Here is a 56264-nt window from a genome sequence, read left to right as displayed (position 1 = left end):
TGACCACGTTGGCGTAGGCCACCCCACCTCCACCGCCGGTTACGTTGGTGGTTTTGATAGGCTGGGCCACGATTTTCAGGTCTTGCATCACCTGGGCCACACTGCGGCAGGTGAAGTCCCAGCCGCCGCCCGCGCCTGCAGGTGCAATGCACTCGGGGTTGCGCGGGGTAAACTGCGCCAGCGCAATGCTGCTTACGATGAGACCGAGGATAGCCAGTTTGTTCATCCATTTCCTCCTGGGCAAACGCGGTTTGTCGGTGTTTGTAGAGCCCAATTACCGACAAGCCTGGGTTGGCATGTGCCTCGATTCTACCGATGGTATCGGTGCCGTCAAGACCGGAAACCTGGGTTTTGAACTGGCCTGGCAAAAGAGGGCTCCGTCTTTTAGGGGCAAAACACCGTACAAATCATGCTAACGGTGGTTGCCCAGCAGTATAGAGCCCAGGCGGGTACCCTCGAGGCTGGCCAGCAGGGCTTCGCGGGAGCGCTCGAGGTGCTTGAGCATAAATTCGGCGGCCTCGTCCCCCTTGCCCTGTTGCACCAGCTCAATCAGAGTGGCGTGATCCATGTGGGCCTGGTCGGCCCCCTGGGGGCGGGTGATTTCCAGGTAGCGGGCTCGGTAGATACGCTGCAAAACCTGGGCCAGTGAAGCCACCACAAAGCGGTTGCCGGTGAGCCTGGCCAGGGCCAGGTGAAAGTCGGTGGCTTTCTCCAGTTCGACCTCGGGGTCGAGGTCGGCGTCCACCGAGGCCAGCAGATCCTTGAGTTCGCGGGTTTTGGGCTTGCGGGCGGCGGCGGTGCGAACCACGTGGGTCTCGAGCCAGTTGCGAAACTCAAAGGCTTCCTCGAGCTCGGCCAGATCAATGGGGGCCACCGAGTAGACCCGACCCGTGCGCTGCACCAGCCCCTCGCGGAAAAGCTGCTGAATGGCAGCCCTAATCGGCGTGCGAGAAACCGCCAAAAGTTCTTCGAGCTTGCGCTCGATCAGGGGCTCTCCGGGTCTGAGCTCGAGCGACAAAATCATGCGCCGGAGGCGGCGGTAGGCTTCTTCGGTTTGCGGAGCCAGCATGGAAGGATATGCTACCTTTTTTGGTATACCATCTCAACTCGAGGCCCAAAAAACGTCTATAGTCAAGGGTCTATAGACGATGGTCTATGGTCTATGGCCGGTAGGGTTTGTCGGATTGCAAACGTGGCCCTTGAAGCCCTGAACCTTTGACCTGCGTCGCCAGCACACCCAAAAACCGACGCCTCCCCAAAAATACTTATCCCCGGAGCAAAGGCTACCCCGAGGCCACCGCAGCCCGCATCACCTGGGCAAGGGCCTGCTCGAGGTCGGCAATCAGGTCTTCGGGGTCTTCGATGCCCACCGAGAGCCGCACCAGGGTCTCGCTCACGCCGTGGGCCGCCCGGATCTCGGGGGGCAGAAGCTGGTGGGTGGTGGAGGCCGGGTGGGTGGCCAGCGACTCCACATCGCCCAGGCTGACCGCCTGGGTAAAGAGCTTCAGGCTATCCAGAAAGATGGCCGCCGCCTGTTTGGACTCCAGTTCCATGGAGACCAGCCCCCCAAAGGCTTGCATCTGCCGCCGGGCAATCTCGTGGCCGGGGTGGGAGGGCAGGCCGGGGTAGTAAACCCGCCGGACGGCGGGGTGCTGGGAGAGGTATTCGGCCACCCGGGCGGCGCCCGCACAGTGGGCCTCCATCCGCAGGGGCAGGGTCTTGAGGCCCCGCAACATCAGGTAGGCTTCAAAAGCGCCCAGCGTCCCGCCGATATGCCGCAGCCCCTCGGCCCGCACCGCCTCCATGACCTCCCTGGGGCCCGCCAGCACCCCCGCCAGACAGTCCCCGTGCCCGCCCAGGTATTTGGTGGCCGAGTGCAGCACCAGGTCAATGCCATACGCCAGGGGCCGGGTCAGGTAGGGCGTAGCAAAGGTATTGTCTACTACCGTCCGCACGCCTCTTGCGCGGGCAATCTGGGCCACTGCCGCAAGGTCGTAGATGCGCAGGGTGGGGTTGGTGGGGGTCTCGAGGTAGACCAGCCTGGTTGCCGGTGTGAGGGCCTGGGGCAGGTTCTCCACGCTACCCGCGTCGGTCACGCGCACGCCAAACCTGGTCAGGGTCTCCAGAAAATAGCCCTCGGTGCCCCCGTAAAGCGGTGCCAGATACACCACTTCGTCGCCGGGGGCCAGCAGGGTGGTACACAGGGCGCTGATGGCGGCCATCCCGCTGGCAAAGGCCACCGCGTCCTCGGCCCCCTCGAGGCTGGCCAGCTTTTCTTCGAAGGCCCGCACGGTGGGGTTGCCGATGCGTCCGTAGATGTAGCCGGGCTCCTCTCCAGCAAAAAGCCGCTCCCCTCGGGCAAAGGAGCCGTAGGCAAAGGTGGAGGTGCTATAGATGGGCACCACATGGGCACCGGTCAGGGGGTCGGGATGATGTCCGGCGTGGACGGCGCGGGTTCTGAGTTTCATACGCTACCTCAGGTGGGTTGGTTGGTTTCAAGATAGCACCTTAGCGCCGGCAGGGGTGTGCAATAACGCCAGTCAGAGGCCTTCAAAAAGCAATTCAATTGCAGAAAACAGTAGAATAATGCAATCTTATGACATCAGTTGAGCTGGACAAAAAGGACCGCAAAATCTTGAGCATCCTGCAGCGCCGGGGTAACATTCCCAACAACGAGCTGGCCGAGCTGGTCAACCTCTCCCCCTCGACCTGCCTGCGCCGGGTGCGGCGGCTGGAGGAGCTGGGGGTTATCCGCGGCTATGTGGCCCTGCTAGACGCAGAGAAGGTGGGGCGCAGCCTGTGCGTGTTTGTACGGGTCAAGCTCGACCACAAGAGCCGGGCCGATGTGGAGCGCTTCGAACAGGAGGTGCTCAAATACCCCGAGGTCACCGAGTGCCATGTGGTGATGGGCGAGGACGACTTTCTGCTCAAGATTATGGTGGCCGACCTGCACGACTTTCAGAAGTTTTTGCTCGACCACCTCACGGCCATTCCCGGCCTGAGCGCGGTTATTTCCAGTGCGGTACTGCGGCAGATTAAGAGCACCACCGAGTTGCCGGTGTGAATTTACCCGATCGGCTCGAGCTTTCCCTCCACCGCCAGCCAGCCAATACCCTTTTCCAGGGCGTATTCGCGCAAATCCCGCAAGCTACTCGTCCAAGCCAGTTCCACCCGCCTCCCCTCGGCCCGGAGCTTGCGGGCCAGGGTTCGATCCAGCGCCAGTACTTCGGGGGGGGTTTCAGAAAGGGGCAGGCGCAGGGCTTCCATGACCCGCTCGAGCCCCAGGGCAAAGCCCGCCGCGTAGGGCAGCAGGGCCCCATCGTAGCGGCCCCCGCCCAGCAGGGGCAGGCCGAAGTCCGGGGTGTAGGCCTGGAAGTTGAGGCCGGTGTAGAAGGTGAGGAGGCGCGCCCGGCCCAAATCGAGCAGGAGCGGCACCTCGGGCAGCAGGGCCAGGACGGCCTCGAGCCAGTCCAGGTCGGCCTGCGCCTTGGTCGAGAGGGGCAGCCTGCGGGCCTCCTCCAGCACCTCGCGCCCGCCGTACAGATCGGGCAGGGCCTGCAGGGCCTGGTGCAGACCGGGGTGTACCTGGTACTGACCCAGCAGGAACTCGAGCTCGGGGCTATTCTTGCGGTGAATGGCCTGTCGCAGGCGTTCTTTTTGCTCGTCCGGCAGACCCGTAGCTTCCAGCAAGTCCCGCACCAGCGCAGGCAACCCCACCTCGATCTTGGCCTCCGGGAAGCCGATAAGCTGCAAGGCCTCCCAGGCTAGCTCGAGCACCTCCGCATCGGCCTGGGGGCTGCTCACCCCTACCAGCTCGGCCCCCACCTGGCGGAACTCACGGCTGCGCCCCAGCTCGGCGTTGGCCTCCCTGAGCCATAGGGTTCCGGCGTACTGCAAGCGCACCGGCTGGCCGGGGGTGTACTGGCCGTGGCTTTGCAGCAAACCCGCCACCGCCGTGGTGAACTCCGAGCGCAAGGCCAGCACCTCGCCGGTCTTGTCCACCAGCTTGAAGGAGCGCTCGGCCAGGGTGTGCTGGGGGTCGTAGAGCTCGAGGGCCGGTAGCTCCACCGGCTCATAACCCCAACCAAACAACAGCCGAAACAGCCGCTCCTCCATCTCGCGGCGCAGGCGGGCCTCGGGCGGCAGAAAGTAGCGGGTGCCTTCGGGAATCATGCGGATACCGGCTAGCCCAGAAGCTATCGGCTATGGACTAACCTATTTGCTCTTGGCGAATATCTTCACCGATAGAATTTTGTCGCGCTCCCGCCGCGCAGTGGGGCCTTCGGTGGGGTTGATGTTTTCCACCACCTCCATGCCCTGGATCACCTGGCCAAAGATGGTGTACTGCTGGTTGAGGTTGGGGGTAGGGCCATAGGTGATGAAGAACTGGCTGCCGTTGGAGTTGGGATCCATGGTGCGGGCCATGCCCAGCACGCCTTTTTTATCGTAGTTGAGCCTGGGGGTCACCTCGAGCCCAAACTGGTAGCCGGGGCCGCCCATGCCGGTACCGGTGGGGTCGCCGGTCTGGGCCACAAACCCTGGAATGACCCGGTGAAACACAATGCCCTCAAAGTAGCGGTGGAGCGCCAGGAACACAAACGAGTTCACCGTGTTGGGGGCCTCGGTCTCGTACAGGTCTATGCCGATTTTCCCCTTGCTGGTCTCGATTTCGGCGTAATAGTCGAATTTGGCAGCGTCAATCACCTGCTCGGCTCTGGCAAACTTGGTCACGGGCTTGTCGGACTTATAGGGCAGGGCTTCCATGTTTCCTCCAAAACTGCGATCGGCGCCGCTCCCCTGCCACCACAAATAAGCAGCAGCGGCCAGCGCTAAAAAAACAGCAGCGGCCAAAGCAACGCGCATCTGAAACAGTTTACTTACCCAGATGAGAACACGCCAGAAGGGTCAAGGGTCGAGGGCAGTGGGGAATTGTTTTTGGCTTCAGGCGTTGAGCCTTCTGCTTTGGGCCTGTCTCAAATCCGGGGCAGGGTAATGCCCCGCTGGCCCTGGTATTTGCCCTTGCGGTCGCTATAGGTCACCTCGGGGCGCTCCCCCTCAAAGAACACCAGTTGCACCACGCCCTCCCCAGCGTACATCTTGGCCGGCAGGGGGGTGGTGTTGGAAAACTCGAGGGTCACGTGCCCCTCCCAGCCCGGCTCTAAGGGCGTTATGTTGGCCACAATACCTACCCGCGCATAGGTGCTCTTGCCGATGGCAATGGCCAGAACGTTATCGGGCATGCGGATATATTCCATGCTGCGGGCCAGCACAAAGGAGTTGGGCGGGATGATCACCTCGTCGCCCTCGTAGTCCACAAAACTCTTGGGGTCCAGGCCCTTGGGGTCGGCAATGGTGTGAAATACGTTGGCGAAAATTTTCCACTCGCGGGCAGCGCGCAGGTCGTAGCCGAAGCTCGAGAGCCCGTAGCTAATGACCCCCTCGCGCACCAGGCGCTCCTCAAAGGGCTCAATCATGCCTTGCTTGGCTTTTTCCCGTATCCACCAGTCGGGCTTGACGCTCATGCCCCCCACTATACATGGGCTGAGGAAAGTCTGAGCTGCTCACGCTTTCTTGGAGATGATATGAACCCTTCAAAACCGGGCATGAGCATCCTCCGGGGCATTTTCACAACGAAGGTTCATCTTGGCGCCTAAACTGAGGACATGCGGAAGCTATCCGGAGGGCGATTGGTATTGCCGGGTCTGCTGCTCGTCCTCAGTATTCTCTTTGCATCGTGTGGCTCCGACAACCAAAACAACCAGAACCGCCAGCCCTTGCGCCTGACGCTGCGGCTGGACACGGGTTATGTGGACGAACCCTACAACGCCACCCTCACCGCCGACGGCGGCATCCGACCCTACAAGTTTAGCCTCGAGGGCAACCTGCCCAAGGGGCTTACCTACAGCAACGCCCGCATCAGCGGCACCCCCCAGGAGAAGGGCAGCTTCGAGCTCACGGTGAGCGTAGAGGATGCCAACCTGTCCAACCGCACCCAAAAAGTCACCCTGACCATTGGCGAAACCCCACCCCCCCGGCTCGACCAGGTCTTTCCCCTGGCCGAAGTGTCCGACCCCTTCCCCTATTTGTTCCGGGTGCGCGACCGCGAGGCCAGGGGCTTCCAGGCCCAGATCCCCCTCAAAGACCTGAAAACCACCCTGGATAGCTTCAAGGCCGATGCCAGCGTGCTGTATGTGCTTCGCTACGACGAGGAAAAGGGCCTGGTGGACATAGACGCGGTCTTTACCGGCCCCCGCAAGGACTTTGAGGCTTTCCGTTTTACCGCTACCCCGCTGCCCGACAAAAAAGTGCGGCCCGAGGCGAGCTTCCGCGAGACCAGGGTGGCCTTCTACGACAAGAACAGCAAGCTGGCCGGCAACGCCCAGGCCATCGAACGGGTGAGCACCCAGGGGCGCTATAAGTACAGCGACCTCGAGGCCATCGCCCGCAACTGGGGCCGCCGCCTGACCCTCACCAACACCGCCCCCCAAGCGCCTGCCCACAGCCCACCCCAGGGCCAGACCGGAGCACAGGCGAGTCCACCCACTCCCCCCCAAAATCAGGCTGCCAACCCTTCCGGCGCTACCGAGAACACCCCCCCCACCGAACCCGCACCCCCCAGCCCAGCGCAGCCTCCGCAACCTGGTCAAGCGCAGCCCTCCCAACCTGGTCAAGCGCAGCCCCCGCAACCTGAGCAGGCCCAGCCCACCCCACCCCCTACCCAACCCGGCCCAACGCCACCCCAGGGTCAGGCCACTCCGGCGCCCACATCTCCAGCCCCCGAAGCCCCAAAACTGGAAGGTGACCTCAACAGCGATGGCGTGGTAGATCAAAAAGACCTGGACTTGCTGCGCTCCTCCTATGCCTGGGCCAGCGTAAGCGCTGGGCAAGCCCCGCCGCCCCCCAACCAGCGCACCCCTGCGCCCCCCACACCGCCTGCCGGAACCCCCCCCGGCAGTGGGACACCCGGTTCGGGTTCAGGTAACTCTAACCCCGGCGGCGAGGAAAACCCCGACAACTCAGAGGGCAAGTAAAGCAGATATTTGGTTTGGCAGGTTATATACCGCGTCATTCCAAACGGTGCGAAGCAGAGTGAGGAGTCTGTTTCGCTACCATCCCCTGCATTCACCGTGCCTCTGCGGTACCAGATGCCTCTTCGCACTGGGTGCGCTTCGGGATGATAGGGGGTTAAGAGGTGCTGCTGAGTTTTTGTTATCAAAGTTAATGGCACCGCTGTGGAGCGCCCGTATCCAGCGGTTCGCGCAAAGGTGGGAACTGTGCTATTTGGACTTGGGTTGGGCTGTTATCCTGAAAAACCGTGGGCAGAGCGCTCGTGGTTCTGGCATTTTTGTGGGTCATCGCCCTGGCAGGGTTTTTGCTGCTGCGCCAAACCCCTAAAACCTCCCCACTCTGGGGCCTGCGGGACTTTTTCTGGATGCTTTTACAGGCCCTGAGCGTCGTCAGCCTGCTGGCCATCGTAGCCCTAGTTACCGGCATCATTACTATTCAACGCAACCCCTTCCTACCCGGAAACTGAGTATGCGCGTTGCGATCCTGTCGGATATCCACGGCAACCTTCCGGCGCTCGAGGCCGTCCTGCACGACCTGAAAGAGGTACGGGCCCACCTGGTCGTGGTCAACGGTGATATTGTGAACCGGGGGCCTTCCAACCGCGAAGTGCTGGAACGCCTGTTGAACCTGGCCTCCTCCAAGCAGGGCCGCGCCCTGGCCCCCCAGGGCTTCTGGTTCACCCTGGGCAACCACGACGACCTGCTGGTGAAGTGGGCCCAGCGCGACCCCTCGCTGGCCGACCTCTACCACGACCCCTTGTTCGAGCCCACCGCCTGGTCGGTAGCCCGGCTCCCCCAAGCCCACCTGAACTGGCTCAGCAATCTGCCCTACCAGGTAGCCATCGGTGAAGGGCCCCAGCGGGTGTTTGGACTGGATAAAGCCGAGGGGGTGGGCGAAAGCGTATTGATGCGGGTTACCCACGGCTCGCCCCGCCACTACCGGGAGGGCTACGACGAGCACCAGGCCCCGGACATCCTCACCGAGATTAGCGAGGACTACCCGGCCCGCCTGCTGGTGGGGTCGCATACCCACCGCCCCTTTATGTACCAGTTAGGCGAGGCCCTCGTACTCAATAGCGGCGCGGTGGGCGCCCCCTTCAACGGCGATGTGCGGGCCCAGTACGTGGTGGTGGAAATCGGAGAAAACCACGTGCAGGTGGACTTTCGCCAGATACCCTACAACCTGCAAGCGGCCCTGCAAGCCTACTACGACTCGGGCCTCATGGAAGAAGGGGGCCTGGGGGCCGACATCTTTTATCACGAGACCCGCACCGCCCGCTCCATGCTGATGAACTTCTGGAAGTGGGCTGAAACCACCGGACGGCCTCGAGACTGGGACGCCTGGCGGCTCTACCAGGCCACCCACCCCGAACGCTTTCTGCGGTAGGCTTGAGCCATGCCCTCGCCCGAACGCATCCGCGAGTTTGTAATGGCCGCCCACGGCGACTTTGCCAGGGTGCAGGCCCTGCTGGAGGAAACCCCCGAGCTTTTGAACCTGGCCCACGAGTGGCGGCCCGGCGACACCGAGAGCGCCATTCAGGCCGCGGCCCACACCGGACAACGGGCCATTGTGGAGTATCTTCTGGCGAAAGGGGCTCCCCTGGCAATTTCTACCGCAGCCATGCTGGGCGACCTGCAGCGCGTACAGGCGATGCTCCAGGAAAACCCGTCCCTGGCCCAGCACAAGAGCGCGCACGGCATCCCCCTGCTGCCCCACGCGGCGCTTTCGGGTTTGCCGGAGATGCTCGAGTTGGTCTGGGGATATGGCGCACAGGAAGGTGTAGAGCAGGCTTTGAACCTGGCGGTCATGCAAGGCCACGCCGAGGCCGTGCGCTGGCTCCTGAACAACACCCGCCCCGACCTGACCGCGCCCAACTTTCAGGGCAAAACCCCCTTGCAGGTCGCGCAGGAAGCCGGGTTTGCCGAGATTATGGAACTCTTACGCTCCGGAGGCTAAAGTGGAACATCTGCGCGAGTTCTTGCTTCAAGCCCGTACCGTTGCGGTACTGGGCGCTCATCCCAACCCCAACAAACCGGCCTTCTATGTACCCGACTACCTGGCGCAGCGGGGCTATACCCTGCTTCCGGTCAACCCTGCCTATGCGGGACAGGCACTCTGGGGCCGCAAAATCGTGGCCCGGCTGACCGACCTGGGGGAAGCTCCCGACATCCTGGACGTGTTCCGCCGCAGCGAGGCGCTGCCCGATCACCTGGAAGAGATTCTGGCTGCCCGGCCCCGGCTGGTCTGGCTGCAATCGGGCATCATCAACGATGCCTTTGCCGAAACCCTGCGACAGGCCGGGATTCCGGTAGTGCAGGATCGGTGTTTGATGGTTGAACACCGACGTTGGTTCGGGTTCTGAACCTGCCCCCAACAGCTCTGCGCTGGGGGTTGGCTCTGTTACTGGTGGCGGTAGCCATTCAACTGGTGTGGCGGCGTGGATAGCCTCGAGCTGAAAAAAAACCTTCTGGAGTGGTACCAGCTCCACAAACGCAAGCTGCCCTGGCGGGGGGAGGCCGACCCGTACAAGATTCTGCTGTCAGAGGTGCTCTTGCAGCAAACCAGGGTCGAGCAGGCCATCCCCTACTACCAGCGTTTTTTGCATCAATTCCCCACCCTGGCAGCCCTGGCCCAGGCCGACCAGGAAGACGTTTTGAAAGCCTGGCAGGGCTGTGGCTACTACGCCAGGGCCCGCAACCTTCACAAGCTGGCCCGGCAGGTGGTTGCCCTGGGCCAGCCCCTTCCCCAAACATCCATCGAACTACGTGGCCTGCCCGGCATTGGCCCCTACACTGCCGCAGCGGTGGCGTCCATTGCTTTTGGCGAGCCGGTGGCGGCGGTGGATGGCAATGTGCGGCGGGTGTTGTCCCGCTTGTATGCCTGGGAAAACCCGACCCCCCAGCAAGTGCAGGAGGCTGCCGATACCCTGATGGCCGAGTTGGTGTACTGGGGAGGGGAGGTGAACACCCCCGACGGCTCCCTGCCCGGCGACTGGAACCAGGCCCTGATGGAGCTAGGGGCTACGGTTTGCACCCCCCACAACCCCAGCTGCGGAGCCTGCCCGGTAGCCCCGTACTGTCTGGGAAAGAGCCACCCCGAGCGCTATCCTGCCGCCAGAGCACGCCCGCAGAAAAGCCTCGAGGTGGTGGCGCTGGTCTTGCAGGGGCCTTCGGGCACCTACCTGGAACTGCGCCAGGGCCGCGTACTGGGTGGGCTGTGGGGGGTTCCGATGGAGGAAGGCCCAGGGGCTTTAGAGCGCTTGCTGGCCCGCTTCAGGCTGGAAAAAGCCGAGCCGGTGGGCACGGTGCGCCACGACTTCACCCACCGCAAGCTGAACATCCAGGTCTACAAAGCCCCCTACGAGGCCCAAGAAAACCCCGAGCACCGCCCTTTATCGCGGCTGGACCGGAAAATACTCAAGCTGGTTGAAACCGAGTCTCTACGGCTTTTGTAGCCGTATGTTGCGGGGTCTATGGTTAATCGTCGATAGTCGATAGTCCATGGTCAATGGTCTATGGTCTATCGACTATTGGCTATTGGCTATCGGCTATTGACCTTAATCTGCAGCCTTTCCGCAAGCCGCATCCCTTCCTCGGCCATCTGGGCATATGTCCCCTGCCCCAGCACACACAGGCCAACTGCGTACAACCCTGCCAGGCGGTGGAGTTGGAAGGTGGTCGGGTTCCACTCGGCTTCGGCGAAAACCTGATAAGTCACCCGGTAACCGGGAGTACCGCCCTGCTCGGCAACCTGGGCCTCTTGGGTCATAAAGGCAAAGCCAAGCTGCTGAAGGTGCTGGTACAGGTCGGGGTAGGCCACCTCCGAGAGCCGCCCGGCCTCCTCGGCCACGCTGCCAATGTAGAGCCTGGGCGAGAGAAAACTTCCCACCGCCAGAACCACTTTGGGCGCGGTCTTGCGCGGCCCCTCCCAGCTCTCGATGCCCACCACTGCCGGCCCCTCCAGCAGCAGGCGGGTCACGGAGAGTTGTAGGAGGTGCAGGTTCGGTTGGTTTTCCAGGCGATATTTGGCCCGGCTGTGCAGTTCCCAACCCTTCAGGCCCTCCTGGCCCACTTCGGCCAGCAGCGAACCCTGGGGAAAGGGCGCCTGGATAGGCGTAAAGGGCAGGAAAACCGAGTCCAGGCTGGTGGTCACCAGCCCCACCCGCACCCCTCGTTTGGCCAGCGCGTACGCGGCCTCGGAGCCGGCAAAACCGGCGCCAACTATCAGCACGTCGTAGTCCATAACCCTATCCTGGAGCGGTTTGTGGTTTGATTCGGGGGATAGGAGGATGGTCAACCGCCTCCCAGAAAATGTTAGTGCTCACCTCACCCCAAGATTATTTCCTGAAACCGCCCTAGTCTTCCAGGTAGGTGTACCCCACCAGCTCCCGTGCGTACTGCTCCATGAAGGCCCCCTTCTCGGCGGGGGTGAGCTTCTTGGAGGAGCGCACCAGCTTTTCAACGGCCTCGGCCAGCTCGTCGTCTTCGTAGCCCATCTTCTCGATCACCCGACGGGCCTTCTCGCCCAGGATGAAGCGCTCGATGTCGTAGCCGTCCTCGTCCACAATGACATGCGCCTCGCCAATGCGGCCAAAGAGGTTGTGGTTCATGCCCAGCACATCCTGGTAGGCTCCGGTCAGGAAGACCCCCAGGTAGTAGGGCTCGCCAGGGCGGATTTCGTGGACGGGGAGGGTGTTGCGCACGTCGTGGGTATCTATGAAGCGGTCGAATTTGCCGTCGGAGTCGCAGGTGATGTCTACCAGGGTGGCCTCGCGGGTGGGGCGCTCGTTCAGGCGGGAAAGCGGCACGATGGGGAACATCTGTTTGATGGCCCAGGAGTCGGGCAGGCTCTGGAAGAGGCTAAAGTTGCAGACCAGCTTATCGGCCAGCATCTTTTGCAGATCCTCGAGCTCATCGGCGGGGTAGTCGAACTCGAGGGCAAACTTCAGGGTTTTGCGGGCAATCTGGTAGAAAAGCGCCTCGGCAGCGGCCCGGTCGCGCAGCGAGATAAGGCCCAGATCATAGAGGTTCTGGATGGTGTCCTTGTTGGCGAAGGCATCGTGGTAGACCTCGCGGTAGTTCTTGGCCGAGATGCCCCTGGCCAGGTCGAACATATCCTTCACCACCGGGTGGGCGTCCTTGGGCTGCTCGACTTTCTCCTCGCCGGGCGGGCGGATGGTGTCAATCACCTCGAGCACCAGTACGCTGTGATAAGCGGTCACGGCCCGGCCCGACTCGGTTACCAGGAAGGGGTGGGGTTCGCCGTGGCCGTCGCAGACTTCCCTGGTCACGTACACCAGGTCTTCGGCGTACTCCTCCATGGAGTAGTTAGCCGAGGCATAAAAGGCGGTCTTGGAGCCGTCGTAGTCCACCGCCAGGCCGCCCCCCAGGTTCAGGTAGCGCACCGGAGCGCCCAGCTTGCGGAGCTGCACATAGGTCTGGGCAATCTCCCGCACGGCCTGTTTGATGCGACGGATGTCCGTTACCTGGCTGCCGATGTGCGAGTGCAGCATGGCGATGGTGCCCAGCATGCCGGCCTCGGCCAGGATATCCACAGCCCGGATAATTTCGGGGGTAGTAAAGCCAAACTTGGCCGACTCGCCGCCCGACTCCTCCCACTGCCCGGAGCCACGGGTTTTGAGTTTGTAGCGGATGCCAATCTGCGGCTCCACCGCCAGCTCCTGGGCAATGCGGATCACCCGCTCGAGCTCGGCGAACTTCTCCAGGGTGATCACCACATTCTTGCCCAGCTTCTTACCCATCAGGGCCAGGCGGATGAAGTCGTCGTCCTTGAAGCCGTTGCAGGCAATCAGGGCTTCTTTGTGCAGATCCTGAGCCAGAATCAGGGCCAGCTCGGCTTTGGAGCCGGCCTCGAGGCCGTACGCATAGGGCTTCCCGGCTTTGGCCAGGGTCTCGACCACCATGCGCCGCTGGTTCACCTTGACCGGATAGAGGCCCCGGTACTCTGCCTGGAAGTGGTACTTTTTGATGGCCCGCCGGAAGGCTTCATTGAGCGCCACCACCCGGGCTTCTAAAATCTGGGGAAAGCGCAGCATCACCGGCAGCGGGCGGCCCTCGTCGCGCAGATCCTGCACAATTTCATAGAGCGAGGCACTGGGGCCATCCGGCCCTTCAGGGGTGACCTCGAGCTCGCCATCCTCCCCCACCCGAAAAAACCCCGCCGCCCAGTGGGGGACGAGGTAGGTTTCTTCGGCATCCTTGGCAGTGTAACGTTTGAGTTTCTCCAACTTGAATCCCGGTCTCCTCGCACAGGCTACGGGCCGAATGTCAGGGGGCATTCACCGTGCGCTGTCCAGAAGAGAGTGTAGGGCAATTTACCCCAGGATGCTATAGCAAACGGCCATCAGCCAGGCAGATACCACAACAAGTCCAGCGCAGGCGGCTTGATGCCCTGGGTACGCAGCAGCACCGCTATCTGCGCGGTATGCCGTACTTCGTGCAGCATCACGTGCCAGAGGATGCTCGACACCGTGTAGCGCTGCGCGGGGTCGTCGTGGGGGCTCATAGCCCGATTCAGTTCGGCCTCGGTAAGCGCGGCCAGATAGGCCTGGGTGCTCGCCTCAACGGCCTTCCAGTAGTCCAGCAGGGTGTGCAGGGGGAAGCCCGCATACTCCGAGCCGCCGGTGGTGTCCCTCAGGGCCGGCATGTTCATCAGCACCGGCTGCGTGAGCTTTATGTCCTCGTGCAGCCAGAAGTCTTCCACGCTCGCTATGTGAAACACCAGGTCTTTGATGCATTGGAAGCGCTCACCGCCCAGCAGGGGGCGCGACAGCGCATCGTCCGGGGCCGCCTCGAGCACCGCCCACAAGTCGCGGCGGGCACGAACCAGGTAGTCGTACATCTCGAGGGTGTTCATGGCTTTCTTTTGTTCGGGATGACCTCGAGCGTCAGCGTGATCGTCTGGCCCACTTGCAGGCCCTCGGCCTTGCGGATTTTGTCCTTAAGCGGCACCACATACAGCCCGTCTTTGGGCCACAACGCGGTCTGCCACTCGGTCTGGCCAATCCGCACCTTCACCGGAATCATGCCCCAGCCATAGGTCAGCAACCGCTCAGCGCTCTTGATGGCCTGACTTTGCTCCTGGGGCACGGTCACGAAGTAATAGGGCGCGGGGCCCCGCCACTCCCAAATTTCCCCGCTGAAGCAAAGGCCCATGGCTACCAGATCTCCGTCCGCCACTCACTCCAGATGGCTTTTTCTTCGACTTCCTCCGGCATTTTGTAGCCAAAAGCCTTGAGGGCCAGCTTGATCTGCCCCACGTGGTAGCCCTCGTGCCAGAGCAGGTGCTGGAGCAGCAGGATGGGGTGGTCGTAGGAAGCATGTGGCCCTTTCATGGCCTGGCCGGTATGCAGCCGGTCTCGCACCGCCTCACACACGGCGTGGGCGCTCTGGTTCAGCGCTTGCTGAATGCGATCCGGTTCACGTTCGGCCACCCATTCCTCCCCAACCTGGCGAATGAGTTGGTTTATGCCCGTAGCGAACTCAGGCGCAACCTGGCCCAGCCAGAACAGACGGGTCTGCTGCATGTGTGCGTACTGCTCCGCAACGCTCGGGCTGCCCTCGAGGGCCTTCGCCTCCAAGCCTCCCTCCGGCAGTGCGTACAAGAGATTGAGCAGGATGGTGTTGCTGCGCTGGTACGAGTTCAACAGGGCCTCAAAAACCGAATCATTCATTCTGCCTCTCCTACATATTCGTAAATTGACCTACGAGTATGATTATAGCGTATTGAATCACAATCACTAGTTAATAACCCATCGCCGCGCCTCTTACCGGGTCGAGAAGCAGTGTGAATACCGAATCTGCTCAGAAGTGACCCAAAAGCGATATACAAGTCCCTCGGACGCGCCCCCTGGCGCGGCAAGGGAGGGGCGCGTTTAGCGCCGCTCACGCGCAGAGTTGGTAGAAGAAGAAAAAACACCTCCCCCAATGGGAGGTGTTCGAGGCAGAAGGGGCGGGTTCTACTTGACGAAGAGCATCTCGCGGTAGCTTGGCAACGGCCAGTATTTATCGGCCAGGATGCGCTCGAGCGCATCCGCTGCCTTCCGCACCTCGGCCATGGCGGGTAGCACGTTGTCTCGCATATGGTGGGCTTTTTCGTGCACCTCGTCCCCGCCCAGTTCGGCATTCTGCGCCTTGAGCTTCTCCAGGGCATCGGAGAGGGCATCGGTGGCTTCCACCACCTGCTTGATGGTGCGTTCCGCCGCACGGGACTTCACCTCGATTTCGGAAAGCTCGGCCAGGTAGCTCAGCGCACCGGGTAGGATCTGGGTCTGGGCAATCCACTCGGTGGTCTCGCCTTCGATGTTGACCTGCTTGAAGTAGATGTCGTACATGATCTCCTGGCGGGCGTGAATCTCGCGTTCGTTGAGCACCCCCAGGCGACCAAACAGCTTGATGTTCTTCTCGTCGGTGAAGTGTTCGATGGCATCAATGGCGGTGCGCAGGTTCAGCAGTCCGCGCTTGGCGGCCTCTTTGTGCCAGGCTGCCGAGTAGCCGTCGCCGTTAAAGATGATGCGCTTGTGCTGGGCATAGGCCTCCTTGATGGCCTCCAGTGCAGCCTGCTCAAAGGCCACTTTTTTCTTCATCTTGGCCTCAATCGAGTCCATCAGGGCATCAATGGCATCGGCCACAATGGTGTTGAGAACGGTGATGGGGAAGGAGATGCTCTGGCTGCTACCTACCGCACGGAACTCGAACTTGTTGCCGGTGAAGGCAAAGGGCGAGGTGCGGTTGCGGTCGCCGGCGTGTTTGGGCAGGGGGGGGAGTACCGGCACGCCTAGCTCGAGGACGCCCGCCTTTTTGCCCGAGCCCCCCTTGCCGCTAGCCAGCCGCTCAAAAATGTCGGTGAGCTGATCGCCCAGGAAGATAGAAATAATGGCAGGCGGCGCTTCGTTGGCGCCCAGGCGATGGTCGTTGGAAGCCGAGGCCACGCTGATCCGCAGCAGATCCTGGTGCATGTCCACCGCTTTGATCACAGCCGCGCAGAAGAACAGGAACTGCAGGTTGTCGTGGGGGGTATCGCCGGGCTCGAGCAGGTTGATGCCGGTGTCGGTGCTCATGCTCCAGTTGCAGTGCTTGCCGGAGCCGTTGATGCCAGCAAAGGGCTTCTCGTGCAACAGTGCCACCATGCCATACCGGCGGGCCGTGTTTTTGAGCACCTGCATGATCAGTTGTTGGTGGTCGGCAGCAAGGTTGGAGGGCTCAAAGATGGGGGCAATCTCGTACTGGCCGGGGGCTACCTCATTGTGGCGGGTCTTGACCGGAATCCCCAGCGCGTAGAGCTGGTTCTCCACATCGGTCATGAAGGAAAGCACCCGGTCGGGGATGGAGCCGAAGTAGTGGTCTTCAAGTTCCTGGCCGCGCGGCGGCTTGGCTCCAAAAAGCGTGCGCCCGGTCATGACCAGGTCGGGGCGGCGATAGTAAAACTCTTCATCAATCAGGAAGTACTCCTGCTCGGCCCCCAGGGTAGAGGAAACTTTGTTGGCCTCCACACCGAAGTATTTGAGGGCCCGCTGGGCGCTTTTGTTGAGGGCTTCGATGGAGCGCAGCAGGGGGGTTTTGAGGTCAAGGGCCTCCCCGGTCCAGCTCGCAAAAGCGGTGGGAATACAGAGCGTAGCCCCATTGGCATGGCGCATGATGAACGCCGGCGAAGTAGGATCCCAGGCCGTATAACCCCGCGCTTCGAAGGTGGCCCGCAGACCGCCCGAGGGGAACGAGGAAGCATCCGGCTCGGCCTGGATGAGCTCCTTACCCGTGAAGGAAGCAATTACCTTGCCTTCGGAGACGGGGGTATAGAAGCTATCGTGCTTTTCGGCGGTGTAGCCGGTCAGGGGGTGGAACCAGTGGGTGTAGTGGGTCGCGCCTTTCTCGAGGGCCCACTTTTTCATGGCCAGCGCGATGGTATCGGCAATGCTGGGGTCGAGTGGAGTGCCCTTTTCTATAGTGGCCTGGAGCGATTTCCAGACCGGCTTGGAAACCAGCTCGCGCAGCTCGTCTATATCGAGCACATCGCTCGCAAAAACTTCCCCAGCAATGTCGCTGGAAACCTGCCGCACGTCCTTGAACCGCCAGTTGCGGGCCGCCGAGATGACATCAAAATCGTGGTTCACATGACCTCCGTGGGGCGGTGCTGGGTCGCCTGGGACTGCTTAGATACTTTGTGCATCTAATAGTGTAGTTTTCTGACGTACCCCAGAGCAGCCGCTCGAGGTAACACATTACCATAAACCGTCAAAAATCAACATAGGTATTCAGGAAAAAATAATCAAACGTCACGAAATTTATGTACAAATTACACGTTATGCGGCCAGGTCACGTGGTTGATCGACTCGCGCTTGACTTATCTGCATATTACATATATGCTTTACGCATATAAGATGGAGAAGGAGTGGATTCCTGGTGAACCGACGCCCCCATGAAGAACAGCATTTTCTGGATAACTACGATGCCAGCATTTACGATAGGCCTTCGGTTTCGGTTGACGTGGTCATCCTGACCCTGCGCGAAGGGCACCTGCAAGCCTTGCTGGTCAAGCGTAAGGAGCATCCCTTCCTTAACTACTGGAGCCTGCCGGGCGGTTTCGTTCAAGTACACGAGTCGCTGGACGAGGCCGCTGCGCGGGTTCTGCGACAAAAGGCCGGGCTGGAGGGCGTGGTAGGGCTCGAAAGAGAAGGCGCTACCCATCACCCCATCTATCTCGAGCAGCTCTACACCTTTGGCAGCCCTGAGCGCGACCCGCGTACGCGGGTCATCAGTGTGGCTTATTACGCCCTGGTAGAGGCCAGCCACATCCGTGAAGTGGGCGAGGAGACCGCACTTTTCAAGCTGCGCATCCCGGAAGGAGTGGGCAGTGTGGAGATTTACGATAACAAACACAAGAAATATTCGCTGGCCTTCGACCACGCCGAGATTCTGGCCGTGGCCGTGCGGCGCATTCGCGGCAAACTCGGCTATACCCCGATTGGTTTTGAGTTGCTGCCCGAGCGCTTTACCCTGCGACAGCTACAGGCTGTCCACGAGATCATCCTGCAAAAAAAGCTCAACAAGGACTCCTTCCGGCGCAAGATGCTGGCCTCGGGGATGCTCGAGGCCACCGGCGAACTCGAGCGCGGAGTGGGCTTCCGGCCCGCCGAGCTGTACCGCTTCCGGAGGGGAGCATGAAAACCGCTGTATTCATAGGGCGCTTCCAGCCGCCGCACAGGGCTCACCTCGAGACCATCACCCGCGCTTTGGCTCGTTTTGATCGGCTGATTGTGGTGCTGGGCAGTGCGCTGTGCTACCCCACCCCCAAAAACCCCTTCAGCGCCGAAGAGCGCGAGGCCATGATCAAGGCAAGTCTGGATACAGAAGCAGCTCAGCGGCTTCACTTTGTGGCCGTACCGGACGACTTCTACGACGACCCCCGCTGGTTCCGCACGGTGCGCGCTGCGGTCGAGGCCATTGCTGGCAGCAACGCCGAAATCTGCATCACCGGCTACCACAAGGACGAGAGCAGCTACTACCTGCACGGCTTTGGCAACTGGCCCTTTGAGCCCAGTGGGGTGGCGAGCCCCCTCAACGCCACCGACGTGCGCAATAGCTATTTTGCCGGGAGCGCCGACTGGAAGGCCATGGTGCCCGAGGCGGTGCGGCAGTTCATGGAGCAGTTTGCCACCACGGCGGAGTTTGGCCGTCTGCAGGCCGAGTGGAAAACGCTCCAGTATTACCGTTCGCTCGAGCAGCGCTACCCCTATCCCATCGTGCACGTCGCCACCGACGCAATGGTGCTGGCCCAGGCGCAGGTGCTGCTGGTCGAACGCGCCGGTTCGCTCAGCAAGGGTGCCTGGGCCCTACCGGGGGGCTATGTGGAGCTGAAGGAGACCCTGCTCGAGGCCGCCTTGCGCGAGCTGCGCGAGGAAACCGGCCTGGCGCTAAAGCCCTCGCAGCTCAGCGCCACCAAGGCTTTCGACTACCCCGGCCGAAGCCTGCGCGGCAGGGTGATTAGCTTTGGCCACTTCTTCAACCTGGGCGATACCCCACCCCCTTTTGTGCAGGGCCAGGACGATGCAGCCCGTGCCTTCTGGCTACCCCTGCACCAACTCCCCCAGCACCAGGCCCGCTTCTTCGAAGACCACTACCAGGAAATCCGCTGGTTCCTGGAGCGTCATAACCCATGATCCACGCCGCAGACGTCCATAACCCTATCGTTCAAGAAAGGAGAGTGCTATGAACCCCCTCAACCCCCGCAACCTGATTCTCAACACCGACAGCTACAAAGCCAGCCACTTTGCCCAGTTTCCCAAAGGCATGACCTACGCCAGCTGGTACATCGAGAGCCGGGGCGGCGACTCCAACTTTGTACGCTTCTTCGGGCTGCAAGCCTTTTTGATGGAGTACCTGTCCAAAGGGGTCAGTATGGCCGATGTGGAGGAGGCCCAGGCCGTCTTTACCGCCCACGGCTTGCCCTTCCCGACCGACGGCTGGCGCTACATTGCCAAGGAGCTGGGCGGCAGGCTACCGGTGCGCATCCGGGCCGTGCCGGAAGGGGCGGTGATTCCCGTCCACAACCCGCTGGTGATTATCGAGAGCACCGACCCCCGGGTGCCCTGGCTGCCCGGCTGGCTCGAGACCGCCCTGCTGCGGGCGGTCTGGTATCCCACCACAGTCTGCACGATCTCGTGGCAAATCAAGCAGATTATCCAGGCCGCCCTGGAAAAAACCGCCGACGACCCCGAGGCCGAGCTGCCCTTCAAGCTGCACGACTTTGGCGCACGGGGCGTGAGCAGCCTCGAGAGCGCCGGTCTGGGCGGAATGGCCCACCTGGTCAACTTCATGGGCACCGACACCGTAACGGCCCTGATATACGCCCGCAACTACTACGGAGCCGAGATGGCCGGCTACTCCATTCCGGCCATGGAGCACTCCACCGTGACCAGCTTTGGCCGTTCGGGCGAAGCCCGGGCCTACCGGCAGATGATCGAGACCTTCGGCAAGCCGGGGGCGCTATTTGCCATGGTGATTGACTCCTACAACCGCGAGCACGCCGTGAGCCAGATTATCGGCGAGGAGCTGCGCGAGCTGATCCAAAAATCCGGGGCCACTGCGGTCATCCGCCCCGACTCGGGCGACCCGCCCTTTGTGGTGCTGCGCACGGTACAGACCCTGGAAGCCAGATTCGGCGCGACGACCAACAAAAAGGGTTTCAAGGTGTTGAATGGGGTGCGGGTGATTCAGGGTGACGGGGTCAATGCCGACACCATCCGCAAGGTGCTGTTTTTGCTCGAGCAGTGGGGCTATAGCGCCTCCAACGTGGCTTTCGGCATGGGCGGGGCCCTCTTGCAACACCCCCACCGCGACACCCAGAAGTTCGCCCAGAAGCTGCACCTGGTAACCGTAGACGGCCAGACCTACGGGGTAAGCAAGAGCCCGGTAGATGATCCCGGCAAACTTTCCAAGAAGGGGCGCCTCGACGTCATCCGCGATGAGCGCGGCATTCGCACGGTGGAGCTGGAAGCCGATGAGCCTGCCCAGCACCCCCAGAGCATCCTGCACACCGTGTTCGAGAACGGCGAAATTACCAGGCGCTACACCTGGGAAGAAGTGCGGGCGAACGGCTAGAGCACACTTACGCCCGGCCCTTCCCAGCCAAGCCCGAAGGCTCTAGCCCAGCTTGCCGCCAGGTCGGCAAAGCTGGCACGGGTACCCAGGTCTTTGCCGGCCATGCCGGGCCCCACAACCAGAAGCATCCCGTACTCGCGGGTGTGATCGGTGCCCCGGTAGGTGGGGTCGTTGCCGTGGTCGGAAACGATGAAAAGGTAGTCCTCGGGGCCCAGAGCTGCCCGAAACTCTGGTAGCCGGGTGTCGAAGGCGGCCAGGGCCTCGGCGTAGCCCTGGGGGTTGCGGCGGTGGCCGTACTTGGCATCGAAATCTACCAGATTGGTAAAGATCAGGCCCGAGAAAGGCTCACGCATCAGTTCCAGGGTGTGCTCCATGCCCAGGTCATTGCTGCCGGCCTTGACCTCGCGGGTAAAGCCCCGGTGGGCGTAGATGTCGGGGATTTTGCCCACCCCCACCACCTCCAATCCCCCGGCATAGATTACATCCAGCACATTGGGCGGAGGCTCCAGGGCAAAGTCTTTGCGTAGGTCTTCGCGGCGGGAGTAGTGGCCCGGCTCACCCTCGAAGGGGCGGGCAATCACCCGGGCGCAGGCCAGCGGCCCCACCAGCATCTCGCGGGCGGTCTGGCACCAGGCATAAAGCGTTTCCAGGGGCACCTTGCCGATATGTGCGGCAACCTGAAACACCGAGTCTGCCGAGGTGTAGACGATGGGAAAACCTGTGCGCAAGTGTTCGTCGCCGTAGTCGCGGATGGCCTCGGTGCCCGAGTAGGGCCGGTTGAGCAGGTAGCCCTCTACCCCGATGCGCTGGAGGTACTGCGCCAGAAAATCCTGTGGATAACCCTGTGGAAAAACCTGGAAGGGGTGCTCGAGGTGAATCCCCACAAACTCCCAGTGGCCGGTGGAGGTGTCCTTGCCGGGGTTTACCTCAATCATGCGCCCAAAGGCCCCCAAAGGCACTTCAACCCTGGGAAGGGTGTGAACCCCCGGTACGTGGCCCAGCCCCAGCGAGGCCAGGTGGGGAAGCTCGAGGCCGGTTTTGAGTACGGTGTGGTCGAGGGTATCGGCCCCTTCATCGCCAAACTGGGTGGCGTCAGGCAGGTAGCCCAGGCCCACCGAGTCCAGCACGATGGTGGTAATCTTCATGCCTCAAGCATACTGGAAGAGAAGTCGGCGCTCTGGCTTCTACCGCATACCTGGACGGGCAGCCTCGTCTGTGAAAAGCACGATAAGTGCTGTTTCACCCAGGCTCTTACGATTTGCCCGGGCATCGTCGCTTCAACCCCTCACCCGGCGACAGCGGTTACCGCCAGAACTGTAATATTTGGCAAAAGGAGCACCAAACCAGCCGGCGCTGTCGCCACCCTCTCCCGCAAGGGGAAAGGGGAAAACGATAAAAGCCTGCTGTTTCGCCAAACTTGCACATCACGGCTACAGACTTCCCGCTAAACTAAATGGGTTGAGGTGCCTCATGGCAGCAACATCACCGGTGCGCATTCCCAAAGGTTCGATTCGACAACAACTGGTACGGCTCTTTAGCGCTCTGCTCAAGCCGCTCTACTGGTGGTACGAGAAACGGGTCGAGGCCGAGGTACGCCAGGGGCAGGTTCCTAAGCACCTGGGGATGATTCTGGACGGCAACCGCCGCTTTGCCAGGGAGTTGGGCCTGGAAGCGCACCAGGGCCACGAGTTCGGGGTACAGAAGGCCTACGAAGTGCTGGAGTGGTGCCTGGAGCTCAAGATTCCTACCGTGACCATCTGGGTCTTTTCCACCGACAACTTCAACCGCAGCCAGACCGAAGTCGAGACGCTCATGCGCCTCTTTGTTCAGGAAGCCAAGCGCATGGCCCAGGATCCCCGCATTCATGCCAACGAGGTGCGGGTCAAGGTGATTGGGCGGCACGACCGCTTTCCCCCCAAGGTGCTGGAAGCCCTCGAGGAGCTGGAAAAAGCCACCGAACACCACAGCGGGATGCTCCTGAATATCGCCATGGGCTACGGGGGGCGGGAAGAAATTGTGGATGCCGTCAAGCAGCTTTTGCTCGAGGCCGCCAAGACCGGCAAGTCGCCGGAAGAACTGGCTGCCGAGCTGGACATGGAACACATCTCCGAGCGGCTCTACACAGCGGGCGTACCCGACCCCGACTTCATCATCCGCACCTCGGGCGAGATCCGGCTCTCGGGCTTTTTGCTGTGGCAGGCTGCCTACAGCGAGTACTACTTCTTCGATGCCTTCTGGCCCGCCTTCCGCAAGGTGGACTTCTTAAGGGCGGTGCGCGACTACCAGAAGCGCGAGCGGCGCTTTGGGAAGTGAGCACCCCGGCACTCACCGGGCCAGCGCTATCAGCAAAGCCAGCAACCCACCCGGCAGGAGCCCCAGCGCCACATAAACGCCCAGTCCCCGGGCCCCAAACGACAGCGCGGTTTTGAACGCGGTGTTGCTCAAAGCGGCCATTAGGATGGCGATGGAGGCCACCTGCAAGACCAACTGCCCATTGCCCGCCAGACGCGCCAGCGAGAGCGATATGGCGTCCACATCGGCCACCCCCGAGAGGGCGCTCACCACATAAACCCCCGTACTCCCGAAGACCTCGAGGCCCACACGGGTCAGCAGCTTGACCAGCGCATAGACCCCAGCAAAAAGCAAAGCGCTCTGGAGCTGCAAGGGGTTTTGCACGGGTACACTTTCCGACACACCCCGATCCCGCCGGGCCAGCCAGGCCGCCGTTAGCAATCCCCATAGCAGCCACACCAGGATCGGGAGCCAGAGCACCTGCAAGAGGGCGGGCGCCGTGGCGCTCCAGACCAGAATCCGCCCTAACATCATCTGGGAGGACAACACGGCCCCACTGGCCCAGAGCGGGTTCTGGCCGGGGTTCGCACGGCTCTGGGCCACCATCGAAAGGGTGACGGCAGTGGACGAGACCAGGCCCCCCAACAAGGCCGCTGCCCACAAGCCTTTGGAACCCAGCAAGCGCAGGGCCAGATAACCCACAAAGTTGACCCCGGCCACCAGCAAGACCACCTGCCAGATTTCACGGGGATTCCAGACCCCATAGGGGCCATAGTTGGCATCGGGAAGCAGGGGGTAGACCACCCCGAGCAGCAAGGCCAGCAACACCGCCGCCTCGACCTCGCTCCGCTCGATACCGCCCGCAAAAGCATGCAGCTCGTCGTGGAAGGCCAGGAACCCCAGCAGCAAGGCCCCCGCAAACAGGGCCGGCAGCACGGTGCCCAGACCGCACAACACCCCCAGCACATACACGGTCAGGGCAGCCACCTGGCTGGTGGCATCGCGGCTGTTTTTGAGCGAGTACACCGCCAGGCCTGCCACCGCCAATAGCCCCGCCGCCGGTAACCACAGGTTTGGCCCAAGGGCGCTTACTCCGCCCAGCAACCCCAGCAGGGTGAAGGTACGCACCCCCCCAATAGCCGAGCCCTGACGCTCGACTTTGGCACGTTCGCGCTCGAGGCCCACCGCAAACCCAATCAGGGTGGCGGCCAGCAAATGCCATAGCTGCTCTTGCACTTCTTTACGCTACTACTTTTTGAGCAATACAACGCCCCCACAGTAGTTGTTAGAGCTAAAGGGATTCCTGAAACCCTACGCGCCTGAACCTATCGGGTAATGCCATCCTTAACTCGAACACCCTGCGTACCCAAGGAGGTAGGAGGTAGGAAATAGGGTGCAGGCGTTGAAAACCCACCGCCTACCTACCCACCCCCCAATGCCCCTTGACGGAGTTGTCGAGCGGGTAACGAGTCGAAGAAGATGGTCTGTACAAGTGGTTTAGCGAGCCTGATCCGGCAAAGGGAGCACCGCCTGCACTGTAGTACCTGCACCAGGACTGCTTTCTATCCAGAAGCGACCCCCCAGACGCTCGATGCGCTCACGCATGGAAACCAGGCCCAGATGGCCCGGATACTCGCGCTGGTTGTCAAAACCCACCCCATCGTCGCAGACCTCGAGCCGCACCATGCCGTCTTCCTGCTGCAAGCGCAGGTGTACTTTGTGGGCTCTGGCGTGTTTGGCGATGTTGTTGAGGGCTTCCTGAGCTACGCGGTAAAGGGCTTCTTTGGCTTCCAGGCTCAGAGCAGGCTCGGGGCATAGACTGGCCTCGAGGCGAAGACCATGACGGGCCCTGGCAGCCGCGGCCTGCTTGGACAGGGCTGCGACCAACCCTTCTTGCTGAAGCGACTCCGGGCGCAACTCGAAGATCAAGGCCCGCATCTCGGCGGTGGCGGCCTCGGCCAGGTTCATCACGAAGTCCAGGGCTGCGGGGGCCTGTTCGGGGTTGCGAGCCAGTTGGGTTTTGGCGGTGCGTACCCCCAGCGCAATGCCATAGATGGCCTGTGAAACCGAGTCGTGCAGGTTGCGGGCCAGCTTCTGGCGCTCCTCGAGGGCCGCCTTGCCCTGGGCCTCGGCGTAGAGGCGGGCGTTGCGAATGGCCACGGCGGCCCGCCGGGCCAGCGAGGTAAAAGCCCGCTGCTCCTCGGGGCCCAGGGTGTGGGGACGTACGTTATCCACGCTAAAAACCCCAAACACCTCGCCATTCAGGCGTATGGGGATGTGCATGAAGGCCCTTATACCCTCGGGGTCGGTCACCTGCCGGGCTACCCGCTCATCCTGGTGGGTGTCCTGTACCACCACCGTCTCGCCGCTCCGGGCCGCGTGGACCAGCAGGCCACGCCCGGCATACTCGTTCATGGTCTGCACAAACTGCGAGGTAAACCCCCGCTGGGCGCGGGTAATGAGGTGCTGGTGGGTTTCATCCCAAATCAGGATGCAGCTTTTGTCAGCCCCCAGCAGATCCACACACACATCTACCAGCGCCTGCAAGACCTCATCGAGCTCGAGGGAGGCATAGAGCTTTTCGTCGGCCTGGTAGAGCGCTTCAAGGCGGCGCAGGGTCTGGCGGGTCTCGGTGAGGTCATGGGCTATGGCCGCTCCGTACATCTGGCCTTCAATTTCCAGATACAGGATGGAGTAGCGCACATACCGCCAGCTTCCGTCCTTACGTACCAGGGCTATCTCGAAGATGCCCGGCGCGGCGGTGCGGTTCTGCTGGATGCGTTCGGCCACCCACTCACGGTAGGGCGGCGCAATCCAGTCCAGGATGTCCCTGGCTTGCAGCTCCTCCAGGCTATAACCCAGCAAGTCCTGGGCCGCCCGGTTGGCGTACACCAGCTTGCGCTCGGTAGAGGCAATCAGAACCGCGTCGCGGGTAGCCTGCAAAAACCCCGCCAGGGTTCTGGAGTCAAGCTGAAGCAGGAAGTCACTCAAGCCCAATCAACCCTTCCTTGATGGCAAACAAAGCCGCCTGGGTGCGCGAGGACAGCCCCAGCTTGGACAGCAGATTGGAAACGTGGGTCTTGACGGTCAGCTCGGATAGCTCGAGCTGCTGGGCGATGCGCTTGTTAGACAACCCCCGCCCCACCAATCGCAGGATTTCGGTCTCCCTGGGGGTCAGGGCTTCGCGCATTTCGGCGGTGCGTACCTCCTGGGCCAGCCGCCTGGCGGCCTCGGGATGCAGCCGCACCTCACCCCGGCCTGCCGCATGGATGGCTTCCACCAGTTCTTCGGGGTGGGTATCCTTGAGCAGATAGCCCGTAGCGCCCGCATGAATGGCTTCGGTTACCAGGTGATCGTTCAACACACTGGTCAGGACAATCACCTCCACCTCGGGAAAGCGCGCTTTAATCTGACGGGTCGCCTGTACCCCGTCCATCACCGGCATCAGCAAGTCCATCAGCACCACATCAGGGTGCAAGGCGGCCACCTTCTCCAGCGCCTCCTGCCCGTTTTCGGCCTCGCCCACCACATAAAGCCCCTCGTCGGTAGCCAGAAACATCCGCAACCCCTGGCGCACCACCGCATGGTCGTCCACCAGCAAAACCCCCAGGCTTGCCTTTGGGCCGGGATGGCTCATAGTTTTAGGGTACACTGTGGTTGTCAGGCTCACCAGGGACATAGGTTTCTTGTGTCAGGAACCATAAAATTCGCTTCTGATGCCGAACCCTATAGGCAGGTAGAGGCTAAAAGCCCCTGCTGTAGAGCCCCAACCAACCGATAAGATAGCCTCTGTGCAAAACCGTACTCCCAACACTCAAATTCCCATCCTGGGCCCGGCCCGCTTCCAGAGCCCCCTGCAAAACCAGCGGGATGTATTTGTGGAGGACAACAGCCGGGTGTTGTTGGCTTCCATGCTGGATGAGCTGCAAAACCCACCCGCCACTTTCGAGCTAGCCGGCCCCCGCCGCCAGATTTTTTTCAACCCCGCCGAAATCGCTTGCGGCATCGTGACCTGTGGTGGGCTCTGCCCCGGCCTGAACGATGTGATTCGCTCGGTGGTGATGACCCTCAGCTACAGCTATGGGGTGAAGCGCATCTACGGGTTCCGCTATGGCTACGCCGGGTTGGCCGCCAGCCAGGGCATCGAACCCCTGCTCCTGACCCCCGAGATGGTACAGGACATCCACGACGATGGCGGCACCATGCTGGGCTCCTCGAGAGGCCCCCAGGAACCCGCCGACATGATCGAGCGCTTGCAGCAACTGGGGGTGCGAATTCTGTTTGCAGTAGGCGGCGACGGTACCCTGCGGGGGGCCTCGGCCCTGGCTCAGGAGCTACAGAAGCGGAACCTGGCCATCAGCGTGATTGGCATCCCAAAAACCATAGATAACGACATCGAGTGGATCGAGCGCAGCTTTGGTGTGGCCACCGCCGTCGAGGAGGCCACCAGGGCGCTGGAAGCTGCCCACGCCGAGGCCCGGGGAGCCTACAACGGCATCGGGCTGGTCAAGCTAATGGGCCGCCACAGCGGCTTCATCACCGCCCACGCCACCCTGGCCAACGCCGATGTAAACTTCTGTCTGGTACCCGAGGTACCCTTTAGCCTGGAGGGCTTCCTGGCCGCCCTGGAAGAGCGCCTGCTAACCCGCCACCATGCGGTTATTGCCCTGGCCGAAGGGGCCGGTCAGGACTTGATCGAAGGAGAAGTGACCAGGGATGCTTCGGGCAACGTCCGGCTGAAGGACATCGGGCATTTCCTCAAAGAGGCCATTGGCCGGCATTTCGACCAGAAGGGCCTGGAGGCCACCATCAAATACATTGACCCCAGCTACATCATTCGTAGCGTACCGGCCAACGCGGTGGATTCGGAGTATTGTCTGGCTCTGGGGCAGCATGCCGTCCATGCCGGCATGAGCGGGCGCACCGACATGATGGTGGGCTACTGGAACCAGCACTTTACCCATGTGCCCATCGCTATGGCCACGCAAAAGCGCAAGCAGATTGACCCCCAGAGCGAGCTGTGGCAACAAGTGCTGGGAGCCACCGGACAGCCCAGGGGGATGTGAGCGGGAAGCCGGTAGGCCGAACTTCCCCGCAATGATTTGAGGTCAGGGCCTCGAGGCCAGGTTCAAAACCACCACCCCCACAATAATCAAAACAATACCCAGAGCGATCACCCCGTTCATAGGCTCCTTGAGCAGCAACCAGCCCAACACTGCAATTAGCGCAGTACCCAGCCCCGACCAGACTGCATAGGCGGTGTTGAGCGGAATGGTCTTGAGCGCCAGGCTCAGAAAGTAGAAGGCGCTGGCATAGCCCATCACTACCACCACAGAGGGCCCAAGCTTGCTAAAGCCCTGCGAGGCTTTGAGACCCGTCGAACCGATCACTTCTGACACAATTGCCAGCAGCAGCAAAACCCAGCCGTTCACGAAACCTCCTTGACCTGTGCGGGTTTACTGTCGTCCGGTGAGACCAGCTTGAGGCCGATTACCGAACCAATCAGCAGCACCAGAAAGACGATTCGGCCCACGGTGGCGGGGTCGCCAAAAAAGAGAATTCCCACCAGCGCGGTGCCAAAAGCCCCAATACCCGTCCATACAGCGTAGGCGGTGCCCAGTGGAATGTGCTTGACAGCAACCACCAACAACCCAAAGCTGATAGCAGCGCAGACGAAAAAGCCGATGGTATAGGGCCAGTTGCTGAAGTTTTCCGAGAGCTTGAGGCTGGTAGCAAACCCTACCTCAAAGATTCCGGCAATAACAAGATAGACCCAGGCCATCACGCACCCCCGAATACCCGCAGCTCGATCACCGAAAGGATCAGGGTGGTCAGGAAGAATAAGCGCCCCCTGTTCACCGGGTCTTTGAAGAAGAAAATGCCCACCAGCGCCGTGCCGAAAGCGCCAATCCCGGTCCAGACTGCGTAAGCTGTGCCAACCGGGATGGTCAACAAAACGTGCGAGAGAATCCCCAGGCTCAAAGGCGCAAAAACGAAAAACCCCAGCGTGGGCAGCGGTTTCTTGAAGCCATCGGAGAGCTTCATCAGGGTGGTAAAGGCCACCTCGAAAAGCCCCGACAAAATCAGCAAGGCCCAGGCCATCAGACACCCGCCAGTTCCAGCATCCGCCGCAAAACCTCGCGTTTAAAATCACCCTCCGGCACCCCCAATTGCAGGATGTCAGCCATGAAGATGCCGTCGGTAGCCAGCATCGCTACCATTACATCGGGGTTCTGAGGAATCTGGGCATACCAGCGCTGCCACCGCTCCCGCACTACTTCCAGCAAACTGGGGTTCAGGGCCAGCGCCGCCATCATCCCCAGCAGCAGACCCTGCGAACCATCGTAGGAGCCGAGCTTCACGTAGGCCTCGGCAAAGGGTAGGCCGCTGGCTTGTAGGCTTTGCTCAAATGTATCCAACTGGTATTCCAGTAACCCCCGCACCAGTGCATCCTTGCTGGGGAAATGGTGGAGCAGTCCCCCTTTGCTGACCCCAGCTCCCCTTGCTACCGCATCCAGCGTCAGGGCCATTGCGCCTTCCTGCCGTATCACCTCCGCGGCGGCCTGCAAAATCCGCATCCTGGCTTCTATGGTTGGGTTTTTAATCTCTGTCATGTCTACACTCCAAACAAAATTATACCGTCTGGACGGTCTTGTGTCAACCGTCTGGACGGTACAATTTATGAGCAGGGAGGTTTAGGGGCCAAAGACCTACAAACTACCGGAATTGGGCTTCAGAAAAGCATCCGCTACTGCTTGCCCCCATCGCAATGCTCTTTCTCACTCGATAAAACCCTGGCTCAAGCGATACAATACGCTGCAATGATTCGCATCCTGCTTGCCGACGACCACGCACTGTTTCGCCAGGGCCTCAAAAGCCTTCTGGAGGCCGAGCCCGACTTCAAGGTGATGGGCGAAGCCAAAGATGGGCGCGAGGCCCTGCGCCACGCCCTCGAGGCCCACCCCGACATCATCCTGATGGACATCCAGATGCCCGGCCTCGACGGCGTACAGGCCACCCAGGAAATCCTCAAGGAATGGCCCCAGGCCAAAGTGATTATGCTGACGATGTATCGCCAGGACGGCTACGTCTTCGAGGCGGTGAAAGCCGGGGCGCGGGGCTACATGCTCAAGGACGCCGACGCCAAGGAACTGCTGGAGGCCATCCGGCGGGTCTACCAGGGCGAGGTCTTGCTGGATGCCGAGATGGCCGAGCAGATTATCCAGGACTTCAAGGCCAAGCAAGAGTCCACCCCCAAAGAGCACGCCGAGCTATCGGAGCGGGAAGTGCAAATTTTGCGCCTGGTTGCCCAGGGCTACACCAACCTCGAGATTGCCTCCGAACTCTCGCTCTCCGAAAAAACCGTGCGCAACCGCCTCTCCGACATCTTCCAGAAGCTACACCTGAACAACCGCACCCAGGCCGCCCTCTACGCCCTGCGCGAGGGCCTGGCGGAAAAGAGCGACGAACAGTAAGCCCAGGAGTGCTTTTGTGCTATCGTTTGCAACTGCCAAAAGCCCAAGCCATACACTGGGAGGTGGCAGCCGGACAGTAGGGTGTAGACGTTGAAAACCACCGCCTACCTCCCACCACCCACCCCCATCTGTTGAGCGTTACATCCCCACTGCACAGCCAGTACAAAGCCTGTATCATCAAAACCCGATGAGCAACCTTGCCACCGAGACCACCCTCGACCCCGTGCTACTGCTGGGCGAAATTGCCGAGATTGGCGGCGATACCGCCCGTGGAGCCTGGGTTGCCCGCCAGCTACGTGCCCAGGGGCTAGAGCCGCAGACCGACGAGCTGGGCAATGTGTGGGCCGGTCAGGGCTCCAGCCTGCTGGTCGCCCATATTGACACCGTACTGAGCCCCACGCCCTTACGCAAGGAACAAAACCGCTGGTATGGCCCGGCGGTAGGCGACAACTCCTCGGGGGTGGCGGTCTTGATGGCCCTGGCCAGCGAGCTGGTGGCCCTGGGCTGCACCGTAGCTTTCAACGTGGGCGAGGAAGGGCTGGGCAACCTGCGCGGAGCCCGCCAACTGGTCAAGCACCTGCGGCCCCGGCAGATGATTGCGGTGGATGGTTATCTGCCCGGCATTGTGAGCCGTTCGGCGGGTTCCTACCGGATGCGGGCTTGTTTCATGGGCCCCGGCGGTCATGCCTGGGGCGACCGCGAGGCCCCCTCGCCGGTGCCGGCGCTGGGGCAGACCCTGGCCCAGATGTACGCCCTCGAGCGCACCAGCGATACCAGCCTGAATGTGGGCAGGCTGTGGGGCGGCAAGGCCATCAACGCCATCCCCCAGGAGGTGGGCTTCGAGCTCGATCTGCGGGCCCTGGAAGCCCCGGTTCTGGCCCAGAAAGCCGCCCAGGTACAAGAAATTTTGATGGAGGCCGCCCGACGTTTCAACGTGCGGCTGGAGTTTGAGGTGCTGGGCGAGCGCCCTGCGGGCAGCACGGCCACCCCGGCCATGCTGGAGGCGGCCCGCAGAGCGCTGGGGGAGGTGGGCCTCGAGGCCCAGTTCACCGCGGGCTCCACCGATGCCTCGGCGGGCGTGGAGGCGGGCATCCCGGCCATCACCCTGAGTGTGTACCGTGGGGGCGGTGCGCATACCCCGGAAGAATGGGTCGAGCCTGAATCGCTGTATCTGGGCCTCCAGGCCCTCCGCAGCTTTATGCGGCAGCTCCTGCAAACATAACGCTTCTGTAACGACGGCTTTGCTACCCTCGCGCATGAGGGAGCCATGTCGAAGACCCGAACCTATTTGTTGCAACTCTGGCAAGACCCACGCGGCGTTTGGGCCGTGCTCAAGGATGAGGCAGGCGGACAACTCTACCAGTTTGAGAGCCTCGAGGCCCTTACCCAGTTCTTAGCGCAACTCGGCGAGCCTCTCTCCAAGCCCACCAACCCGACCGATGGCGTCGTCATGGGTCTGGAGTAACCCGTCTGTCGCAAATCAAAGAGTGCGATAGGATAGACGGGTGCGTGTAGGTGTTTTGAACTGTTGGCTTTCCGACCGCTATCTGCCTTTCTGGGAACCCTATTTGCAAGCGCTGGAGGTGGAAATCATACGCCCCGAAGAAGCTTCTGTGGAGCTTCCCTTTCCCCCTCCAATTCGCCGGGTGTTGGCACAGGTGTTCAGTCTGAAAAACCAGGGGGTGGACTTCCTGCTCTTGCCCGATGTGCAACTGGGCCAGGAGGCCCGCAAGGGCAACCCCTCCCCCTGGCTGGTGGGTCTGGATGCGACCCTCGAGCAGCTTGTACCAGGACTCCCCCCGGTGCTGGTGGTTCCCGCCGAGCTTTCACCGGAGGTAGCCGGCCTGGCGGCGCAAATCGGGCAGAACCTGACCCAGAACCCCATGCTGGCAAGGCGGGCCCTGGAGCGCACCAAACGCCTGCTCCACCCCTCCTTTACGCCCCCCAAACAGTCGGGAACACACTTGATTGGGCTGGTAGCCCAGCCCATGCTGCTCTGTGACACTGAATGGCTCAGCGCCTTGCAAGCAGGGCTGGCCCAGTACGAACTGGGTCTGTTCCTGGCCGACAAGGCCCCTGCCGAACTTCGCCAGGAAGGGGCCCACCTGGAGCTCAAACTGGAGCTTCCCACCGACCTCGAGGCCGCCGGTATGCACCGTTACCTCTCGAGGCTGGGGAAGGTGAAGGGCCTCCTCTACGTGCACGATGCAGACTACCTGCCCCTCCCGACCCCGCTACGCCGTTTGCTCAAAAAGGCCCCACCCCCCAAGCCCTGGCGCATGGTGGGTCTGGAGCCCCCGTGGGAGCAGGTTGCTGGCGAGTTCGCCCAGTATCTCCAACCTTAGCCCCATGCAGCCAAACTGGGAAAGGCTCACGCTTCAAAACCCTCGAGAGGAATAAAGTGGTGCAGATGCAGTCGAACCCGCAAGTCCAGCCCCCCATCAGAACTGACCGGTCAGTTTTTGGTCCCCTCCTGGCCCTGATGCCCTACCTGCGGCGCTACGGCCCACAGTACCTCTGGGGCATGCTGGCCGGAATAGCCTCGGTGGGGGTGGCAGCCCTGTCGCCTTATTTCCTGCGCCAGGCCATTGATGCCATCCGGGCCGGGGAGGCGTACCTGGTCTGGGTCTGGGCTATTGTGGGGGCCGCCGTGGCCTCGGCCATTTTCTCCTGGGCCAACCGGCAGCTTTTGGTGGTGGCCAGTCGCTATATCGAACATGACCTGCGCATGGATCTGTTCCAGAAAGCCCTTTCGCTGGATAGCTACTTTTACAGCAAAAATCGCATTGGCGACCTGATGAACAAGTTCACCACCGACCTGGGCGCGGTGCGCGAAATGCTGGGTGGGGGCATCAACATGGGCAGCCGCCTGTTGATGTTTGTGGTGTTTGCGGTGGTGTCCATGTACCTGGTGAGTGTGCCGCTGGCGCTGGCTTTGTCGGTGGTCTTCCCGGTGATTTTTGCCGTTATGTACTACGTTTTGCGCCTGATTGACCAGCGCTACCGTGAAAGCCAGGAATCCTTCGACAGGATTTCCACCCGCGCCCAGGAGAACTTTTCCGGCATTCGGGTCGTCAAGGGATTTGCCCTGGAAAAGCGCGAGTTGAGGGCCTTTCAAGCGCTCAACAAGGACTACATCGCCAAAAGCCTGGCCCTCACCCGCGTGGACGGCCCGGTACGGGCCCTGATGGGGCTCCTGATGGGCTTTGCCGCCCTGATTGTGCTGTGGATGGGCGGTGGGATGGTCATCCGGGGTGAGATGACCGCCGGACAGTTTGTGCAGTTCAACGCCTACCTGATGATGCTGGGCTGGCCGATTGTAGGGCTCGGCTGGACCCTGACCATCTTCCAGCGGGGCTCGACGAGCTACAAGCGTCTGGAGGAGTTCTGGCACGAGCCGGCCCGTATTGCCAACCCGCCGAATGCCCTTCTCGCGCAAGGGGAGAAGGGGGTGGCTGAGAATTTTGTCTTACGGGGGGAGGTCAAGTTCGAGGAGGTGAGCCTCGAGCTTGGGGGGCGCAAGGTGCTGGAGGGCATCACCCTGACCATTCCCGAGGGCACCACCCTTGGCATCACCGGGCGCACCGGCAGCGGCAAGACCCTTTTGGTGAGCCTGATTCCCCGCCTCCTGGATCCCACTGAGGGCCGGGTACGGGTCGGGGGCTACGACGTGAAGGATTTGCCCCTGGCCACCCTGCGGCGGGCCATCGGGATGGTGCCGCAGGAACCCTTCCTGTTCTCCGATACCCTGGCCGAGAACATCTGCTTTGGGCTTCCTGAGGTGGATCTCGAGCGGGCCGAGTGGGCCGCTAGGCTGGCCGGGGTTCACGACGACATCATGAGTTTCCCCAAGGGCTACCAGACCTCGCTGGGTGAACGCGGCGTAACCCTTTCGGGCGGGCAGCGCCAGCGCACCGCCCTGGCCCGCGCCCTTGCGCTCAGGCCGCCCATCCTGATTCTGGACGATGCCATGAGCGCCGTAGACACCGAAACCGAGTCGCGGATTCTCTCCGGCCTCAAGAGCGTACTGGGCCAGCAGACCACCTTCCTGATTGGTCACCGCACCTCGACCCTGCAGTACGCCGACTGGATTGTGGTCTTGGAACACGGCAAAATCGCCGAAGAGGGCACCCACGATATGCTCCTGGCCACAGGGGGCATTTATGCCGAACTGGACCGTATTCAACGCTTGCAAGCGGAGGTAGATTAGCGCCCATAGTCCATAGCGGATAGCCGAGAAAAAGCTATAAGCCATAAGCAACTAGCTATCAGCAGCGGAGCCTTATGCACGAAGAAGAAGCCTTTAAGAAGAGTTTTGACGCCAAACTGGCCCGGCGCATTTTGGTGTATGTGCGGCCCTACTGGAAACAAGTGGGGCTGGCCTTGCTGGCCCTGGTGGTGGGTACCCTCACGGCGGCCTCGACCCCGCTTTTCCTTAAGTACGCCATTGACCACGCTATCGTGCCGCGCGAGGTGCTACCCCTGGCCCAGCGCTACGAAACCTTGCTCCTCATCTGCTCGCTGTTTCTGGCGGTGCGGGTGGTGGACTTCATTGCCAACTACGCCCAGACCTACCTGATAAGCTGGGTGGGGCAGCACATCCTCTACGACCTGCGCTCGGAAATCTTCGCCAAGCTCCAGCGCCTGCACCTCGGCTACTACGACCGTAACCCGGTGGGCCGCCTGATGACCCGCATCACCTCCGATGTGGACGCCATCAACCAGTTCATCACCGGCGGGTTGGTGGGGCTTATTGCCGACTTCGCCCTGATTATGGGCCTGATGACCTTCATGCTGGTGCTGGACTGGCGGCTGGCGCTGGTGGCTTTTGCCATCATGCCCATATTCCTGGCTGTGACCACCTGGATTCGCAACGGCATGCGCGATGCATACCGAGCCATGCGGCTGCGGCTGGCCAGGGTCAATGCTTCGCTCCAGGAAAACCTGGCCGGGGTACAGACCACCCAGCTTTTTGTGCGGGAACCCCAAAACCAGGCCCAGTTTAACCTGCTCTCGAGCGACCTCCGCAGGGCCTGGGTGGATATCATCAAGTGGTTTGCCCTGTTTTTTCCGCTGGTGGGCTTTATGGGGGAAATCACCGTGGCCCTGGTGCTGTGGTACGGGGGCGGCCAGGTGGTGCAACAGGCCATTACCCTTGGCTTGTTGGTAGCATTTACCGATTACGTGCGCCAGCTCTTTCAGCCCCTGCAAGACCTCTCCGACAAGTTCAACATCTTCCAAGCAGCCATGGCCTCGGCAGAGCGTATTTTTGGACTCCTGGATACCGAGGAAGAAGTAGACGACAAGCCCGACGCTAGGCGAGTTGAACGTTTCCGGGGTCAGATTGAATTCGAGAACGTATGGTTTGCCTACGGCAAGCGCGGGGAGGCTAAACCCGATGGAGCCATGAGCAGCCCAATAAAAGCAGAGGGTGCAGGGGATAGCAGGCTGGGGCCCTCAGCCCTGAGCCCTGAGCCCAAAGACGACTGGGACTGGGTGCTGCGGGGGGTGAGCTTCCGGGTGCGGCCCGGCGAGAAGATTGCCCTGGTAGGCGCTACCGGCGCGGGCAAGACCAGCGTGATTAGCCTGATTGCCCGCTTCTACGACGTGCAGCAAGGGGCTGTTCGGATTGACGGGGTGGATGTGCGCGACTATGCCCAGCGCGACCTGCGCCGGGCCATCGGCATCGTGCTGCAAGACCCTTTCTTGTTTAGCGGCAGCATTGAGTCGAACCTGCGGCTAGGGGACGATGGCATCACCGCAGAGCGCATCCGCGAGGTCTGTGCTTTTGTGGGCGCCGATGAGTTCATCGAGCGACTGCCCCAGGGCTACCAGACCGTGCTGCATGAGCGGGGGGGCGGCCTTTCCACCGGACAAAAGCAACTGCTGGCGCTGGCTCGAGCCATCCTGCACAACCCCGACATCCTGCTGATTCTGGACGAGGCCACCGCCAACGTAGACTCCGAGACCGAACAAAAGATTCAGGCCGCGCTCTACCGGGTGATGGAGGGGCGCACCTCCATTGTGATTGCCCATCGCCTCTCGACCATCCGCCATGTAGACCGGATTCTGGTCTTCCGCAAGGGCAAGCTGCTCGAGGAGGGCAGCCACGACGAGCTTTTGCAAAAGGGCGGCTACTACGCCAAGCTGTACGAACTTCAGTACGTGCACGGAAGCGGCGACTGACGGTATTTCCCACTTCCGACCAATACGCACACCTCCTCATATCAAAGTATCAAATTTGTCGATGGCTAGAGCGCTCTTCACAAATCTCGAGCCAATCAGGACTCAGAATTCTACGTCCTGGACAGAACAGTGGCCGCCCATCCCAGCGGCCACGCCTGCGAAGAGCGCGGTAATAACGGCACTATTATCCTGAATTGCTGGTATTGCCACCTTCTCCCGCAAGGGGAGTAGGAAAAGGATTCAGGTAGATCTGGTATCAGAGTGCTTCCAGCGCCTCACGCTGACGCTCAATGAGGGCTAACAGGCGGGAGAGCAGGGCTTTTTCGGCCAGAATCACCAGCCCTTTTTGCCTCAGGGGTACCAGCACCAGTACCCACTGGGGCAGCGAAATAACCGAGAGCTGGGCCGACTGCCCGGTGAGTTCGTTGGCCAGATTCGAAAGATCGTCGAAGACCATCTGGGCACTGCCAGAGGCAAAAGGCAGGCTTCCGGCCACCACCTGGCCCGCCTCGATGAGGGCAACCGCCTCCACCCCACGTATCTGAAACTGGGCCAGCACTTCAGCCTGAACCGATGAGACAGGGGTCAAGGCCGGGGGCTGTGGCGCTGGGGTGGCTTCGGGAGCGGGTTTGGCGGGTTCGGGCCGGGAAGGGGTGCTGAGTTGGGTGGGGGACTCGAAGACATCCAGCAAGGACTCGAGGTCGGCCCCCTTGAGCTCTTGCAGCAGGCTCTGGGCTGCCGCATGTTCCTGGGCTAGCTGAGCTTCCAACCGTTCGGCCTCTTCCAGGGCCCGGCGCACCTCGAGCAGGCCGCTCACCCCCAGGCGGGGCAGCCGGTCAGAGGCCGAGAGCAGAAAATCGCAAAGGGGCTTCAGGCGCAGAACTGTTTCGCCGCCGACGCTTTTGTGGGTGTTGTAGGCCTCCAGGAGCGCACCGATGCGCCCACCCAGCTCGGCCCGCAGGGTTTCCTGGGCCCGGCGCAGGCGGCCCAGCAAAGTGTGAATTTCGGTCAGGTCGGGCAGCTCGCCAGTCTGGAGGTAGGCCCGGGCCTGGGCTACCTTGTCCTCGAGTTCTTCGCCCCCCAGGCCCTTCATGCTGCGGGCTGCCATCTCGTATCGCGAGAGCTCCTCGGCTATAGCGGCCCGGCGGGCGGCAATCAGCTCGCCCAGCGCCCGCTCCAGGGGGGTGGGGTCGGCGATGCGGCCCTGGGCCAGCGCTTCGCGGGTAGCCTGCAAGGGCTGCTTGAGTTCGATCAGGGACTCCTTGAGGGTCTGCTCGAGGGTGCGAATGCGCGCCTCGAGGGCATCCAGCTTGCTTGCTACCAGCCCCTTGGCCTTGTCCACCAACTGCCCCACGGCCCGCTCGAGTTCGGCCAGGCTACCCGTCCCCTGTTCAATCTGCTGAATGAGGTTCTTTTTGTCCAGATCAAGAACCTCGAGGGTGGGCAGGGCCTGCACCGTCGCTCGCAAACCCATCCGCTTGAGGCTTTCTTCTTCGCGCTCACGCGCCAGGTGGGACAGCAGCTCGGAGAGTTCCTGGCGCAGGGTCTGGAGTGCAGACTCGGAAATGTCCACGCCCGCCAGAGCCATCATGAAAGACTCCACCCGCGGGTGCCCCCGGAAGGGCGAGAGGGCATGTTCAGCTTCGGTGCGCAGGGTGGCCAGGGCGTGTTCAAGGCGGGCCTGGCGCTCGCGAATCTCACGGTTGGCTTTCGCTTCGGCCTCGAGGCTTTCCACCGCCCGCTCCAGCTCCGAGAGCTCCTGTGGCAGCCCCCCGGCATGCAACGTTTCCAGCACCACCGCCAGTCGGGCCTGAACCGGGGCGGCCTTATCAGGGGCCAGATCGAGGCGCCCCAGCCGGTCAGCCAGCCACTCGTAGCGTACCCGCGCTTCGGCCAGGGCTTCGGTATGGGTGGCCTTTAGTAATTCTTCAAAGGCTTTCAAGCGCTCACCCAGGGGGTTCCCGGCCCCCAGTTCAGCCTGCAGGGTAGCCAGTTCGCTGGCAATTTTTGGAAAGCCCAGTACCGCCGCATAGCGTTCTTTGAGGGCCTCGAGGTGCCGGGTATCCTCGGCCAGGTCAATCTCGCGGATGCGCGACTGCTGCTCGGCGGTCAGGGCGTCGAAGTCGAGCTCGAGCACCAGGGCTTCGTCATTGAAGTCGTCGGCTGCCTCTTTGGCCATTGGAGGCGCTTCGATGGTGGGGTCTTTGATCACCACCTGGGGCTCGGTGGGGCGATCCGCTGCCGGAAGGTCTTCAATGGTGTCCAGCGTGATGACCGCCTCGCTGGGCGGGTTTTGCACCACCGACGACTCGACCAGCTTGCGCATCTCGGCAGCCAGGGCCCGGGCCCTTTCCACTTCCGCCGAAGCCAGGGTTTCCTGGGCGTGCGCCTCCTGAATCTGGCGAATCAGACCTTCCAGACGCTTTACTTTGGGGCCGCCCACGCTCTGCACTCGTTGCAGGGAGACCTCGAGATCGGCAATGTCGCGGGTCTGGCGCAGCAGGGCCGACTGGAGCCTTTCCTCGAGCGCTGCCAGTACTTCCTGCCCTTCGCGCAGCAAAGCCCGCACCGCCGAGGCCTCGGGGTCTTTTTTGATCACATTGATCAGGCCACGCAAACGCCCTACCTCGGGCCAGTCCAGATACAGGCTAAAGCGCTTGAGGCCGGCCTCGAGGTCGGCCAGTACGCCTTTGGCATGGGCCGAAAGCTTGTCTGCACTGGCTTTAGTACCGTTCCCCCCGCCGATGCCCAGTTCCTTAAGCATCTCTTCAATGCGACTGCGGGCCGCATTGGGGCTCATTTTGGTCTGAAGCTCGCGGTAAACCAGGCGTTTGAGAATCACCTCGGCCTGGGATGCATCGAGCTTGTCCGGGCTGATGCCCAGCCGACGCACCCCTTCTTCCAGCACCATCCGGGTGCGCTCGCCCAGCATGGGCTCGAGGGATCTACTAAGAGTCTGATACAGCGACAAGCCCTGACCTCCAGATAAAACCATAGGATACCCGCACTAAACCCAGTGTATAGCGCACAAAAAAGTAGGGTGGTTCAAAACGACATTAAGAAACCCTCACAGCCGGGTTAAGGTTCCTTCAATTTTCATGGTTTACCTCATCCTGGACACAAGCAATCCTGAGGGTAGTTCTCATGGGGCAAAAACGCCAGGAATAACCCTGCGAAAACCAAGGTTGTATAGCGCCCTTCACAGATAGCGCGGCCACTGCTCTGTTCAGTCGAGCACCTAAAACACTCTGCATCCTGTAGGAGGTAGACGTCAGAAGCCCACCACCCACTTCCCACCCCCACCTTATGGGTTCGCTGAAAGTTGGTACGGGAGACCTCACCTGCATTCTTGTAGTGCCGTTTAGCCGACCGGTTGTTTGGCGGCAGCCTCCACCAGTGCGCGGAAAATTCCCCACTGCTCCGGCAGCAGCTCAGGGTGCCACTGTACCCCCAGGTAGAAGGGGTGGCCCTCCAGCACCACCGCCTCTACGATGCCGTCGGGCGCGGTGGCGACTGGGCAGAGCCCTGGAGCCAGGTCTTTGAGGGCCTGGTGGTGGTAGGAGTTCACCCGAAAACGAGGCGCAAAGAGCTTGTTCAGGGGGCTCTGGCCGGTCTGTTCGACGCTGTGGCCCAGCACCGGCGGCTCGGCTTTCTGGTAGTGCTGCACGGTACGGAAGCCCTGGGCGGGCAGATCCTGGTAGAGGCTACCCCCCAGGGCCACGTTCATCACCTGTACCCCCCGGCAAACCCCCAGGGTGGGGATGCCGTGCTGGGCGGTGTAGCGAGCCACAAACAGCTCTAGGGCATCGCGCTCTAAGCTCACCTCGCCCATCTCCGGAATGGGCTCCTCGCCAAAGTGAGCCGGGTCTACATCCACGCCCCCCGGCAGCAAGACCCCATCGAGTTTGTGCAGCAGGGCAGGCAGTCTATCGCTAGCCTGAGGGGGAAGGATTACAATGCTCGCACCCTGGCTTTCCAGCGCCCGTATGTAGGGCTCGAGCAAGCCCCAGATTTTGGTACGAAAAAGACCTTCTGTGCTGCGCGACTGAGGGGTCACACCGATGAGCATGTCCCAATCCTACACCGCCCTGCGACCTGAGTTTAGAGAAGCCCTCAAGGAAGCGGCCCGCCTCTTCCCCACCCCGTTTTATGCCTACGACCTGCAAGTCATTCTGGATCGGCTGGAGCGTCTGCAAAAAGCCTTTCCGGGCGCCGAAATTTTCTATGCCATGAAGGCCAACCCCCGCCTGGGCCTGCTGCGGCGGCTGCTCGAGCAGGGGGTTTTTGTGGAGGCCGTAAGCCTGGGCGAGGTCTACCGGGCCTACAAGGCTGGTTTCCAGCGCAACGAGGTGTTGCTGAATGGGCCCGTGAAGACCCCGGCCATGCTCCTGGAGCTCAACCGGATTGGCATCCCGATTCTGGGCCTCGACTCCCTGGCCGACCTGAGGCGGGCCATCAAGATGCTGCCCAAGGCCCGGGTTCTTTTAAGGGTCAACCCCGATCTGCCCATCGCCACCCACGACCATCTGGCCACTGGGCGCGGCGAGAGCAAGTTCGGCATTTTGCCCGAAGAGGTGGGGGCCGCCCTCGAGCTAGCCCGCCGCAGCCGCCTGGAAGTGCTGGGCCTGCACATTCACCTGGGGTCGGCCCTCGAGCACCCCGAGGACTACCGGGCGGGCTACGCGGTAATGGACGCGCTCTACCGCACCCACGGTCCCTTTCAGGTGATGAACCTGGGGGGTGGTTTTGGGCTGGGCCTCGACCTGGGGGCGTTAGGAGCACAGGCTGCCGCGCTGGCCCGCAAACATAGCGCCGAGCTATGGCTGGAGCCAGGCCGCTATCTGGTCTCGGAAGCCGGGGTGCTGCTCACGCGCTGCTGGGGTGTCAAGCGCACCCGGCGCAACTACCTGCTCATTGACGCGGGCATGAGCCAGCTGATCCGGCCCATGCTCTATGGCGCCATTCACCCCGTGGAGCCGCTCTACAAAAACCCCGTCAAAGCAACCTACGACCTGGCGGGCCCGGCCTGCGAGTCGGGGGATGTGCTGGCGCGGGATGTTACCCTGCCCGAGCCCAGGGAGGGCGATCTGCTGGCCATCCTGCTAGGCGGGGCCTACGCCAGCAGCATGAGCAGCAACTACCTCGACACCCCGCGCCCTGCCGAGTTGCTCTGGATCGGCCAAGGCTGGGAAGTGATCCGGCGGCAGCAGACCTGGGAGGCGCTGCTGGAAGATGAGCTGTAAGTCCTATACCAAACTTCACAGGAGTGACCGTCCACGAAAATGAAAATACGTCTAGACCCATACGCAGGTTGCGCACTCAGGCAGCCACTGTTCTCTCCTGGACACAGAATTCTGAGTCCTGGTTGGCTCGATTTTTGTGAAGAGCGCTCTAACTCTGTGCATTCGGTATGACCACCCAGAATCGCCATCAGCGTGCAGCTTCCGCCTTGCGCTGGGCTTCTTCCAGGGCCTGACGGGCGGGCACGTTGCCCTTGAGGGCTTTTTCTAGGGCTTCTTCCAGGAAGTTCCGCCAAACTGCAAACTGCGGCACCCGGGGGCGAGGCTGGGCCACCGCCACCTGCTCGAAGGCCACCTTGCGGTAGGGGTTCTCGCGGTAGAAGGCTTCCAGCAAGGGCGTCGCCGACTTGCGCAAGGGCACGTAGTAGCTGGCCTCCACCCAGGTCTTGATGTTCTGGGGTTCCATCAGGAATCGCCAGAACTCGAAGGCCCCGCGTTGCTGCTCCGGGCTGGCCCCACGCAGCACCACCAGTTGCGCCCCGCCCAGGGGCACCTTGCCGCCCGGTTCACGGGGGATGGGAGCCACACCCAGCTTGAAAACGAAGGAAGCATTTTCGGCAGCCGGCCAGTTGGCAATCGAGGCCATCACCATCATGCCCTTGGTGCGGATGAAATCGGTCTGGGCAAAGAAGCTCTCGGAGAGGTTGCGCACACTGGTACTGCCTTCGCGTCCCAGGCGCTGCAGGAACTCGAGGGCCTCCACCACTTCTTTGGAGGTAAAGTTGGGCCGTCCGTCCGCCGTAACCAGGTTGCCCCCCCGGCTGGTCACCTGGGCCTCAAACGTCCACGACTCCGACAGGGCAATAAAGCCCTTGGAAGTACGACTCGTGAGCCCCTTGGCCGCCTGCTCGAACTCCCGCCAGTTGCTGGGCACTTTGAGCCCCCTGGCCCGCAGTTGGTTCTCGTTGAAGAAGAGCACCGGGGTCGAGGTGTTGAAGGGCAGCCCATAGCGACGGCTATTAATCAGGCCATAATCCCAGGCAGCCTCGAACAAGTCGTCGGTGAAGGCTTTGGGCAGAGCATTCGCCAGTTCATCCAGCGGCAGCACCACCCCCTCGGCCACCAGGCGGGGGAACAGCAGAATCTCAGCCTGGAACATGACCGGGGCGCCACCGGCCCGCAGGGCCGCCAGGAGCCGGGTCTCGCCCTCGCGGTAGTCGCCGATCAGGCGCGGCGTCACCCGGTAGTTACGTTGCGAGGCATTAAAGGCGCTCGCAAACTGCGCGATCACTCGCTCGGCAGGCCCATCCATGCTATGCCAGAACGAAATTTCGGTCTGAGCCGAGGCCAATCCGGTTAGCAACACCAACGAAGCTAGCAGACGCTTCACACGTTCCTCCTGTGAGTAGCTCTATTCTACGCACAAATAGAAAACCATCCAGCCATCAGCAGGGGGTCAGGGGCAGACATGGGGACACCGGTGTTTCTCCACCTGGAAGCGAAAACCCCGGCTCTCACCGGGGTTGCTTGGCTAGCGCCGCTCCACGGCGTTGGCCCTTCGCTGGGCCTCTTCCAGCACCTGCCGGGGGTCGGCGTTGCCTTTGAGGGCCCGCTCGAGGGCATCCTCCAAAAAGCTGTACCAGACCGTAAACTCGGGGTCTTGCAGCCACACCTCCGCGTGTTCCACCTGGCTAAAGGCCACCCGGCGGCGGGGGTCTTCGCGGTAGAAGTCTTCCAGCAACGGCTGAGCGGCCCGGCGCATGGGCATGTAGTAGGTAGCCCGAACCCACCTGGCGATGTTGGCTGGCTCCATCAGGTAACGCCAGAACGCCACCGCACCCCGCGCCTGCTGCTCACTGGCCCCCCGCAGCACCACCAGCGTACCCCCAGCCAGCGGCACTTTGCCGCCTTCCGAGCGCGGCACGGCTGCCACGCCCAGCTTGAAGGGGATGGGCGCCCGGTTTTCAATAAGAGGCCACATGGTAATGGGCGCAATGCCCATGAAGGTTTTGGTACGCAAGAAGTCCGCTACCGAGAACTGCGCTTCGGCGATGTTGCGGCTCTGGGCGATGTTGCGCTTCACCAGGTCTTGCAGATACTGAAGGCTCTCCACCGCCTTGGCGTTGGTGAAGTCGGGGCGGCCCTGTCCGTTTACAATGGAACCCCCCCGGCTCATTACCAGCACGTTGAAACTGTAAATGTCACTCGAGACCGTGTACCCCTTGGCGGCACGGGTGGTGAGGCGCTGGGCTGCCGTGGCTACATCGTCCCAGGTGCGCGGGGCCCCCAGGCCACGGGCGGCAAACTGGTCGGCGTTATAGAAAAACACCGGGATGGACAGGCCGATCGGCAGGCCGTAGGTACGGCCTCGCAACCTGCCAGTCTCCAAAAAGCTCGGATAAAAATCGCCTGGCAGGTTGCCCAGATAATCGTCCAGGGGCAGGGCCACGTTATCCTGCACCATCCGGCCTAAAAAGGAGATTTCGGCATGGAACAGCGCCGGTGCACCGCCCGAACGTAGCGCCGCCAGCAACTTTAGGCCCCCCTCGCGGTAGTCACCCACAAAGCTCGGCACAATGCGGTACTCCCGCTGCGAGGCATTGAACTCACGGATCATGCCCTCCAGCACCTCCTGGCCGGGCGGCCCTGCGGTATGCCAGAAGGGAACCTCTACAGGGCGTTGGGCCCAGGCCAGCCCCAATCCCACCACAAGCAACATCAACTGACGCATGGACTTAATCATCCTCCACGGTTTGCCTTTGCAAACCCTCATCAGTTTGCCATACCGAGGATGAGAAAGGCGCTCAAGAGGCTAAAGCCGGGTATAGGGCCGAGGGATTGAGGGTCAGGAGAAGGCTATAGCTGGGTACTGCCACTACTTGTAGTGAGGAACGACAAGCCTCATCTCGGCTCTCAGGCTTTTGGAGCGCTCTTCACATACTCAGAACGGTGACGCGAACACAAAAACCCAGTCAAAAGTGTTATTTCGAGCGCAGTGAGGAATCCGATGCGCTACCATCCCCAACATTCCCAGCCTTGCGCCGTGCCAGATTTCTCGTCGGCTAACGCCTCCTCGGAATGACGGGTGTATTGGTTGTTGGATTCGATGATCCTTGTGCTATAGACGCAGCCGTTCTCTGTAAGAGCCTGCTCAACCCTTGAGCCCTTCCTCGAAGGTCTCCACAATCCGCCGCTCGTAGAGCAGGTAGATGATGATCAAAGGCAAAGTGGCAGCCAGGGCAGCTGCCGAGAGCGGCCCCCAGTCGGCAGGGTTCTGGCGCTGCAAATCGGTAATCCAGGTCTGCACGGTTTTGAGTTCCTTGCTACCGGCCACAATGCGCGGATAGAGCACCAAATTCCAGTGGGCGGCAAAGGCCAGCACCCCTGCTGCAATCAGTTGAGGGCGCAACAGCGGCAACAGAATGCGCGTGAGCAACACTCGGTGACCTGCCCCGTCCAGCCGGGCGGCTTCCAGCAGCTCTTCCGGCACAGTGCGCATCCCCTGGAAGAGCAGGTACACAATAAAAGGACTCGCCGCAAAGGGGAGCACCAGGGCCCAGAGCGTGTCCAGCAGCTTCAGGCTCACCAGCAGGCCGTACAGGGGCACCAGCAGGAGTTCTACCGGAATGGCCAGCAATACCAGGAAGAAGGGCAGAATTTTGAAACCTTCCTTGATGGCGTAGGCAGCCAGAAAGCCGGTGGTGAGCTGGAGCAGGGTCACACCGCCGGTCAGGAGCACCGAAAACAACAAGCGCCCCCAGAAGCCCTCCCAGAAACCGCCCCGGCCCAGCACCTCGAAGTTGGCCAGGCTTAAGCCCAACTGCCCGAAAATATCGCCGCTGAACACCGCTTCGGGTGGGATAAAGGCCGCATAAGCCATCCAGATGAAGGGCAGGGCCACCAGCAGGGCCACCGAAAATACCAGCAGATGCCCTAACCAGCGCATGAGCGAACCTCCAGATGGGTACGGCAGCCCAGGAAAGTGCTTGGGAAGGAAAATTTGCCCCTTAGATGGCTCATTTCTCCTCCCGCAAGAGCCGGGCCTGCGCCAGAGCAAAGGCCAGCGTGAGCAGCAAGATAATGACCGTGAGGGCGGCAGCGTAGCCCAGGCGGCCCACCTCGAAGCCGGTTTTGTAGAGGTAGTACCCCAGTACCTCGGTGCCGCCAAAAGGGCCTCCACGGGTCAGCAGGAAAACCGCCGTATAGCCCTGCAAGGTGAGTACCGTGCCGATCACCACCAGAAACGTGATGGCCGGGCGCAGGAGGGGCAGGGTGATGTAGCGGAAGGCCTGAGCAGCAGTAGCCCCGTCCACGGCGGCGGCCTCGAGCAGCGTTTTGGGAATGGCCTTGAGGCGGGCCGAAACCACCAGCACCCCATAGCCGATGTGCCGCCAGATGGTGAAGAGCATAATCAACACCAGCGCCCAAAAGGGACTCTGATCCCAGCGCGGCACCGGCAGTACCGAGGCCAGTGCGCCGTACTCGGGGGAAAACAAGGTATACCAGGCCACAGCAGCCCCGCCCAGGGTGACCAGTCCCGGCAAAAAGAGCAGGGCCTTGATGGGGCGTTCGTAGGGCTGGCCGTCCAGGGCCAGGGCCAGCAGTATCGAGAGAATCACGAAAGGAACCAGGGTCATGGCTCCAAAAACCAGGGTGATACGCAGGCTACTGTAAAAATCGGGGTCGCGCAGAATGTTGCGGTAGTTCTCGAGGCCAATCACCCTGGGCTCCGACAAACCCGACCAGTCCCAGGTCGAGAAGCGCAGCACGTCTAAAAAGGGATAGAGCAAAAACAGCCCCAGCAGCGCCACTGCTGGAAGTGCAAACCAGTGAGCGTTATTGCGGCCCATGCACCACCCACGCTGGCCCTCGAGGGCCAAACAGCATCAGGGTACTATACCAAAGCCTCAGGGTTTGTTTGCGGCATGGTTTTTCAGAGTGGTGGGGTAAACCGCCCATCAATAGCCGTCCAACCGCCATCCACAAACAAAATGGTGCCGGTGATGTAAGAGGCTGCCGGCGAGGCCAGGAACGCCACCGCTGCGGCCACTTCCTCGGGACGGCCCCAGCGCCGCAAAATGTTTCGCTCGGAATAGGCGTTGTACCAGTCGGGCTTGCTCTTGATGGGCGCGGTGAGGGGGGTGTCAATCACGCCAGGCCCAATGGCATTGGCCCGCACCCCTCTAGGCCCCAATTCCACCGCCAGCCCGCGTATGAGCTGCACGGTTCCGGCCTTGGTCATGGCATAGACCGACTGTCCCGGCTCCACCACCAGCGAACGGATAGAAGAAAAAGCAATCAGCGAGCCCGAGCCCCTTTCCGCCATCACCCGACCCGCCTCGGTGAGCACGTTAAAGGTGCCCTTGAGGTTGACGTTCACCACCCGGTCGAACTCCTCGCCGGTGTAGTTAAGAATGGGCTTTCGGACATTGATGCTGGGGGTGGTGACTGCCACATCCAGCCGCCCATGGCGCTCCAGAATGCCCTTGATAAGCCCCTTGACCCCCTCGAGGTCAGTGATGTTGACCTCATGGGCCTCGGCTTGTCCGCCGTTGGCTTCAATTTTTCCTGCTGTCTCAGCGGCAAGTTCGGCTTTCATGTCGGCTACTGCCACGGTAGCCCCCTGGGCCGCCAGGGCTTCGCAGGAGGCCTGTCCAATCCCCGAACCCCCACCCACCACCAGCGCCACTTTGCCGTCCAGTCGAAACATATCTGCGTAGTTCATGGATACCTCGCTCATAGCCTATAGCGGATAGCCCATAGCCAACAGCTATCGGCTATTAGCTTCTCTTCCTGGGGTCAAGGTAATCCCGCAATCCATCGCCCAGCAAGTTGAAGCCCAGCACCGCCAGGCCGATGGCCAGACCGGGAAAAATAACCGGATAGGGGGTGAGCTCCTGGTAACTCTGGGCCTCGCGCAGCATCCGGCCCCAACTGGGGTTGGGGGGCTGGGTACCCAGACCCAGGTACGAGAGCGCAGCCTCAGCCAGAATCGCTACCGCAAAGGCCAGGCTGGCCTGCACTACTAGCGGCCCGATGATGTTGGGGAGGACGTGACGTAGCATAATTCGCCCGTTGCTCATCCCCAAAGCTCTGGCCGCCTCGATGTAGGGCAGGGCCTTGACCGAAAGCACACTGGCACGGGCCACCCGCGCAAAGGCCGGCACCGCCGCCAGGCCAATCGCTACCATGGAGGTGGTCACGCCAGGGTTGAAGATGGCCGCAAACAACAGCGCGATGAGCAGGGCCGGCAGGGCGTAAAGGGTTTCCAGGAGCACCGACAAAATCTGATCAAGCCAGCCGCCAAAATACCCTGCCAGTACCCCCAGCACCATCCCCACCGAAAGCCCGATGCCCACCGCAATCAGCCCCACGTAGAGGGCGTTCTGGGCCCCGGCCAGCACCCGCGCCAGGGTATCGCGCCCCAGGATGTCGGTGCCGAGCGGGTGCCCCTCGGAAAAGATGGGGGCCAGCCGGTTGGGGGTGGTGGCGTTGGGGTTGGTGGGGTTGAGGGCGCTGAGGAGTACCATCAGAAGAATCAACAGGATCAGGAAAGCCCCCACTTTGAGCGAGATGGGCAGCCCATTCCACCCGGCAAGCCGCTGACCGACTTGACTAGCCATCGCGCACCCCCTGGAGTATGAGAGAGGGCGGAGTCGAACACCAATACCGCCCAAAGACGTGTGACCTTCGACCTGCGTCTTGCGACCTCTCTTTATCCATAGCTCACCCTTGGATCCAGCAGGGCATAGAGCAAGTCCACCAGCAGGTTCATCAGCACGATAAAGGCTGCGATCACCAAAACCACCCCCTGCACCAGGGGGTAGTCGCGGGCGCTGATGGCGGTGAGGGAGAGCGAACCCAGGCCGGGGATACCAAAGACGGTCTCCACCACCACAGTAGCTATAAGCAGGCTGGCAAACTCGAGCCCCAGCACCGTCACGACCGGCAGCGCGGCGTTGCGCAGGGCGTGCTTGTAGAGCACCACCCGTTCGGAGAGCCCCTTGGCGCGGGCGGTGCGGATGTAGTCCTGGTGCAAGACCTCGAGCACGCTCCCCCGCACCAGCCGCACCAGAAACGAAGCGCTGGCCAGCCCCACCGTGAGCACCGGCAGCACCAGGGCGGCCAGGGCCCGCTCGGGGTTTTCCCAGCCGCCAATGGGAAAGCTGGTGGGTAGAGGCAGCTTCAGCCAGACGATGAAGATGTAAATAAACATCAGCCCCACCCAGAAGGAGGGCAGCACAATGCCCAGGAGCGAGCCCGTCGAAACCGCTACGTCCACCCAGGTTCCCGCCCTGCGGGCGGCCAGAATACCCAGTGGCACGGCCAGCAAAGTGGCCAGCAGCAGCGAAGCCACCACAATGGGCAGGGTGATGCCCAGCCGGGTCACAATCAGCTCCGAGATGGGCCGCTCGTAGCGGATGGACTGGCCCAGGTCGCCCCGCAGCACACCGCCCAGCCAGTTCAGGTAGCGCTCGGCTGGGGGCTTGTCCAGGCCTAAGCGGGCCTCGAGGGCCTCGAGGTCGGCCGGGGTGGCCTCAATGCCCAGAATGGCCTGGGCCGGGTTGCCCGGAATCAGCAGCAGCGCGCCAAACACCAGCAGGGTCGCCAGCCACAGGGTGACGAGGGCAAAGCCAAGGCGACGAACGGTGTAGGCAAACATAGCGAATGGTCAATAGTCTATAGCCGATAGCCGCCCATGGCGGAACAGGCTACCGGCTATTTGCCATCGGCTATCGGCGCTTATCGCACCCACACCTCCGCCACGCTGATGGCGGGGGTCAGGAAGCCGTCCGGCCAGTTCTGAATGCGAGCACGGTAGGCGCCCAGCGCGGGTAAAGTCATTGTCCAGACCCCGGCGGCATCCTCGGCCAGCAGGCGCTGGGCCGCGGCCAGGGCCTCGCAGGCCTTGGTCTGGTTGGGGGCCCGCAGGTACTGGGTGAAGAGCTGCTGGAAGCGGGGGCTGTTGTAGCGCCAGTAGTAGCGGGGGTTGGCGTAGTTGCCGATGTCGTTGGCCTCCACGTGCCCGATAATGGTCATGGCGTAGTCGGCCTGGCTGAAAACCCGTTGAATCCAGGTGTTGAAGTCGGTCACCTGGATGGTCACCTGCAGCGGCCCCAGTTTGTTGAGCTGGGCCACCATGGCCTCGCCGATGCGCCGCTCGTAGGGGAACTCGGCGGCCAGGTTAAAGGTAAAGCGCAGGGGGTTCTGGTTGGTGAAGCCGGCCTCGGCCAGCAGGCGGCGGGCCTCGTCGGGGTTGTAGGCATTGAAGTTGCTCAGGTCAACGTAGCAAGCTTCGCCCGGCGAACGCATGGAGCCGATCTTGGTGCCATAGCCCAGCATGGCGCCCTGAATGAGTTCGTCCTTGTTGGTGGCCAGGGTAATAGCCCGGCGCACGCGCACGTCGTTGAAGGGGGGGCGGCTGTTATTGAAGCCAGCTACCGCCTCAGCCGTGGCAGAACCAGAGAACACCTTGAAGTTGGAGTCGCGCGAGAGCACCACCGCATTCTCGGGCAACAGGCTGTAGGCAATCACGTCCAGGTCGCCAGCCCGCAGACCGGCCAGTTGAGCATCGCCGTCGCCCAGGAAGCGGAAGTTGACCCGATCCAGATAGGGCAGGCCCTGCACGTAGTAGTTGGGATTGCGCTCGAGGCGCACTGCCACCCCCCGCTCCCAGCCGGCAAAGCGGAAGGGGCCTGTACCGATGGGCTGCACGCGCTGCTCAGCCAGTGGGCGCTGGCGCGGGCCAATCAGCGACTCGGGGCGCGAGAGGATAAACAGGAAGTCGTTGTTGGGCTGGCGCAGGCTGAACACCACCGTGTTGGGGTTGGGGCTGGTGATGTTGGCGATGTCGCGGTAGAGGTCAGGGCGCAGGTGGCCCGAAGCACGGGTATCGGGGTTCCTGGCCCGGTTGAACTTGGCCAGCACGTCCTGGGCGGTGAAGTCAGAGCCGTCGTGGAACTTCACGCCCTGGCGCAGAGTGAAGGTGTAGGTCAGGCCGGAATTCGAGACCGTCCAGCGCGAGGCCAACGAGGGCACAATCTCGCCCTTGGGGTTGCGCTTCACAAGCCCTTGCAGCACGTTGTCGTAGACCACTCGAGAGATATCCGCGCCCGCCACCTGGGTAGGATCCCAGGCTGCCGGTTCGGTCTGGATGGCGATGGTAATCGCACCTCCCCGCTGCTGGGCCAGGCCCAAGCCGCATAGAGCCAGTAAACCAACAAGCAACCAGCGTTTCATCACGTTTCCTCCTTTTGTGGAAAAACACGATTTATGGTCGCGCCGCGCGGGTGGGCCCAGGTATCGCAGGGCTCCACCGAAGGAGTTGGGTCGGGTTTTCTCCACCCTTCCCACCCGAAAAAAGCTCTACCGATACGCTTTTTTCGGACTCGCCCGTACCTGCACGATAACATGAAAGCGCAAGGCTGGAAAAGGGGTGGGCTTAGCCCAACAACATCTGCACGCTCACCGCCGCATAGAGCCGGGCCGCTGCTACCAGCTCGGCAATCTCGATATATTCATCGGCCTGATGCGGGATGGTTCTGCCCCCAGGCCCGATGGTCACGATGGGTAGCCCCGCCCAGGCCCACAAAAAAGTACCGTCGGTGGCCCCCGGCACACCTCCGTACTGGAGGGGCATCTGCAATAGCCGCAGGCCCTGCTCCACCGCCTGCACCAGCGCCGTGTCGGGCGAGGTTTCGGTGGCGGGCCGGTCTTCGAAGACTTCCAGGGTGGCGCTGATACCGGCCTCGAGGCTCCCTTCCAGGGCTTGCTGAAGCCGGGCCTCGAGGGCCCGGTGATCCTGGCCGGGGTTGGTGCGAATGTCGAGGCCTAGGCGCACCTGGTCGGGCATCACGTTGAACTGGCCCTCCCCGGCCCCCGCCTGGAAAACGGTGGGGGTGAGCCAGGGCAGGCCCAGGTATGGGTGCTGGCTTTCGGCCTGCAACACCGCCTGCAGCTTGCCGAGTTCAACCACGAACCGGGAAGCCGAGGGAATGGGGTTGGCCCCAGCATAGGGCATGGCCCCGTGGGACATCCTGCCCCGAAAGCGCACCCAGACCCGCATGGCCCCCTTCTGCCATAAGCACACCTGGTTTTCCTCCGGCTCACAGATAAGGGCCCCCGCAAAGCCTTCGGCATAGCCTGCCTGGATAAACGCCTTGATGCCCATCATCAGGCCCTCTTCGTCGCAGGGGATGCACAGGCGGAGGGTTTTTGGGGGCGTTCCCAGCACCTTCTGCACCGCCACCGCCGCACAGATGGCCGCCGCCAGCCCCCCTTTCATATCGCAGGCCCCCCGCCCGTAGAGGCGGCCCTCCACAATGCGGGCCTCGTAGGGGGGAACCGTCCAGCGCTCGAGGTTGCCATGCGTGACCACATCAGTATGGCCTTCCAGAATCAGCCCCCCAGGGCCTTCCCCCAGGTCGGCAATCAGGTTGGGGCGGCCCGGCGCCACCTCCTGCACGGTGGTCTTGAAGCCGCGTTCGCGCAGGTAGGGCTCCAGAAAATCCACCACCGGCTGCTCACCCGGCCCTGGGTAGTAGCTCTCGATCCGAACCAGCGCCTGAGTCAGGCGCACCACTTCGTCCGCGTCCACTTCCTGGGCCGCTCTCTGGGCCAGTTGATCTTTGTCCATGGCAACAGATCCTTTCGATTCGGGTTGGCAGCGGTTCAAGGCGCAACAGGGTTATCAAGTTAGTTGAAATGCTAGCGAGGTGCCTTCAGCCTTGGGCTTTTATCCCTCCTCATACAGCTCGCGGTAGGCCCGCAACCCCCCCACCGAATAGGCGTGCAGCACCCCGTGCACCAGGGCCCTGGCAAATACGTCGGCGGCCACCGCCCCGATGCGACTGAGCTCGGCAGGGCCCTCAATTTCCACCTCGCCCGTGGCCAGGCAGAAAATCACATCGCCATCAAACATGGTGTGGGCCGGAAAGACCGCCCTGGCAATGCCATCGTGGGCCATCTGAGCGATTTTCTGGGCCTGGGCCTTGGTCAGCCTGGCGTTGGTGGCCACACATCCAATCACGGTGTTGCTGGTGGAGAACGGATTAGCGAAGAGGTCGGTATAGTCGGGCGCTGACAGGGGTTTGGGGGGATGCTTTAGCTTGAACTCGCCATTTTGTTCCAGGAACCGCGCATAAATTTCCCCCGTAACCGGGTCATGGGCCCGCCCGTGGGCGTTGGCCGCCACAAGGGCCCCCACCATCACCCCACCCGGCATGGCCAGGCTGGCCGTACCCACCCCTCCCTTGAGCCCCCCATTGCGGGCCCCGGTGCCTACCCCCACCACGCCCTGCTCCACCAGCCCGCCCCGAAGGTTCTGGGCTGCCCGGTAGCCGTACTCGGCGCTGGGGCGCACGAGGGCACTACCGACCAGCAGGTCGAAAATAACGGCAGCAGGCACGATGGGCACAATCGCCTGGGTGGTCTCGTTGCCGACAGGGTAGCCCTGGCGGCGCTCCTCGAGCCAGCGCATCACCCCGGTAGCGGCCTCGAGGCCATAGGCGCTCCCCCCTGCAAGTACCACGGCCTGCACTTTCTCGACCAGGTTAACCGGGTTCAGCAAGTCGGTTTCGCGGGTACCGGGCGCGCTACCGCGCACATCCACCCCGGCCACCGCGCCCTTCTCGGGAAGGATGACGGTGACCCCGGTAAGGTGCTCGAGGTCGGTAAAGTGGCCTACCTGGATACCCGGAACATCGGTGATGGCGTTGTATGGGCCTGGTTTCATGAGCAAGGCCCAGCATAACAAAAACCCGCCCTGGGTTTGGGCGGGCTCGGCCAAGACCGGCCTCAAGCCGTCTTGGGTTTCTGTACAAAGCGCAGAACAAAGTAGACCACTGCCGCTACAATCAGCACCGGAACCAGCACCCGCAAGAGCGCCCACACAAAACCGGCCAGTCCTTTGAGGATGGCGCCCAGGAAGGTAAAGAGCCAGCCCCCCACCCACAGCACCACCAGCACCGCCACGGCAATCAAAAGACCCAACACCACCCACTCGAGGATGTCCTGCAGCGAACGGTCGTTCATAAAATTCAGGATAGCACAACGACCTCTAAGCAAATCCCTCTTTTGGAGGAATCCATCTCAAGCCGTAGATCTTCAATCCAAATAAAGCGGTTTTCAGAAAGAAAACCGCAGTCCCTTGGGGGTAATATTCCTTGTAGAGCTAGTTTTTTACCGCTGCTCCCAGCGGCAAAAACAGCGATGGGCAAGTTTACGGGGAATTTTGGCCCTCACCATGAGGCTTTCAGACAACAGCCACTAGCAAAAACCTCGTACTGAACGAGGTAACAAGCTGTAGTCAGTGACCGTACCCATCGGCGTTTACCCTGTCAAAATCCTTCCCACGGGCCCATTGCATACCCGTCCTCTCCCGTACCATGGGGGTGGTGGAACGCTACCGGCTTAGCGAAGGACTGGTGGTGGGGCGCAAACCGCTCCCGGCAGGCGATGTGATTCTCTCCTTTGTGGGGCCAGAAGGGGCTGCCCAGGCCATTGCTCGCAAAGCCCTGCGGCCCACCGGGCGCAGCGGCAGGCTTTCACTCTTCCATCACCTCAAATACCAGGTCTACCAGAAGCCCGGCAGCGACCTGCCCACCCTTACCCAGGTGGAACTGGTGGGGCGGCTCGAGGGCCTGGAGGCCCCCGGGCGCTTTCCCTACGCCAGCTACCTGGCCGAGCTGGCCTACCGCATCGCTTCGCCAGAGGTAGCCGGGAAAATCTGGCCCCTGCTCACCTCCGGCCTGAAGGGGATTGCCAAGCACCCAAGCCCCCGCATCGCTCTGCTCTGGGCTGGCTGGCGGGTGCTCAAAGCCGCCGGTCTGGCCCCCAACCTGAGCGGCGAGGGGCTTTGTTTGCTGGATGGCGACCGGGTGGAGCGCGGCGGGGTGTATCTGGGGTTGGACGGAATGGAGGCCCTGGCCGCCATTTTACAGCTACCTGGAAGTGAGGCTATAGCCGTGCTGGAAGAAGACGCTCCACTGGAACGCTTGCAGCAAGCACTGCTGGCCCACGTGCGTTATACCGTGGGGGAGCTCGGCTCGGCCCAGCTCCTGGCCCCTTCTCATGCGAAAGGGTAAGAATGACCCGGATGCAGTGGGCGTTTGCAATGGCATCTACCCTGGGCGTGGGCCTGCTGGTGGCTTCCCTCCAGCAAGACCCGCCTCCGCCTGCACCGCCCGGCGGTCAGAATATCCGGGTGTTGCTTTCCTACCGGCCCGGAGCAGGGTCTTTCGAGGCGCAATACCTGTTCCCCGGTCTGCTGGTACTACCCCAGGGAGGCCCCGTGCAGGTTTTGAGCGGCCCCAACCGCGATAACCTTCGATCCATGGTTACGGCGTTGGCCGAAAAGCCCCTTTCCTTCAACCTGCAAAATGGCCATTTGGTAGCCAGTTCGGAAGGGCAGTCGTGGGCCCTCGAGGCCATCGCCGTACTCAAACCCGCCGACCCCAGCTTCCCCGTGCAGTACCGCCTGCTTTCCAGCCCCCGCCCCAACCTTGAGCCCTACCCCGGCGAGTTGTGGCTGGAAAACCAGGGCAACGGCCTGCTAGTGGTCAACCAGGTGGATTTCCAGGACTACCTCAAGCGGGTGCTGCCCAGCGAGATGCCGGTCAGTTTCCACCCGGAGGCCCTCAAGGCCCAGGCGGTGGCAGCCCGCACCTACGCCTTTGCCCGGCAACAGCAAAGTACCTTCTGGAAACAGTTTGGGGCCGATGTGGACGACTCGGTAAACGAGCAAGCCTATAACCACACCCGCACCCACCCCATCACCGATGCGGCGGTAGACGCTACCCGTAATCAGATTCTGACCTTTCAAGGGGCCCCCATCCAGAGCTTTTTCTTTTCCACCAGCCCCGGCGCCACGGCCAGTATCGAGGAGGTCTGGATGGAGCGGCCTGCAGTGCCTTACCTGCAAGGGCGCACCCAGACCAACCCCCACACCGTCTCGATCCGCAGCGAGGCCGAAGCGCTGGCTTTTTTTCAGAACTGGAGCCCCGAGGGTTTCTTCGACGCCAACTCGCCCTTCTGGCGCTGGAAACTGCGCCTGAGCCGCGAGGAGTTGGAAGCCCTGCTGAGCCGCACCCTGCCCGAAAGGGCCCGTGCCGCCCCTCTGTTTGTAGAGACCCCCGAAGGCCCCCTCTCCCCCGATGCGCCGGGGTTTGCCCTGGGAACCCTGCGGCAAATCCGTGTGCTCAAGCGCACCTCTGGCGGCTACGCGACCGAGTTGGAACTAGAGACCTCCACCGGGCGCTTTGTGGTGCGGCGCGAGTCGCACATCCGCAACCTGCTCCGCCCCGACAGGGCTTTTACAGGCGGAGGCGACGTGGTGCTCGAGCGCTGGCAGGGCGGGCCCCGCCTGAATTTCCCCACCCTCCCCAGCG

Annotated in this window: 54 protein-coding genes (2 of these 54 cut by a window edge); 21 read left to right on the top strand and 33 right to left on the bottom strand. The window is 62.0% G+C overall.

Annotated elements, in window-relative coordinates:
- The 3 genes from J3L12_RS06355 to J3L12_RS06345 all read right to left on the bottom strand — a co-directional run.
- Positions 1–226: the start of a tripartite tricarboxylate transporter substrate-binding protein gene (locus tag J3L12_RS06355; RefSeq protein ID WP_208014203.1), read on the bottom strand. The gene continues 737 nt to the left of window position 1, outside the view; the window shows 226 of its 963 coding nt (coding positions 1–226); its start codon is at positions 224–226; its stop codon lies off the left edge, out of view.
- 186 nt (positions 227–412) lie between these two features.
- Entirely contained in the window at positions 413–1069 is a 657-nt protein-coding gene (locus J3L12_RS06350) for a GntR family transcriptional regulator (protein WP_208014202.1), read from the bottom strand.
- Between the two features lie 214 nt (positions 1070–1283).
- The gene (locus tag J3L12_RS06345) at positions 1284–2468 is read right to left on the bottom strand and encodes a PLP-dependent aspartate aminotransferase family protein (RefSeq protein WP_208014201.1); all 1185 of its coding nucleotides are present in this window, start codon (positions 2466–2468) and stop codon (positions 1284–1286) included.
- 128 nt (positions 2469–2596) lie between these two features.
- Between J3L12_RS06345 and J3L12_RS06340 the strand changes: the two genes are divergently transcribed.
- On the top strand, positions 2597–3064 hold the full coding sequence (locus J3L12_RS06340) for an Lrp/AsnC family transcriptional regulator (protein ID WP_208014200.1): 468 nt from the start codon (positions 2597–2599) through the stop codon (positions 3062–3064).
- Positions 3065–3066: 2 nt separating this feature from the next.
- On the opposite strand, the gene J3L12_RS06335 is transcribed toward J3L12_RS06340, so the two are convergent.
- From J3L12_RS06335 to dcd, 3 genes are all read right to left on the bottom strand, one after another.
- Positions 3067–4173, bottom strand: a complete 1107-nt coding sequence (locus J3L12_RS06335; protein WP_208014199.1) for an ATP phosphoribosyltransferase regulatory subunit — start codon at positions 4171–4173, stop codon at positions 3067–3069.
- 42 nt (positions 4174–4215) lie between these two features.
- The gene (locus J3L12_RS06330; RefSeq protein ID WP_243455005.1) at positions 4216–4764 is read right to left on the bottom strand and encodes a peptidylprolyl isomerase; all 549 of its coding nucleotides are present in this window, start codon (positions 4762–4764) and stop codon (positions 4216–4218) included.
- 209 nt (positions 4765–4973) lie between these two features.
- Positions 4974–5522 (bottom strand): dCTP deaminase, encoded by a 549-nt coding sequence (gene dcd / locus J3L12_RS06325; RefSeq protein ID WP_208014197.1) that lies wholly within the window; start codon positions 5520–5522, stop codon positions 4974–4976.
- Positions 5523–5663: 141 nt separating this feature from the next.
- Between dcd and J3L12_RS06320 the strand changes: the two genes are divergently transcribed.
- The 6 genes from J3L12_RS06320 (at position 5664) to J3L12_RS06295 (ending at position 10522) form a co-directional block, all read left to right on the top strand.
- Positions 5664–7031 (top strand): Ig family protein, encoded by a 1368-nt coding sequence (locus tag J3L12_RS06320; protein ID WP_208014196.1) that lies wholly within the window; start codon positions 5664–5666, stop codon positions 7029–7031.
- Positions 7032–7315: 284 nt separating this feature from the next.
- Positions 7316–7534, top strand: coding sequence for a hypothetical protein (locus tag J3L12_RS06315; protein WP_208014195.1), 219 nt, complete (start codon positions 7316–7318; stop codon positions 7532–7534).
- Between the two features lie 2 nt (positions 7535–7536).
- Entirely contained in the window at positions 7537–8454 is a 918-nt protein-coding gene (locus J3L12_RS06310; RefSeq protein WP_208014194.1) for a metallophosphoesterase, read from the top strand.
- A 9-nt stretch (positions 8455–8463) separates the two neighbouring features.
- Positions 8464–9024 (top strand): ankyrin repeat domain-containing protein, encoded by a 561-nt coding sequence (locus J3L12_RS06305; protein ID WP_208014193.1) that lies wholly within the window; start codon positions 8464–8466, stop codon positions 9022–9024.
- Between the two features lies 1 nt (position 9025).
- A complete protein-coding gene (locus tag J3L12_RS06300; RefSeq protein ID WP_208014192.1) occupies positions 9026–9430 on the top strand; it encodes a CoA-binding protein in 405 nt (134 codons plus the stop codon).
- A 75-nt stretch (positions 9431–9505) separates the two neighbouring features.
- On the top strand, positions 9506–10522 hold the full coding sequence (locus J3L12_RS06295; RefSeq protein WP_347708854.1) for an A/G-specific adenine glycosylase: 1017 nt from the start codon (positions 9506–9508) through the stop codon (positions 10520–10522).
- A gap of 86 nt (positions 10523–10608) precedes the next feature.
- Here the strand turns inward: J3L12_RS06295 and J3L12_RS06290 are convergent, their stop codons facing one another.
- The 6 genes from J3L12_RS06290 to J3L12_RS17080 form a co-directional block, all read right to left on the bottom strand.
- Positions 10609–11310 carry an FAD-dependent oxidoreductase gene (locus J3L12_RS06290; protein ID WP_208014191.1) on the bottom strand — a complete coding sequence of 234 codons (702 nt, stop codon included), beginning with the start codon at positions 11308–11310 and terminating at the stop codon, positions 10609–10611.
- A gap of 112 nt (positions 11311–11422) precedes the next feature.
- Positions 11423–13315 carry a biosynthetic arginine decarboxylase gene (gene speA, locus J3L12_RS06285; RefSeq protein WP_208014190.1) on the bottom strand — a complete coding sequence of 631 codons (1893 nt, stop codon included), beginning with the start codon at positions 13313–13315 and terminating at the stop codon, positions 11423–11425.
- Positions 13316–13431: 116 nt separating this feature from the next.
- A complete protein-coding gene (locus J3L12_RS06280) occupies positions 13432–13944 on the bottom strand; it encodes a DinB family protein (protein ID WP_208014189.1) in 513 nt (170 codons plus the stop codon).
- Positions 13941–14267 carry a DUF1905 domain-containing protein gene (locus J3L12_RS06275; protein WP_347708853.1) on the bottom strand — a complete coding sequence of 109 codons (327 nt, stop codon included), beginning with the start codon at positions 14265–14267 and terminating at the stop codon, positions 13941–13943. Before J3L12_RS06275 ends, J3L12_RS06280 begins: the two co-directional genes overlap by 4 nt.
- Positions 14246–14761: a DinB family protein gene (locus J3L12_RS06270; protein ID WP_208014188.1), complete on the bottom strand. Its 516-nt coding sequence runs from the start codon at positions 14759–14761 to the stop codon at positions 14246–14248. The genes J3L12_RS06275 and J3L12_RS06270 overlap by 22 nt, the downstream gene beginning before the upstream one ends.
- A gap of 285 nt (positions 14762–15046) precedes the next feature.
- The gene (locus tag J3L12_RS17080; RefSeq protein WP_208014187.1) at positions 15047–17197 is read right to left on the bottom strand and encodes a glutamine synthetase III; all 2151 of its coding nucleotides are present in this window, start codon (positions 17195–17197) and stop codon (positions 15047–15049) included.
- A 289-nt stretch (positions 17198–17486) separates the two neighbouring features.
- Between J3L12_RS17080 and J3L12_RS06260 the strand changes: the two genes are divergently transcribed.
- Genes J3L12_RS06260 through J3L12_RS06250 form a run of 3 tightly spaced genes read left to right on the top strand, consistent with a single transcriptional unit; the run spans position 17487 to position 20684 of the window.
- A complete protein-coding gene (locus J3L12_RS06260) occupies positions 17487–18248 on the top strand; it encodes an NUDIX domain-containing protein (protein WP_347708852.1) in 762 nt (253 codons plus the stop codon).
- Positions 18245–19243, top strand: coding sequence for a bifunctional nicotinamide-nucleotide adenylyltransferase/Nudix hydroxylase (locus J3L12_RS06255; RefSeq protein ID WP_208014186.1), 999 nt, complete (start codon positions 18245–18247; stop codon positions 19241–19243). Before J3L12_RS06260 ends, J3L12_RS06255 begins: the two co-directional genes overlap by 4 nt.
- A gap of 49 nt (positions 19244–19292) precedes the next feature.
- A complete protein-coding gene (locus tag J3L12_RS06250; RefSeq protein WP_208014185.1) occupies positions 19293–20684 on the top strand; it encodes a nicotinate phosphoribosyltransferase in 1392 nt (463 codons plus the stop codon).
- Here J3L12_RS06250 and J3L12_RS06245 read toward each other — a convergent pair.
- The gene (locus J3L12_RS06245; protein ID WP_208014184.1) at positions 20681–21829 is read right to left on the bottom strand and encodes a phosphopentomutase; all 1149 of its coding nucleotides are present in this window, start codon (positions 21827–21829) and stop codon (positions 20681–20683) included. The genes J3L12_RS06250 and J3L12_RS06245 overlap by 4 nt on opposite strands.
- A 325-nt stretch (positions 21830–22154) precedes the next feature.
- Here J3L12_RS06245 and J3L12_RS06240 point away from each other — a divergent pair, with 325 nt between their 5' ends.
- Positions 22155–22997, top strand: a complete 843-nt coding sequence (locus J3L12_RS06240; protein ID WP_208014183.1) for an isoprenyl transferase — start codon at positions 22155–22157, stop codon at positions 22995–22997.
- A 12-nt stretch (positions 22998–23009) separates the two neighbouring features.
- Here J3L12_RS06240 and J3L12_RS06235 read toward each other — a convergent pair whose 3' ends face one another.
- The 3 genes from J3L12_RS06235 to J3L12_RS06225 all read right to left on the bottom strand — a co-directional run bounded on the left by J3L12_RS06235 (position 23010) and on the right by J3L12_RS06225 (position 26613).
- Positions 23010–24212, bottom strand: coding sequence for an MgtC/SapB family protein (locus J3L12_RS06235; RefSeq protein WP_208014182.1), 1203 nt, complete (start codon positions 24210–24212; stop codon positions 23010–23012).
- 261 nt (positions 24213–24473) lie between these two features.
- Positions 24474–25967: a GAF domain-containing protein gene (locus tag J3L12_RS06230; protein ID WP_208014181.1), complete on the bottom strand. Its 1494-nt coding sequence runs from the start codon at positions 25965–25967 to the stop codon at positions 24474–24476.
- Positions 25960–26613: a response regulator transcription factor gene (locus J3L12_RS06225; protein ID WP_208014180.1), complete on the bottom strand. Its 654-nt coding sequence runs from the start codon at positions 26611–26613 to the stop codon at positions 25960–25962. The genes J3L12_RS06230 and J3L12_RS06225 overlap by 8 nt, the downstream gene beginning before the upstream one ends.
- Positions 26614–26767: 154 nt before the next feature.
- Here J3L12_RS06225 and J3L12_RS06220 point away from each other — a divergent pair, with 154 nt between their 5' ends.
- Positions 26768–28042, top strand: a complete 1275-nt coding sequence (locus tag J3L12_RS06220) for an ATP-dependent 6-phosphofructokinase (protein WP_208014179.1) — start codon at positions 26768–26770, stop codon at positions 28040–28042.
- Positions 28043–28084: 42 nt separating this feature from the next.
- Here J3L12_RS06220 and J3L12_RS06215 read toward each other — a convergent pair whose 3' ends face one another.
- The 4 genes from J3L12_RS06215 to J3L12_RS06200 are packed head-to-tail and all read right to left on the bottom strand — an operon-like array spanning position 28085 to position 29590.
- Positions 28085–28408, bottom strand: coding sequence for a multidrug efflux SMR transporter (locus tag J3L12_RS06215; RefSeq protein ID WP_208014178.1), 324 nt, complete (start codon positions 28406–28408; stop codon positions 28085–28087).
- Positions 28405–28758 (bottom strand): multidrug efflux SMR transporter, encoded by a 354-nt coding sequence (locus tag J3L12_RS06210; protein WP_208014177.1) that lies wholly within the window; start codon positions 28756–28758, stop codon positions 28405–28407. Before J3L12_RS06210 ends, J3L12_RS06215 begins: the two co-directional genes overlap by 4 nt.
- Positions 28758–29078: a multidrug efflux SMR transporter gene (locus J3L12_RS06205; protein WP_208014176.1), complete on the bottom strand. Its 321-nt coding sequence runs from the start codon at positions 29076–29078 to the stop codon at positions 28758–28760. Before J3L12_RS06205 ends, J3L12_RS06210 begins: the two co-directional genes overlap by 1 nt.
- The gene (locus J3L12_RS06200) at positions 29078–29590 is read right to left on the bottom strand and encodes a TetR/AcrR family transcriptional regulator (RefSeq protein ID WP_208014175.1); all 513 of its coding nucleotides are present in this window, start codon (positions 29588–29590) and stop codon (positions 29078–29080) included. Before J3L12_RS06200 ends, J3L12_RS06205 begins: the two co-directional genes overlap by 1 nt.
- A 207-nt stretch (positions 29591–29797) precedes the next feature.
- On the opposite strand from J3L12_RS06200, the gene J3L12_RS06195 reads away from it, so the two are divergent.
- From J3L12_RS06195 to J3L12_RS06170, 6 genes are all read left to right on the top strand, one after another.
- Positions 29798–30451, top strand: coding sequence for a response regulator transcription factor (locus J3L12_RS06195; protein ID WP_208014174.1), 654 nt, complete (start codon positions 29798–29800; stop codon positions 30449–30451).
- Positions 30452–30638: 187 nt separating this feature from the next.
- On the top strand, positions 30639–31673 hold the full coding sequence (locus J3L12_RS06190; RefSeq protein WP_208014173.1) for a M20/M25/M40 family metallo-hydrolase: 1035 nt from the start codon (positions 30639–30641) through the stop codon (positions 31671–31673).
- 45 nt (positions 31674–31718) lie between these two features.
- The gene (locus J3L12_RS06185) at positions 31719–31916 is read left to right on the top strand and encodes a hypothetical protein (RefSeq protein ID WP_208014218.1); all 198 of its coding nucleotides are present in this window, start codon (positions 31719–31721) and stop codon (positions 31914–31916) included.
- Between the two features lie 40 nt (positions 31917–31956).
- Positions 31957–32796 carry a hypothetical protein gene (locus tag J3L12_RS06180; protein WP_208014172.1) on the top strand — a complete coding sequence of 280 codons (840 nt, stop codon included), beginning with the start codon at positions 31957–31959 and terminating at the stop codon, positions 32794–32796.
- 137 nt (positions 32797–32933) lie between these two features.
- Positions 32934–34661, top strand: coding sequence for an ABC transporter ATP-binding protein (locus J3L12_RS06175; protein ID WP_208014214.1), 1728 nt, complete (start codon positions 32934–32936; stop codon positions 34659–34661).
- Between the two features lie 74 nt (positions 34662–34735).
- A complete protein-coding gene (locus J3L12_RS06170) occupies positions 34736–36637 on the top strand; it encodes an ABC transporter ATP-binding protein (protein WP_208014171.1) in 1902 nt (633 codons plus the stop codon).
- A gap of 256 nt (positions 36638–36893) precedes the next feature.
- On the opposite strand, the gene J3L12_RS06165 is transcribed toward J3L12_RS06170, so the two are convergent.
- Positions 36894–39632, bottom strand: a complete 2739-nt coding sequence (locus tag J3L12_RS06165) for a hypothetical protein (RefSeq protein ID WP_208014170.1) — start codon at positions 39630–39632, stop codon at positions 36894–36896.
- A 366-nt stretch (positions 39633–39998) separates the two neighbouring features.
- Complete coding sequence (locus tag J3L12_RS06160; protein ID WP_208014169.1) at positions 39999–40706, bottom strand: gamma-glutamyl-gamma-aminobutyrate hydrolase family protein; 708 nt, start codon at positions 40704–40706, stop codon at positions 39999–40001.
- Here J3L12_RS06160 and lysA point away from each other — a divergent pair.
- Positions 40699–41880, top strand: coding sequence for a diaminopimelate decarboxylase (gene lysA / locus J3L12_RS06155; protein WP_208014168.1), 1182 nt, complete (start codon positions 40699–40701; stop codon positions 41878–41880). The two genes, J3L12_RS06160 and lysA, sit on opposite strands and share 8 nt — an antisense overlap.
- Before the next feature lie 187 nt (positions 41881–42067).
- Here the strand turns inward: lysA and J3L12_RS06150 are convergent, their stop codons facing one another.
- The 11 genes from J3L12_RS06150 to J3L12_RS06100 all read right to left on the bottom strand — a co-directional run bounded on the left by J3L12_RS06150 (position 42068) and on the right by J3L12_RS06100 (position 53910).
- Entirely contained in the window at positions 42068–43267 is a 1200-nt protein-coding gene (locus J3L12_RS06150; RefSeq protein ID WP_208014167.1) for an ABC transporter substrate-binding protein, read from the bottom strand.
- A 141-nt stretch (positions 43268–43408) separates the two neighbouring features.
- Positions 43409–44608 carry an ABC transporter substrate-binding protein gene (locus J3L12_RS06145; protein ID WP_208014166.1) on the bottom strand — a complete coding sequence of 400 codons (1200 nt, stop codon included), beginning with the start codon at positions 44606–44608 and terminating at the stop codon, positions 43409–43411.
- 420 nt (positions 44609–45028) lie between these two features.
- Positions 45029–45823, bottom strand: a complete 795-nt coding sequence (locus tag J3L12_RS06140) for a carbohydrate ABC transporter permease (protein ID WP_208014165.1) — start codon at positions 45821–45823, stop codon at positions 45029–45031.
- Positions 45824–45893: 70 nt separating this feature from the next.
- Positions 45894–46727 carry a sugar ABC transporter permease gene (locus J3L12_RS06135; RefSeq protein ID WP_208014164.1) on the bottom strand — a complete coding sequence of 278 codons (834 nt, stop codon included), beginning with the start codon at positions 46725–46727 and terminating at the stop codon, positions 45894–45896.
- An 83-nt stretch (positions 46728–46810) separates the two neighbouring features.
- Positions 46811–47602: an SDR family NAD(P)-dependent oxidoreductase gene (locus tag J3L12_RS06130; protein WP_208014163.1), complete on the bottom strand. Its 792-nt coding sequence runs from the start codon at positions 47600–47602 to the stop codon at positions 46811–46813.
- A 55-nt stretch (positions 47603–47657) separates the two neighbouring features.
- On the bottom strand, positions 47658–48500 hold the full coding sequence (locus J3L12_RS06125) for an ABC transporter permease (protein WP_208014162.1): 843 nt from the start codon (positions 48498–48500) through the stop codon (positions 47658–47660).
- A gap of 92 nt (positions 48501–48592) precedes the next feature.
- Positions 48593–49540, bottom strand: coding sequence for an ABC transporter permease (locus J3L12_RS06120; protein ID WP_208014161.1), 948 nt, complete (start codon positions 49538–49540; stop codon positions 48593–48595).
- 80 nt (positions 49541–49620) lie between these two features.
- On the bottom strand, positions 49621–51117 hold the full coding sequence (locus tag J3L12_RS06115) for an ABC transporter substrate-binding protein (protein WP_208014160.1): 1497 nt from the start codon (positions 51115–51117) through the stop codon (positions 49621–49623).
- A gap of 202 nt (positions 51118–51319) precedes the next feature.
- Complete coding sequence (locus tag J3L12_RS06110; protein WP_208014159.1) at positions 51320–52513, bottom strand: M20 family metallopeptidase; 1194 nt, start codon at positions 52511–52513, stop codon at positions 51320–51322.
- A 99-nt stretch (positions 52514–52612) separates the two neighbouring features.
- The gene (locus J3L12_RS06105) at positions 52613–53611 is read right to left on the bottom strand and encodes a P1 family peptidase (RefSeq protein WP_208014158.1); all 999 of its coding nucleotides are present in this window, start codon (positions 53609–53611) and stop codon (positions 52613–52615) included.
- Between the two features lie 62 nt (positions 53612–53673).
- Positions 53674–53910, bottom strand: coding sequence for a hypothetical protein (locus J3L12_RS06100; protein WP_208014157.1), 237 nt, complete (start codon positions 53908–53910; stop codon positions 53674–53676).
- A gap of 353 nt (positions 53911–54263) precedes the next feature.
- Between J3L12_RS06100 and J3L12_RS06095 the strand changes: the two genes are divergently transcribed.
- Positions 54264–54962, top strand: coding sequence for a recombination protein O N-terminal domain-containing protein (locus J3L12_RS06095; RefSeq protein ID WP_208014156.1), 699 nt, complete (start codon positions 54264–54266; stop codon positions 54960–54962).
- An 11-nt stretch (positions 54963–54973) separates the two neighbouring features.
- Positions 54974–56264 carry the 5' portion of a SpoIID/LytB domain-containing protein gene (locus tag J3L12_RS06090; protein WP_243454990.1) on the top strand. 194 nt of this gene lie beyond the right edge of the window, so only the first 1291 of its 1485 coding nucleotides appear in the window; its start codon is at positions 54974–54976; its stop codon lies off the right edge, out of view.

Origin of the sequence: Meiothermus sp. CFH 77666 (assembly GCF_017497985.1) — a bacterium.
GTDB lineage: Bacteria > Deinococcota > Deinococci > Deinococcales > Thermaceae > Meiothermus.
This window is presented reverse-complemented; position numbering and strand designations above follow the sequence as displayed.

Coding starts and splice junctions, on each gene's coding strand:
- J3L12_RS06350 (WP_208014202.1), bottom strand. CDS start 1,069: ATGCTGGCTCCGCAAACCGAAGAAGCCTACCGCCGCCTCCGGCGCATG.
- J3L12_RS06345 (WP_208014201.1), bottom strand. CDS start 2,468: ATGAAACTCAGAACCCGCGCCGTCCACGCCGGACATCATCCCGACCCC.
- J3L12_RS06340 (WP_208014200.1), top strand. CDS start 2,597: ATGACATCAGTTGAGCTGGACAAAAAGGACCGCAAAATCTTGAGCATC.
- J3L12_RS06335 (WP_208014199.1), bottom strand. CDS start 4,173: ATGATTCCCGAAGGCACCCGCTACTTTCTGCCGCCCGAGGCCCGCCTG.
- J3L12_RS06330 (WP_243455005.1), bottom strand. CDS start 4,764: ATGGAAGCCCTGCCCTATAAGTCCGACAAGCCCGTGACCAAGTTTGCC.
- dcd (WP_208014197.1), bottom strand. CDS start 5,522: ATGAGCGTCAAGCCCGACTGGTGGATACGGGAAAAAGCCAAGCAAGGC.
- J3L12_RS06320 (WP_208014196.1), top strand. CDS start 5,664: ATGCGGAAGCTATCCGGAGGGCGATTGGTATTGCCGGGTCTGCTGCTC.
- J3L12_RS06310 (WP_208014194.1), top strand. CDS start 7,537: ATGCGCGTTGCGATCCTGTCGGATATCCACGGCAACCTTCCGGCGCTC.
- J3L12_RS06305 (WP_208014193.1), top strand. CDS start 8,464: ATGCCCTCGCCCGAACGCATCCGCGAGTTTGTAATGGCCGCCCACGGC.
- J3L12_RS06290 (WP_208014191.1), bottom strand. CDS start 11,310: ATGGACTACGACGTGCTGATAGTTGGCGCCGGTTTTGCCGGCTCCGAG.
- J3L12_RS06280 (WP_208014189.1), bottom strand. CDS start 13,944: ATGAACACCCTCGAGATGTACGACTACCTGGTTCGTGCCCGCCGCGAC.
- J3L12_RS06270 (WP_208014188.1), bottom strand. CDS start 14,761: ATGAATGATTCGGTTTTTGAGGCCCTGTTGAACTCGTACCAGCGCAGC.
- J3L12_RS06255 (WP_208014186.1), top strand. CDS start 18,245: ATGAAAACCGCTGTATTCATAGGGCGCTTCCAGCCGCCGCACAGGGCT.
- J3L12_RS06250 (WP_208014185.1), top strand. CDS start 19,293: ATGAACCCCCTCAACCCCCGCAACCTGATTCTCAACACCGACAGCTAC.
- J3L12_RS06245 (WP_208014184.1), bottom strand. CDS start 21,829: ATGAAGATTACCACCATCGTGCTGGACTCGGTGGGCCTGGGCTACCTG.
- J3L12_RS06240 (WP_208014183.1), top strand. CDS start 22,155: ATGGCAGCAACATCACCGGTGCGCATTCCCAAAGGTTCGATTCGACAA.
- J3L12_RS06225 (WP_208014180.1), bottom strand. CDS start 26,613: ATGAGCCATCCCGGCCCAAAGGCAAGCCTGGGGGTTTTGCTGGTGGAC.
- J3L12_RS06210 (WP_208014177.1), bottom strand. CDS start 28,758: ATGGCCTGGGTCTATCTTGTTATTGCCGGAATCTTTGAGGTAGGGTTT.
- J3L12_RS06205 (WP_208014176.1), bottom strand. CDS start 29,078: ATGGCCTGGGCCTTGCTGATTTTGTCGGGGCTTTTCGAGGTGGCCTTT.
- J3L12_RS06200 (WP_208014175.1), bottom strand. CDS start 29,590: ATGACAGAGATTAAAAACCCAACCATAGAAGCCAGGATGCGGATTTTG.
- J3L12_RS06195 (WP_208014174.1), top strand. CDS start 29,798: ATGATTCGCATCCTGCTTGCCGACGACCACGCACTGTTTCGCCAGGGC.
- J3L12_RS06190 (WP_208014173.1), top strand. CDS start 30,639: ATGAGCAACCTTGCCACCGAGACCACCCTCGACCCCGTGCTACTGCTG.
- J3L12_RS06185 (WP_208014218.1), top strand. CDS start 31,719: ATGTCGAAGACCCGAACCTATTTGTTGCAACTCTGGCAAGACCCACGC.
- J3L12_RS06175 (WP_208014214.1), top strand. CDS start 32,934: ATGCCCTACCTGCGGCGCTACGGCCCACAGTACCTCTGGGGCATGCTG.
- J3L12_RS06170 (WP_208014171.1), top strand. CDS start 34,736: ATGCACGAAGAAGAAGCCTTTAAGAAGAGTTTTGACGCCAAACTGGCC.
- J3L12_RS06165 (WP_208014170.1), bottom strand. CDS start 39,632: ATGGTTTTATCTGGAGGTCAGGGCTTGTCGCTGTATCAGACTCTTAGT.
- lysA (WP_208014168.1), top strand. CDS start 40,699: ATGAGCATGTCCCAATCCTACACCGCCCTGCGACCTGAGTTTAGAGAA.
- J3L12_RS06160 (WP_208014169.1), bottom strand. CDS start 40,706: ATGCTCATCGGTGTGACCCCTCAGTCGCGCAGCACAGAAGGTCTTTTT.
- J3L12_RS06145 (WP_208014166.1), bottom strand. CDS start 44,608: ATGCGTCAGTTGATGTTGCTTGTGGTGGGATTGGGGCTGGCCTGGGCC.
- J3L12_RS06140 (WP_208014165.1), bottom strand. CDS start 45,823: ATGCGCTGGTTAGGGCATCTGCTGGTATTTTCGGTGGCCCTGCTGGTG.
- J3L12_RS06135 (WP_208014164.1), bottom strand. CDS start 46,727: ATGGGCCGCAATAACGCTCACTGGTTTGCACTTCCAGCAGTGGCGCTG.
- J3L12_RS06130 (WP_208014163.1), bottom strand. CDS start 47,602: ATGAACTACGCAGATATGTTTCGACTGGACGGCAAAGTGGCGCTGGTG.
- J3L12_RS06125 (WP_208014162.1), bottom strand. CDS start 48,500: ATGGCTAGTCAAGTCGGTCAGCGGCTTGCCGGGTGGAATGGGCTGCCC.
- J3L12_RS06120 (WP_208014161.1), bottom strand. CDS start 49,540: ATGTTTGCCTACACCGTTCGTCGCCTTGGCTTTGCCCTCGTCACCCTG.
- J3L12_RS06115 (WP_208014160.1), bottom strand. CDS start 51,117: ATGAAACGCTGGTTGCTTGTTGGTTTACTGGCTCTATGCGGCTTGGGC.
- J3L12_RS06110 (WP_208014159.1), bottom strand. CDS start 52,513: ATGGACAAAGATCAACTGGCCCAGAGAGCGGCCCAGGAAGTGGACGCG.
- J3L12_RS06105 (WP_208014158.1), bottom strand. CDS start 53,611: ATGAAACCAGGCCCATACAACGCCATCACCGATGTTCCGGGTATCCAG.
- J3L12_RS06100 (WP_208014157.1), bottom strand. CDS start 53,910: ATGAACGACCGTTCGCTGCAGGACATCCTCGAGTGGGTGGTGTTGGGT.
- J3L12_RS06095 (WP_208014156.1), top strand. CDS start 54,264: ATGGGGGTGGTGGAACGCTACCGGCTTAGCGAAGGACTGGTGGTGGGG.